We start from the raw sequence: 57671 nt of genomic DNA on the forward strand, positions 1-57671 counted from the left end.
CAGTCCTACTCGGCCCACGTCTGCGGGCTGCAACTGGTGACCGCCAGTGGCGAGGTGCTTGATTGCGACAGCCAGCGTCATCCCGAAGTGTTCAACGCCGCCCGGGTATCCCTCGGCGCGTTGGGCGTGGCCACCAAAATCCGCCTGCAAAACCGCCCGGCCTATCGCCTGCGGGAAACCCAGTGGATCGCCAAGACCGAAGAACTGCTCGAAGACCTGGACAAGAACACAAGCGAAAACCAGCACTGGGAAATGCTCGTCGTCACCCATTCCGATTACGCCCTGTCGATCGCCCTCAACGAAACCACTGACCCGCCCACGCCGCCGATTCCGCCCGAAGAGGAGGGCGGCAACGAGTTCGTGACGTTGATCGAGAAGATCGACAAGTACGGCAGCGATTTTCCGAACCTGCGCAGTTCGCTGCTCAACAGCCTGCGGCATCTGGCGAGTTTCGACGACCGGGTCGGCGACTCGTTCGACATCTACGCCAACGTGCGCACCGTGCGCTTCAATGAAATGGAATATTCGGTGCCCGCCGAGCACGGCCCGGCCTGCCTGCGCGAGATTCTCAAGCTGATCCGCGACAAGGACCTGCGCACCTGGTTTCCCATCGAGTACCGCTACGTGAAGGCTGACGACATTCCACTGAGCATGTTCGAAGGCCGCGACAGCTGTTCGATCTCGGTCCACCAGCATTACCAGATGGACCATCACAACTTTTTCGCCGCCGTCGAGCCGATCTTCTGGAAGTACAACGGCCGCCCGCACTGGGGCAAGTTGCACACGCTCAATGCCCGCACGCTGCAGACGCTCTATCCGCGCTGGCAGGAATTCATTCAGGTACGCCAGGCGCTGGACCCGAGCGGCAAGTTTCTCAACGGGCATCTGTCGTCGATTCTGGGGGTGAGCTGATGGCGGTCAATCGACGTAATTTCGTGCTCGGGACTTTGGGTGTTAGCGCTTTGTTGGTGGGGGTTGGTGCATGGCTGCGTCCGGGGGATCGCGGCGGGCCTTACAGTGAATATTTCCGGGCGCTGAACAATGAGCTCAAGGCAAAAGGCCCGATGCGACCGGTGTTGCTGATCGATCTGGATCGCCTCGATCACAACATCGACGTGGTGATGCGCTCGGTCAAACGCACGGGCAAGCAGTTGCGGCTGGTGGAGAAATCCCTGCCGTCACCGGGGTTGCTCAGCTACATCGGCCAACGGGCGGGGACGCAGCGGCTGATGTCGTTTCATCAGCCATTTCTCAATCACGATGCGGTGACGTTCCCGCAGTCGGACATCCTGCTCGGAAAGCCCTTACCGGTACGCTCGGCTGAGCTGTTCTATCAAACCCACAAAGGTCCGTTCGACCCGACGAAGCAACTGCAATGGCTGATCGACAACCCCGAACGCTTGCAGCAATACCTCGCGCTGGCCCAGGGATTGGGCACGCGGATGCGGATCAACATCGAGCTGGACGTCGGCCTGCACCGGGGCGGCGTCAGTGACGTGAACGTGCTCGGGCAGATGCTCGCGCTGATCGCCGCCAACCCGCAGCACCTGGAGTTCGCCGGGTTCATGGGCTACGACCCGTTCGTGGGCATGGGCGTGCCGGGAATTCTCGGTTCGCCCGAGGAACTGTTCGCCAAGGTGTTGGTGATTTATCAACGCTGCGTCGACTTCACCCGGCAGCAATACCCGGCGCTGTGGCATGAGGGCTTGTGCCTGAACACGGCTGGCAGCCCGAGTTATCGCATGCATGAAAACGAAACCCTGAGCAGTGAAGTGTCGGTGGGAACGGCGATGCTCAAGCCGACTCATTACGATCTGCCGTCGCTGGTTGAGCATGAACCTGCCGCGTACATCGCCACGCCGGTGTTGAAAAGCACGGGGCCGGTAAACATCCCGGCGCTAGATGACAAGTCGAGGCTGTTTTCGTGGTGGGACACCAACCAGCGCCAGACCTTCTTCATCTACGGCGGCAACTGGATGGCCGAATTCGAATCACCGCCCGGATTGCAGAGCAATGGTGTTTACGGCCGTAGCTCGAATCAGGAGATGGTCAATGGTTCGAATGCCGTGGGGCTGACGGTGGAGGATCAGGTTTTTCTGCGGCCGACTCAGACTGAGGCGGTGTTGCTGCAGTTTGGTGATTTACTGGCGGTGCGCGGCGGCAAGATTGTCGATACCTGGCCTGTGTATACCTGAAGGTTATTCGGGTTTGAACCCTGGCAAGCCTTGCGATGAACGCCATTCTTTTATGGTTCGGGTTATTCCTTCCGCTGAGTCATCGGCCTCGGGCAGCGGACGATAGATCAGGTTCATCTTCTCCGGATGCCCGACGATCTTGTTGAAGTGGCGAACCAGCAAGTCGGCGCGGGTATCAGAAGGCGCCTGGTCCTCTTTGAATATTTCTTCCAGAAAACTAACGAACTCGCGCTCCGTGTATTCAGAAATGTTGTTTTTGATAAAGGGATCCTTCATTTTCTTTCCTTAATTCTGATGTACGTCAATGTGGTTTCGAGGTGTGTTAACTCGCATGTTATCGACGTCGTAAACCGGACCACCCTCTGAAATCAGCGCCACGTGATGTATCTCATGCGAGATCCTTGAGCCTGCCACATCCGAAATATCGACACGCGGGGCTTTTCCTGCTCGCATACGATCCAGATCCCTGCGCGAAAACTGGGAACTCAATTCCGGCCTTTTCGATACGGCGGTCCAGAACGCTCGTCGGAATGTATCGAAGCTGGAGAAACGACGTCCTCTTAATTGACTGGCCATATTGGTTGGAATTGGCGCTCCGAGTCCGGAACGGGCAGTGTCGAGCCATCGTCCCTCCACATCCTCACCCACCCCCGTCACAATCCCCGGCTCATACCGCGTGCTGAGCACCACATAAATCGGTGCCAGCCCCGCATCCGCCGGAAACCAGACGATTGCGTCGTGATAATCCGGCGGATGCTGCGGATTAACGAGGATGCGGTCAGTCTTCTCGCCCGGCGGATACACCCAGATCGTCGGCAGCGGCGGGGCGCCTTCGAGGGCCGGGATGGAGGGGGCGTCATCGGGGTCGGCGGCGGGTGTCCAGGTCAGCCCGATGCCGTGGCCGAGGTCGGCGACGAAGTGTTCGCCTTCTTGCCGGGCTTTGATGACCGGGACGAACTCCCAGTCTTTCTTGCCACCCGTGTAGAAGCCGTAGGCACTGATGGAGCCGTCGGGCAGTGTCTTGGCATTGAAGCGCACGCGGGTACGGCCGCTGGTGAGCTGCGCGTATTGTTCGTTGGTGTAGAAAGCGCTGTCGGACGAAATATCGGTGTTGGGTATCAACAACGCCAGGGTGCCGGCGGCACTGGCGCCGCTCAGCAGGCTGAGCCCGAGCGAACCACCGAGCCGTTGCCCCAGCGCCCGACCGGTGCCGGAGCCCGCCACCCACTTCAACGGAACGCCTTCAGCGCTGATTGGCACCTGGCTGCCGAGGACGGCCCACTGACCATACTCGGCCAACCGTTCGGTCGGGATGAAACCGGCCGGATTATTGTGATCGATCACGCCGTCCGAAAGGTTGCAGCTTTTGGCGAACACACAACCCCGACCGGGCGCTTGCTGACGCTGCTCGATCTGGCGCAAGTACCGCTCTTCATGTGCCTGTTGGCGAGCGATGATTGCCTCGTATGTCGCTTCGCGGGCTTTGAATTCGGCGAACTCGGTCGATGTCATGTCCCGTGGGACAAGCCTGCCGTGTCCGGCGCCGCCATTGCCGCCCCGGTATTCCCAGACCTGGGGAATGTCCTTGTCCCGCGCCATGGTTGTTTATCTGTAGGTAACGGAAGAAGCCCGCAACCTAACTGGGACGCCCCCTACCTGGCGTTAGGACCTTTCCTAAAAGATGCGCGGAAATTTCCTGTTTCGGAGTGTTGCGGCCATGATCCGAAGACCCACTCGATTTTCGTAATGAAGCTTTTATGACAAAAGTTCGGTAGCACATCGCCAGTCCGGTCATGCCTATGTAACGCGCTTGAGGGGCCCTGAGGGGCGCTTTTCACAAGCCGAGGCGGGACGCCGGGAGTGAGGCAATGGGGACTATGGAACGCTACTCGAAAGTGGGCATGCAGGAACTCGATCAACGCTTGTCGAAGATCGTCGAGGCCGCGCGCAAGAAGCCGGTTTCGGTGTATCGCTACGGCGCGCCGTGGGTCTGGATCGTGTCGCAGGATGACTGGCAGGGCGCCTTGAAAGAGGTCTCCAGCTACATTCCGCCGGGGCATTCGCTGGTGCTGCTGCGCCCGCAGATCGACGACCTGCTCGACGCTCACCGCGACCTCCTGCACGACCTCAATGCCCAGCCCGGCATGCTGATCGCCCCGCAGACGGTCATGCACATCCTGCTCCTGCAACTGCTGTATTCGGTGCCCAGCGAGCAGCAGCTCTACGAACAGCTCAATTACAACCTGCTGTTCCGCTGGTTCGTCGGCCTGGGCCTGAACCAGAAAGTCTGGAGCTTCAACGTCCTCAGTCGCGACATCGCCACGCTGCTCAACGAGCCGCGTGCGGTGCAGCTCATCCAGAAAATCATCGGTGAAGTGTTCTGCGGCGCGCTGCTGCAAATGCCTGAGTTCTCCTTGAACTTCGCGCTGCTGCACACATGGCTGGGCAAGCACACCGGGGCCTCGCACGTCAGCAATTAACAATGCCAGTCATTGACGCACACGCAAGGCGCATGAGCGCCAACAGGTCATCGCGAATTTCAGGGGGTAGTGTGGAGCAGATTTTCACGTCACGGCTGGCGCTGTGGGGCTGGCTGCTGGTGACGGCCGGCGCGCAGCCGGCGTTCGCCGAAGAGGCCGAGAACGCAGCGGCGCAGCGTCTGGTGGACGTCAACGAATACTTCGTGCGCGGCAACACCGTGCTCGATGCACGGGCGATCGAAGAAGCGGTGTACCCGTTCCTCGGCCCGCAAAAAGCCTTGAGCGACATCGAAGGCGCGCGGGATGCCCTGCAAAAGGCCTATCAGGAGCGCGGTTATCAATCGGTGTTCGTCGAACTGCCGGAGCAGGCGGTGGCCGACGGCATCGTCTACCTGCAAGTCAGCGAAACCAAGGTCGGCCGGGTGCGGGTGGTTGGCGCCAAACACTACTCGCCGCTGGATATTCGCGACAATGTCCCGGCGCTGAAGGAAGGCGAGGTGCCGGACTTCGCCAAGGTTCAGGGCGAACTGGCCCAACTCAACAAGACTCCGGGCCGCCAGGTGATGCCGCTGGTGCGCGAAGGCCAGCGCCCCGGCACCATGGATGTGGACTTGCAGGTCGAAGACCAGAACCCGTGGACCGCCAGCGTGGGGCTGAACAACGACTACAGCGCCGACACCGAAAAACTGCGCACCGTCACCAGTCTCGGTTACAACAACCTTTGGCAGTTGGGGCACAGCGTCAACCTGACGTTCTTCACCGCGCCGCAGGAGACTGACAACGCCAAGGTCTGGTCCGGCTCTTACACCGCGCCGCTGACCGAGCGCTGGAGCGTGCAGTTCTCCGGTTACCAGTCCGACAGCAACGTCGCCACCATCGGCGGCAGCAACGTGCTCGGCAAGGGCCATTCCTACGGCGTAGCGGCGATCTACACGATCCCGTCCAGCGGCAACTGGTCGAACTCGCTGTCGGCCGGCATCGACTTCAAGGACTTCGACGAACGCCTGACCCTGTCCGGCGAGAGCGACAAGGTGCCGCTCAAATACGCACCGTTCACCTTCGCCTACAACGGCTATCGCTACAGCGAAAAGAGCCAGCTCGGCCTTGGCTTGAGCCTGGTCGCGGCCACCCGCAGCATCTTCGGCTACGGCAGCTCCGACGAAGACTTCGACTACAAACGCTACCGCGCCAACCCGAGTTTCGCCGTGCTCAAGGGCGATACCAACTTTACCTGGACCTTCGACAGCGACTGGCAGAGCGCGAGTAAAGCCGCGTTCCAGCTGGCGTCGGGGCCGCTGGTTTCCAACGAACAATTCTCCGCCGGTGGCGCCACTTCGGTACGCGGTTATCTGGCCGCCGAACGCACCGCCGATGACGGCTTCCTGCTCAGCGAAGAGCTGCGCACGCCGTCGCTGGCCAAGTACGTCGGCGGCTGGATGCAGGACTGGCGCTTCTACGCCTTCGCCGAGGGCGCGCAACTCTACCTGCGCGACGAACTGCCGGACCAGGACGCCAATTACGCCCTGGCCAGTGTCGGCCTCGGCACCCGCGCCAGCCTGAGCAAATGGCTGTCCGGCAGCCTCGACTGGGGCTACCCGCTACTCGAAGGGCCGAACACCTCGAAACAGGAATCGCGCCTGCACTTCAACCTTCAGGCCACTTTCTAACAGGAGCACTTTTCATGCAGCGCCTTTTCCTTTCGTTGTTGATCTGCCTGGGCTTCGTGCTCCCGGCCACGGCTCAGGCCTGGTGGCAGGATGACTGGCATTACCGCAAACAGATCGCCGTCGACACCACGCCGCAAGGCGCCGCGATCAATCAGGCCCTCGGCCGCACCGCGCTGTTGGTGCGCCTGCACACCGGCAATTTCACCTTCGACGGCGTGAAGGAGGACGGCTCGGACCTGCGCTTCGTTGCCGCCGATGACAAGACCGTGCTCAACCACCAGATCGAAAGCTTCGACGCGCTGATGGGCATGGCACTGATCTGGGTCGATGTGCCGAATGTCGAGGGCGGTCAGCGTCAGGACATCTGGATGTATTACGGCAATCAGAAAGCCCCGGCGACCGGCAACGGCCAACTGACGTTCGATCCGAATTACACCGCGCTCTATCACTTCGACGGCGCCACCGGCACTCCGGCGAAAGACACTACTGCTTACGGCAACACCGCGCAGAGCGCGACCGGCGCAAGCATTGATGGCGTAGTAGGGCGGGCCTTGCAGTTCAGCGGCCAGCCGCTGCTGTTACCGGCCAGTCCGTCGTTGCAGCACAACGCTGGCAGCGCGTTCACCTTCAGTGCCTGGCTGCGACTGGATCAGGCCAATGGCGAGCAACTGATCCTGGCCCGCCGCGAAGGTGCCAACAGCCTGCTGGTCGGTGTGAATCAGGGCGTGCCGTTCGTGGAAATCGATGGCCAGCGCGCCGTCGCCACGCAACCGCTGAATCCGGGCCAATGGCAGCACGTCGCGCTGACCGCCGAAGGGGCGAAAGTGACGCTGTACATCAACGGTCGCGAGGGTGCGACACTGGCTCAGGCGATGCCGGCGTTCAACTCGGTCATGGCCATTGGTGCTGATCTTTCCCCGAGCGCGTTTCAGCCGTTCGTGGGTGCCATCGATGAATTGCGCCTGTCGAAAGTCGCCCGTCCGGCGCCGCTGTTGCTGGCCGACGCCACTTCCCAGGGCGCCGAGTCGAAACTGGTGGCTTACGGCGTCGATGAAGAACAGTCCGGTTTCGGTTTCGGCAGCCTCGGCTTCCTGCTCAACGCGGTACCGGTGGACGCCTGGATCATCATCGCGGTGCTGGTGCTGATGATGTTCCAGTCGTGGATCATCATGCTGCGCAAGAACCGCACCCTGAGCCGCGTCACTGCTGCCAACGAAGACTTCCGCGTGCAATTCGCCAAGGTCGGCACCCGCCTGGAAATGTTCGCCGACGACACTCAACTCGCCCAGCGCCTGCAGCACTCGCCGCTGTGGCGCCTGTACTTGGTGGCAGTGAAAGAAATCCGCACCCGCCGCGAGCAGGGCGCCGATACCTCGTCGGTTTCGGCGGCGACCATCGAAGCGATCCGCTGCTCGATGGACGGCGTGCGCACCCGGGAAAACCAGCAACTGAGCTCGAAACTCTCGACCCTGTCCAACGCCATCGCCGGCGGCCCGTACATCGGCCTGCTCGGCACGGTGCTGGGGATCATGGTGGTGTTCCTCGGCACGGCCATGGCCGGCGACGTCAACATCAACGCCATCGCACCAGGCATGGCCGCCGCTTTGCTGGCGACCGCCATGGGCCTGTTCGTCGCGATCCCGGCGCTGTTTGGCTACAACCGCCTGATCACCCGCAACAAGGAAGTCAGCGCCGACATGCGCGTGTTCGTCGACGAGTTCATTACCCGGCTGGCGGAGATGCACGGCGAAGGCCAGTCCAGTGAAGCGGCGCATCAGCGCGGTCATCACGCCAACCACTCCGTACCGGCCTGAGGAGCAAAGACATGGCGTCCGTAAATGCCTCCCACGACGATGACGAAGATGCCGCAGTGGACAGCATCAACATCACGCCTCTGGTGGACGTGCTGATGGTGGTGCTGGTGATGTTCATCCTCACCGCCACCGCGCAGGTCTCCGGGATCCAGATCAACCTGCCCAAGGCCAGCGCCGCCGTGTCGCTGTCCGAGGCCAAGACCAAGGCGATTTCGGTCAACGACGGCGGCCAGGTGTTCCTCGACGCCTACCCGGTGACCTTGCCGGAGCTGGAAGAGCGCCTGCGCATCGAAAAAGCACAGAACCCGGACTTCCCGGTGATCGTGCGCGGCGACGCTACGGTGCAGTACCAGAAAGTCATCGAAGTGCTGGACCTGCTGCGCCGGCTCGAACTGTCCCAGGTCGGTCTCGTTACCGGCAAACCGACGCAGGGCTGAGTGATGACTGCACAACTGCCAATCGAGCCTTTGCCGGTGAAGAAGTCGCCACTGCGCTACGCGAAGTGGGGCGCCGGGCTGCTGCTGAGCGCCATTGCGGCGTTTCTGTTGTGGCAGTGGGCCAACGACATGAGCGGCATCCGCCGGGAAGCGCCGAAGGTGCCGACGATCATTCCGTTGCCGCCACCGCCACCACCGCCGCCGGAAAAACCGCCGGAGCCGGAAACCCCGGTGGAAGAAAAAATCGTCGAGCCCGAGCCAACGCCCGAACCGCAAGAGGTCAAGCCCGAGGAAGAGGCGCCGCCATCGCCGGCGGACGACTTGGCCAACCCGATGCAAATGGACGGCGACGCCCAGAGCGGCAGCGACGCCTTCAACATCGGCGCGGGCAAGGGCGGCGGCATGGCCGGTTCCGGCGGCGGGCGACTGGGTAATGGCACCTACAGCCAGTTCCTGGCGTTCACTTTCCAGAAGCTGCTGCGCGAGAACCCCGACCTGCGCAACCTCGCGTTTTCGCTGCAGGCCGATGTGTGGCTGAGCAGCGTCGGCGAGATCATCCGGGTCGAGCTGATCAAGTCCAGCGGGAACCCCGAGATTGACAGTCAGGTGCTGGCCGCCTTGCGTAACGCGCCCCACCTGAGCGAACGGCCACCGGCCTCCATCACCTTGCCTGTGCGCATGTCCCTGCAAGGGCGACGTCCGGGTTAACCGAATTCATAAAGCTGTATGAAAAGGAGTTGTGTGCAGATGATTTCCAACGTGAATCGATTGTCCCTGGCGGTCGGCATGGTCATCGCGACCCTGGTCGGTCAGGCCGCGGCAGCGCCTGCGCCCTCGGAGAACGCCACGATCAATCTGATCCGCTTGCTGGTCGAGCAGGGCATTCTGAAACAGGACAAGGCCGACGCGCTGATCGCCCAGGCCCAGAACGAGGCGGCCCAGGCCAAACAGGCTGCCGCATCCACCGCCGTGGCAGCCGGGCCGGTCGCCGCACCGGGCGATGTGCGGGTGCAATACGTACCGGCTGCGGTGCGCGACCAGATCCGCGATCAGGTCAAGGCTGAAGTCATGGCCACCGCCAAGCAGGAAAACTGGGCCGCGCCCAATACGTTCCCGGACTGGGCGTCGCGCATCAGCTTCGACGGCGACATTCGCCTGCGTGACGAATCGCGCTATTACTCGGGCAGCAACAGCAACGAAATCGTCGACTTCGCCAAGCTCAACAACAACGGCCCGTACGACGTGAACCCCAACAGCAGCACCGCGCTGCCACCGTTGCTCAACACCCGCGAAGACCGCGAAAACCTGTTCCGCCTGCGCGCCCGGCTGGGCATGAAAGCGGAGATTTCGCCGCAATGGACCGCCGGCATCCGCATCGGCACCGGCTCGGACAACAACCCGGTGTCGACCACCCAGAACCTCGGCGGCGGTTTCTCGAAAAAAGACATCTGGCTCGATCAGGGTTACCTGACCTGGAAGCCGTCGGATGAACTGACCCTGACCGGTGGCCGTTTCGCCAACCCGTTCATGTCCACCGACATGCTTTATTCCAACGACCTGAACTTCGACGGCGTGGCGGCGATTTTCGACCACAAGCTCAGCCGCGACTGGGGCGTGTTCGGCACCGTCGGCGCGTTCCCGGTGGACTACACCAACGACACCACCACCAGCAACGGCTTCGACAAGGAAGAAAGCGACAACAAATGGCTGTACGGCGCGCAGATCGGCGCCAAATGGGCGATCAACAGCAACAACCGCTTGAAAGGCGCGCTGGCCTACTACCGCTTCGACGACATCGAAGGCCAGCGCTCCAGTCCTTGCGAACCCTGGGCCGGCGCGCCGGGCTGTGACAGCGACGGCACCCGCGCGGCGTTCATGCAGAAGGGCAACAGCGTGTTCCTGCTGCGCGACATCACGCCGAACCCGCTCAACCCGACCACCACGCCGCAACCGCAGTTCGTTGGCCTGGCGTCCGAATTCAACCTGCTGGACCTCAACGTGGTGTGGGACGCCGACCTGCCGGAAGACTTCAAACTGCGCAGCCAGGGCAACTACATCCACAACCTCGGCTACGACGAAGGCGACATGCGCAAGCGTTCGGCCGGGCAACTGGTCAACAACCTCGACAGCAACGGCAACATCGAAAGCGGCGCCAATGCGTGGATGGTCCAGTTCACCCTCGGCAACGCGCTGGAGCTGAAGAAGCAGGGCGACTGGAACCTGTTCGCCGGCTACAAGTACATCCAGCCGGACGCCTTGCCGGACGGCTTCAACGATTCGTCGTTCCACCTCGGCGGCACCAACGCCAAGGGCTACTTCCTGGGCGGCAATTACGGTCTGGCGAAGAACGTCTACGCCACCGGCCGCTGGCTGAGTTCGGAGGCGGTGTATGGCGCGCCGTTCGACATCGACGTCATGCAGCTTGAGATCAACACGCGCTTCTAAGCGCGGGGAGAGGGTTATGAAAATCCGCTTTTTATGGCTTGGACTCGGGATGTTGATCGCCACCGGGGCGAGCGCCGAAGGCATGGAGGAACGCCTGCGCACCCAGTTGCGCAGCACCACCCAGCAGCTGCAAACCCTGCAAAGCCAGCAGGCCCAGGCCAGCGCCGCGCAACTGGCGGCGCAGAACGAAGCCAAGGCTGCGCAGGCGCAAATCAAGCAATTGACCGCCGAACTGGCCAAGGCCAAAGGCCTCGCCGAGCAACTGGCCGGGCAGCAGCAAGCCTTGCACAGCCAGGCCCAGGCGCAAGTCGCGGCCAGCAACGAGCAGACCGGCAAGTTCAAGAAAGCCTATGACGAGTTGTTGGTCATGGCCCGTGCCAAAGAGGCAGAACGGTCTAAGCTTCAAGCGCAATTGACTGAACGTGACACACAAGTGCAGCAATGTTCGGTCAAGAATCAGCAGATGTATGGCGTGGCCAAGCAGATTCTCACCGCCTACGAAAACATCGATGTGGCCGAGGTGATGAAGATCCGCCAGCCCTTCGCCGGCAGCGCCCGGGTCAAGTTCGATGAACTGGCTCAGGGCTTTGGCGATGAACTGTACAAGACTCAATTCGATGCGCCGCAAGCCGCGATCGCGCACTGATTAAAAGACTCATGGACAAGGAAGAAGTAATGACTCAATTGATCTCCCACGTATCCCCGCAATCCCTGACCGACGTGCTGCAAGCCGCCGGTTACCGCGTCAACCAGACCGAACAGAACGGCATCGTTCAGTTGCTCAGCGCCAGCCAGGGCATCGGTTATGCCGTGCGTTTCGGCAACCCGGCGGTGGCGGAGCAGGGCAGCTACGTCGACTTCACCTTCAGCTGCGCCTTGCGCGTGCAGGGTGAATTGCCGGCGGGTGTGGCCGAGCAGTGGAACGCGACTCGCCGGTTTGCCCGTTTGTCGCTGCAGGGCGAGTTTCTGGTGATGGAAATGGACGTGGTGGTGGCCGCTGGCGTCAGCGGCGATTACCTGCGCGGCAACCTGGAATTGTGGGATCGCCTGTTGCAGGAGTTCATCGTGTATCTGCGTGATTTCACCCAGAACGCTGCTGCCGCCCAGGCACCAAAAGTTGAGCAAGAGGAAGTCGCGCTGTGACAAAACCTGCCATGGTAATCAGCGCCGCTGCGGTGGCGCTGTTGGTGGTGGCCGTGGCGCTGGTGGTGCGGCCGGGCAACGACCCGGTCGCCGCCCAGCAACCGGCGCCGGTGATTGCGGCGAACAGTGGGCCTGCGGTGGCACGGTTGGGTAATCAGCAGGTTTCGCTGGAGGAATTGCAGGCGCTGCTGGCGGCCGTTCCGCCGCAGACTCGTGAGCAACTGCGTGGCAATCGCGAGGCGCTGGAGCGCTGGATTCGTTCACGCCTGGCCGAAAAAGCCGTGCTGGAACAGGCCGACGCCCAAGGCTGGGCGCAGCGTCCGGAGGTAGTTCGGCAAACCCGTGCAGCCACCGAACAGATCGTGTTCCGCGACTATTTGCAGTCGGTGAGCCAAGTGCCGGCGGATTACCCGAGCGCTGCTGAATTGCAGCAGGCATATGACGCGGGCAAGGCCAACTGGCAGACGCCGGCGCTGTATCGGGTCAGCCAGATTTTCCTCGGGGTGAATGAGCCACAGAACCTTGAGGCGGTGCGCAAGCAGGCGACGGAGTTGAGCAAGAAAGCCCAGGCAACTTCGGCGGACTTTGCAGCACTGGCGAAGGAGTTTTCTCAGGATCGCCTCACCGCTGAACGTGGTGGAGATACCGGCCTGCAACCCTTGCAGCAACTGGTGCCGGAAGTGCGTGGTGCGGTGGCGCGGCTCAAAGTCGGCGCGGTCTCCGATCCCGTTCAAAGCAGCGCCGGTTTCCACGTGATCAAACTCACCGAACAACAACCGGCCCGCACCGCGACCCTCGACGAATTGCGTGATCAACTGACCCAGGCCTTGCGGGCACAGCGTCAGGAGCAGATCGCCCAGGCCTATCTGGACGGCATGCTCAACACCGCAACGCTGAGCATCGACGGGGCCGAGCTCAACAAGGTGCTGGAGGGAAAACTGTAATTCAGATCCACCGCAGCTCCCACAGGGAATGTGTGCAAAGGCAAACAACAAAGATCGACAGGGAGTCATCAATGTCATTCACCGAACCCGCAGCACGACCGAGCAGCGCCGATTTCCGCTGGCCCCGGGACAAGGACGAACCCTGGCTGGCGCAAGCCGCAACCCTGGACGGCGACGTCGCGCAATACTTTCTGGTCAGCGCCCGTTGCGGCTGCTTCATGCAGGCCGCCCGCAGCCTCAACGTGCGCTCGACCCTGCTGCGCAAGCAACTGGCGCAGCTCGAACAGCAACTGCAATGCGCACTGTTCAGCTTTCAGGGCAGCGCGCTCAGCCTGACCCGCGAAGGCCAGCAATTGCAGGCGCAACTGATCGCTTTGGCCCACGAACGCAAGCTGCCGGTGATTGAGCAGCCCTTGATCAGGCTGGCCGTCGCCGAATCGATCCTGCATGACATCCTTGGCCGCGACCTCATCGCACTGCTGCGCCGCAACGCCAGCGTGCGCCTGGAAATCATCGCCCTCGACAGCGAACTGGCCCTGCGCGCGGTCAGCGCCGACATCGTGCTGTGGCTCGCCCACGGTGACACCCCGCATCCCGGCCCGACCTTCGCCACCAGCGAACCGCAACGCCTCGCGCAGCTGGAATACCAGCCGCACATCGCCAAACGCTACTCCCGCGTGACCGCGCGCCCTGAAAGCCCGGACGACCTCGCCGATTTCATGCTGGTGCAATGGCAGCATGACCGGCAGATCGACAGCTTCCGGCCGTGGAATGAACTGGTTGAACAGCGGTTGGCGGGCGTGGTGCAGATGCAGTCCTATGAGCTGATGCTGGAGATGATTCGTTGCAGCGCGTGCATTGGTTTGCTGCCGATGTACATGAGCCGGTTCGATCGTGGGTTGGTGGCGTTGCCGGGGTTGTTTGAGGAGGCGATGCGGTTGCAGGCGTGGTTGGCGGTGAACAGTGAATCGCAGGAGGTCGGGGAGGTGCAGACCTTGGTGGAGTTGATTCAGCGCACGTTCAATGAGCGACAGGAGTGGTTCGAGTAATTTTTCTTAGATCGTTCCCACGCTCCGCGTGGGAACGCCTCAAGGGACGCTCCGCGTTCCAGCTCCGGAAGGGACGCGGAGCGTCCCGGACTGCATTCCCACGCGGACGGTTCGACGCCTCGACGTGGGAACGATCAGGTTACAGCGGCGCCTCGGCCTTCAACTCCAGATTATCCAGCGCCCGATTCACCGCCAGCTCACCCAGCATGATCAGTTGCGCAATGCCCAGCAGCACATGCCGATGCGAGCCGTCTACCAGCCCGGCGAAGTCGGTGGCCATGGTTTTGGCCGAGGTCAGGGTTTCGCAGGCGTCGGCCAGCAGCTCTTCGCTGTCGATGCCGGGAGCGATGAGGTAGCGGGTGTTGGGTTTGAGCAGCGGTTTTCTGGGGAGCAGGGGATTGAAGTAATGATCGAGGGCGCGTTCGGCGGCTTCGTGGAAGGTCTTTGAGTCGAGGGATTCGTAGGGCGAGGTGGTGTCGGGTGGGTTTGGCGTTGGTTTGATCATGATTGAATCTCCAGAGTCATGGAGCCGCCACGATTCGCTGCGATACGAAGAGGTGGCAGCTATACGCGGGTCGCAGACCGGGACTCTAGAACCGGCAGACTCGAGGGTCTCCCACGTACAGCCGCCATAAACTGGAGGATGTTGTGCGTCTAGAGATCGCGGGCTGCGAGACCCGATCGCTTATTCATAAGCGACCCGGAAACGATAGAGCCCACCCTCAAGGCGCACAAGCCAGCGGATTCTGGCGGATGCGTAGGTAATGGCGCAAGGCGTTGTGGCTTGCCGGACGTTTCGGTTAACGGTTTTAAACGGTCATGGCGAAACCGCGACGAAGCGGTTTAAAGTGACCGGCCACGCACTGATCCAGGAGGGATCTTTCATGCCTGAGCACAACCCCGCCATTCACCTCGAACGCTTCAGCGAGTCCCACGTCGAAGGCGTCACCGCGCTTTACAACGACCCTGCCGTGACCCGGCAGGTGCTGCAGATGCCGTTTCAGTCTGCCGAAATCTGGCGCCAGCGGCTGATGCCGGAAAACGAACGGATGGTGAAACTGGTGGCGCTGCATCAAGGTGCGGTGATCGGGCATCTCGGGCTGGAGGCTTTTTCGCGAATTCGCCGCAGCCACGCCGGCAGTCTCGGCATGAGCGTCGCGGTGGCGTGGCAGGGCAAGGGTGTGGGCTCGAAGCTGTTGTCGGCAGCGCTGGACATCGCCGACAACTGGATGAACCTGCACCGGGTCGAGCTTTCGGTGTACGCCGACAACGAGGCAGCCATCGGCCTCTACCGCAAGTTCGGCTTCGAAAATGAGGGCCTGTTCCGCGATTACGCCGTGCGTGACGGGCAATGGGTCGACACCCTGAGCATGGCGCGTCTGCGCAAACGCTGACCTTCTGTCCGTCAATGGCCGACGAGGCGACCGTGCAGGCAAATGACTTGCACGGCCGTCATCGGCATCTGCCATGCTCGGAGTCCGCAGCACTGCTTCCTCAAAGGAACACCGCAATGGACGACGTACAGCAACTGGGCGAAATGCTTCGCCACTATGCCGACAGCGAAGCGCACAAGAAGCAACTGTTCGAGACGCAATCGGCGGCCTGGGCCACACGGATTACCGAGTTGTTCGGGCAGATTCAGCAATGGCTGGAACCGGTGCAGGCACCGGGGTTGCTGGAGGTGAGTCGGGAGGCTTATGTGGCGTTTGGGCCGAGCACTCCGGTTGAGACCTCAACCTTCAAGACTGAAAAACTGAGCATCGTGATTGCCGGCAAACCGGTGGAGTTCGTGCCGGATGTGATGGGCAGTGGCGGGCAGATTTCGCTGGCGGTGATGGGGCTGACGGCGGCGCGGTATGGGAGTGTTTCGTTGGTGGGACTGCCGGGCGGGGAGTGGCAGTGGCGCAAGACCAATGGGTTGAAGGATCCGGATACCTTTGCCTTCGACGCGAATTTCCTCGCGCAGCAATTGCAGAGCCTCATCCCTCGCGATCGAGGTTGACACACTTGATCGTTCCCACGCTCTGCGTGGGAATGCAGCCCGGGACGCTCCGCGTCCCTTCCAGAGCTGGAACGCGGAGCGTCCCTTGAGGCATTCCCACGCAGACGGTTCGACGTGGGAACGATCAGCTAGGGGGGGGCTCACATTTCGAGGTTGATCCAGCCCGGTTTGGCTATCTCCGGCGCCACCGCTTTCACGGTTTTACCGGTAGCCAACTCAACCCGCCGAGCCACCTCCGGATCATCCGCAAACGGCGTCAGACTCGCCTCATCCAGACTTTCGGCCGTCTCGTGCCGCAGGCAGTACTCAACCGCCAGCCACAGAAACACCACGCCCAACACATTCAATAAAACATCGAACATGACCAGCTCCCTTGATCAGGCGATCTGCGCTTCACGATGGGCGAGTGCAACGTCGGCAATCCGCACCGTGCGCCACACGTTATAGGCCATCAGCAACATGCCGCTGAGGAAGAACACCCCGCCGACAAAGCGCACGATGAACCCCGGATGACTGGCCTGCAGCGCTTCGACGAACGAATAGGTCAGCGTGCCGTCCTCGTTGATCGCCCGCCACATCAGGCCCTGAGTAATGCCGTTGACCCACATCGACGCGATGTACAACACCGTGCCAATGGTCGCCAGCCAGAAGTGCAGGTTGATCAGCGGCGTACTGTGCATGCGCTCGCGGCCAAACACCTTGGGCACCATGTGATAGGTTGCGCCGAAGGTGATCATCGCCACCCAGCCCAGCGCCCCGGCGTGGACGTGGCCGATGGTCCAGTCGGTGTAGTGGGAGAGGGCATTGACGGTCTTGATCGCCATCATCGGGCCTTCGAAGGTCGACATGCCGTAGAACGCCAGCGACAAAACCAGGAAGCGCAGGATCGGGTCGGTGCGCAATTTATGCCACGCGCCGGAGAGGGTCATCATCCCGTTGATCATCCCGCCCCAGCTCGGCGCCAACAGGATCAGCGACATCGCCATGCCCAGCGACTGCGCCCAGTCCGGCAGCGCGGTGTAATGCAAATGGTGCGGGCCGGCCCAGATGTACAGGGTGATCAGCGCCCAGAAGTGCACGATCGACAACCGGTACGAATACACCGGCCGATTCACTTGCTTGGGCACAAAGTAATACATCATCCCGAGGAACCCGGTGGTCAAAAAGAAGCCCACCGCGTTGTGGCCGTACCACCACTGCACCATGGCGTCGGTGGCGCCGGAGTACACGGGATAGGACTTGAACCAGTCCACCGGAATCGACAGGTGATTGACCACGTGCAACATGGCGATCACCAGGATGAACGCGCCGAAGAACCAGTTGCCGACATAGATGTGCTTGGTCTTGCGCTGCACCACGGTGGTGAAAAACACCACGGCGTAAGCGACCCAGACCACCGCCATCCACACCGCGCCGGAGAACTCGATCTCGGCGTATTCCTTGGTGGTGGTGTAGCCCAGCGGCAGGGTGACCAGCATGATCACGATCACCGATTGCCAGCCCCAAAAGGTGAAGGCTGCGAGTTTGTCCGAGTACAGCCGCACCTGGCAGGTACGCTGCACCGCGTAGTAGCTTGCGGCGAATTGCGCGCTGCCGGCGAAACCGAAAATCACCAGGCTCGTGTGCAACGGTCGCAAGCGGCCGAAGGTGGTCCACGGCAAGTCCAGATTCATGTCCGGCCATACCAGTTGCGAGGCGATCCATACCCCCATCGCCATGCCCACGACACCCCAGAAAACAGTCGCGATGACGAATTGGCGGACGACCTTGTAGTTATAAGCCTGTCCGATTGTTGCTGTGCTCATGGTCAGTTCATCCACGGTTGCAAAGTCTTGCCAGGCCACCCGGTCTGGCACGAGCTGCACTGTAGAAACCCCACCGGAAACAAAACAGGCTCAGGAATTGATCATTTATGCGGATCAGATCCAGGCGCTGCCTGCGGTCATCTGCCGCGCCCTGATACGGTTTTTATGCGTTCAGGTGAATCTGTTGTGCACTGCGCCGTTCGTCCATAGTCGTAAAAAATCCTGTGGGAGCGGGCTTGCTCGCGAATGCGGTGTGTCAGCCAACAAGTCAGTTGCCTGACACACCGCATTCGCGAGCAAGCCCGCTCCCACAGTTCTTGACCGCGATCAAAACTGATGAGGTAGCCACTGCATGTACCAGTACGATGATTACGACCGGGCGCTGGTGTTCGAGCGCGTTGCGCAATTTCGCGATCAGGTCGAGCGCTTCATGGCCGGGGAGTTGAGCGAAGAAGAGTTCCTGCCGCTGCGCCTGCAGAACGGCCTGTACATGCAAAAGCACGCTTACATGCTGCGAGTGGCGATTCCCTACGGCACTTTGAGCGCCGAGCAGATGCGCACACTGGCAAGCATCGCCCGGGACTACGACCGTGGTTACGGCCACTTCACCACCCGGCAGAACATGCAGTTCAACTGGATCGAACTGCACGAGGTGCCGGACATTCTCGAGCGTCTGGCGCAGGTCAACATGCATGCGATCCAGACCTCGGGCAATTGCGTGCGCAACATCACCACCGAAGCCTTCGCCGGAGTCGCGGCGGACGAGTTGATCGACCCGCGTCCGCTGGCGGAAATCCTGCGGCAATGGTCGACGATCAACCCGGAATTCCTGTTCCTGCCGCGCAAGTTCAAGATCGCGATCTGCTCGGCGAAGCAGGATCGCGCGGCGATCATGATGCACGACATCGGCCTCTACCTTTACCCCGGCCGTGACGGCCAGATGTTGCTGCGGGTGATCGTCGGCGGCGGTCTGGGGCGCACGCCTATCCTTGGTCTGCAGATTCGCGACGGCCTGCCGTGGCAGCACTTGCTGTCCTACGTCGAAGCCGTGCTGCGGGTCTACAACCGCCACGGCCGACGCGACAACAAGTACAAGGCGCGGATCAAGATTCTGGTCAAGGCGCTGGGCATCGAGGCGTTCGCCAAGGAAGTCGAAGAGGAATGGCAACACCTCAAGGACGGCCCCGCGCAGTTGACCGAAGATGAATACCAGCGGGTCGCCAGTGCTTTTGTGCCGCCGAGCTATCGCGCGCTGGCAGGTACCGATCTGGATTTCGGCACGCACCTGGCGGAGAAACCGGCGTTCGCCCGTTGGGTCGCGCGCAACGTTCAGCCGCACAAAGTGCCGGGCTACACCAGCGTGGTGCTGTCGACCAAACCGGGCCTGGCCTCGCCGCCGGGGGACGTCACCGATGCGCAGATGCTGGCCGTGGCCGACTGGTCGGAGCGCTTCGGTTTCGGCGAAATCCGCATCGCCCACGAACAGAACATCGTCCTGCCGGATGTGCCCAAGTCCGATCTGTACGCGCTGTGGCAACTGGCGAAAGAGCACGGGCTGGGCGCCGCCAACGTCGGCCTGCTGACCGACATCATTGCCTGCCCCGGCGGTGATTTCTGTGCGCTGGCCAACGCCAAGTCGATCCCGATTGCCCAGGCGATTCAGGCGCGGTTCGACAACCTCGATTACCTGCATGATCTGGGCGACATCAGCCTGAACATCTCCGGCTGCATGAACGCCTGCGGCCATCACCACATCGGCAACATCGGGATTCTCGGCGTCGATAAAAACGGCAGCGAGTGGTACCAGATCACCCTTGGCGGCGCACAGGGCAAGAACAGCGCACTGGGCAAGGTCATCGGCCCCTCGTTCAGCGCGGCCGAAGTGCCGCAGGTGATCGAGCGGATCATCGGCACCTTCGTGCGTTATCGCGAGGCCGAAGAACTGTTCGTCGATACCGTGGCGCGCATCGGACTGGAGCCGTTCAAGGAGCGGGTCTACCCGAAAGCGTTGGAGGCCTCGGTATGAACAATCTGCTGCGGATGGAGGCGAGTGGGGCGCGAATCGTGCTCGATGATCCATGGACGCTGATCCGCTCGCCTGAAACAGAGCCCAGCGCCGGGATGTTGATTCTGCCGCTGGCCCACTGGCTCGAATCACCCTCGACCCATGCGGTCTGGCTCGGCCCGGACGACGGCGTCGAAAGCCTGCTGCCGTGGCTGAGCTCGTTGCCACTGATCGCCCTCGACTTCCCGAGCTTTCGCGACGGCCGCGCCTACAGCCAGGCCTATCTGCTGCGCAGCCGTTTCGGCTGGAAAGGCGAGTTGCGGGCGATTGGCGACGTGCTGCGCGACCAGCTCAGCCACATGCGCCAGTGCGGTTTCGACAGCTTCGCCGTGCGCGAGGACAAATCCGCCGACGATGCGCTGAAAGGGCTGGCGGGCATGAGCGTGCTGTACGGGCGATCAGTTATTGAGCCACGACCATTGTTTCGAAGGCGCTGATCCTTAACACTTGGTCTGGAAATTGTCACCTGTCATATATGACAGTGTGCGATTCCGATTTATTGCGCTCTAATCTGAACCAAGGATTCAGATGCATCTATCAACGTTTCTGTTCGCGACGGAGGAGCATGATGGAAAAGCTTCGCTTTGAGCAGGCATTTTGGATTGTGTCGCAACAGAATTTATTGAATGAGAGCGTGGATCCAAATTGGAGGCAGGCAAATTATGCGTGTTGTCGTGCCCTTATCGTCGAAGCAGTCGAGGCCCTCGAATTTTACGATTGGAAGTGGTGGGCTAAAACTGAAACAGACTATTTCCAGATGCAACTCGAACTGGTTGACGTACTGTGTTTCGCAATTTCTTTCTATATAAAACAACACCCCGGTGAACTGAGGGCCATTGCTGAGTCGCTAGCGCTTGAATCTAATCCGGATCTTCAGGTGTGCCGTTATCAACGTAAATCTGTGAAGCTCGTCGATTGTGATATTCCAAGGTTGCTGGATATAGTCATTGGTTATGCAACGATGAGGTGTATTCGATTGCCGTTGCTCGAACGATTGTTTTTATTGAGTGGGTTGATTAGCTGGGAAGAAATAATTTTACGCTATCGGCAGAAATATGCGCTCCATGTCTATCGCCAAGTCAATGGTTATCGAGTGGGGCGATATAACAAATTTTGGCCACTTGTTGAGGATTCTAACTATTTGCAAGGCGTGGTGACGGGGTGCTGTTCGATATCGACGCAGGAGAAATTAATTAAAGGTTTGGAACACTTATATCGAGCGTCACACAAGTGGAGTCAGTGAGGGCGTAATGTTATCGATCAAAAAACTTCCGTCGCCGGCTGGCATTCCCTTGCTCGGGAATATTCTACAGATCAAGCCGTCACGCATTTATCAAGTCTTGTGTGACTGGGCAAGAGAACTTGGTGGGTTTTATACCTTTAAAATTGGATCGAAATGTATTCTCGTTGTGACTGAGCCTGACGTGATGGCTGAACTGCTTCACGAGCGGCCGGGGAAATTCAGACGCTGGGTAAAGATGGAAGAACTAGGGCTTGAAGTGGGAGCGGATGGGGTTTTTGTAGCCGAGGGGGATAAGTGGCGCCGGCATCGAAGGCTGATCACACCGACGTTCAATTTATTGCACATAAAAAATGCGTGGGAGGCGATCGACGCTACAACCCGACGCTTACAACAACGCTGGTTAAATTTTGCGGTTGATGGTAGTTCGGTTGATATGCGTCAGGAAGCTATGAGCTATACCGTTGATGTAGTGACTGGATTTGCTTTTGGTTATGAACTTAACACGCTGGAAGAGTCTGCTGGAGAGTTACAGGGCGCGCTATCTTCATTTCTGCAAACAGCCGCTCGCCGTCAAGCAGCGGTGTTTCCTTATTGGCGATATATAACGCTGAAGTCTGATCGCGAGTTCAACGTGGCGCTGACGAGGATCAATCACTTGGTGAGCGGTTTCATCAAGAGCGCACGCGAACGTATGGAAAATGGTTCGTCGCCTCCATTGCCGCCAGTAAATATGATCGAAAAACTGGTTGCCCACCAAAATAGCGCAGGTAGTGAATCACTCTCTGATGGCGAAATTATCGGCAACGTTCTGACCTTTTTATTAGCAGGGGAGGACACAACGGCTAATACGATTGCCTGGGCCGTCTATTTTATTGCCAGACACCCCGTGGTTCAGGAAAAGTTGCAAATGGAAGTGGACCGAGTGCTGAACAGTACCGACGTAATTCCTACGATAGATCAGCTGGATAAGCTGCCTTACGCGCACGCAATAATTCAGGAAACTATGCGCCTCAAGCCGGTTTTTCCGTTACTAACACTTGAACCAAATGAAGATGTGGAAATTCAGGGTGTAGAAGTCTTGAAAGGCACACCTGTTTTTTTGTTAATCGGTTACCCGGGCCAGGATACACGGCACTTCATCCGCGCCGGAGATTTTCTCCCGGAACGATGGCTCGATAGTCAAGCATATGAGCAGGACAATAAGAAAGCGTGCACTCCGTTTGGCATCGGACCTCGACACTGTCCGGGACATCAACTTGCGATGCATGAAGCGCTGATGGCCATTTCCATGTTGGCGAAGAACTTTGACGTAAAAGCTGATGAAAGCGCAGGCCCGACAGAAGAAATTTATGCGTTCACACTTTGTCCTTCGCATGTTTCAGTCTGTTTAATGAGACGTCACGAATAAGTTTTACTTCAGTCGAGGTAAGTATGAGTGAGCAACGTCAGGTTTATTTGATGGGGGAAGGTTCAGCTGAGCAAGAGCGCTTGGCAATACTTTCCGATATTTACGAACAAGGCAGCGTCAGATTCTTGCGTAGCCAATTACCGCCTGATGCCAAAACCGTGTTGGATATCGGTTGCGGTCATGGCCAGATGTCGTGCTGGCTAGGGAGGGAGTATCCTTCGATGCAGGTAATAGGAGGGGACTCTTCGGGTTCGCAATTGCATATCTGCAATCAACTTCTCGAGGCTGGCAATTTATCCAATGTCAGGTTCGAAAACTTGAATCTGATGGATACGTGGCAAGACAGGCAGCAAGTTGATGTTTTGTATGCTCGGTACGTACTTATGCATATTCCAGACTGGAATAGTGCATTCGCAAATATGTTGACCGTTTGCCGCGCGGGTGGGTCTATTTTGCTTGAAGAGCCCGGATTTCCGTTCGTCAGTTATCCAGCGCATGACTCTTTGAATAAGGCCAACGAGTGGGGGCAGGAGTTGACTAAGAAAATGGGGATGCGTTTTGACTGTATTGAGCCATTGTGGTCTTACGTTCATGGGTTGGACGGTGTCGCTGTAGATCACTGGGCATTCGACCAGCCTTTTTTCAGCGACGCCTATCGAAAAAGCCTGCTGTGGCGATCCTTTATGGTGATCATGGATCCTCTTGTTGCAAGCGGTATGGCGGCCAGAAATGAGGTGGAGAAAGTACTATCAGACTTGAAAATGATAGCCGTAAATCCCTTTTATGTTGTGGGTGCTTTGCGGATGATTCAGTTGCATTTGGTGAAACTATAGCGGAGAGGGTCTCCAAACAAATCGGAAACGGCCTTGTCTCTTATGCATTCTGGGTTGGGTTTTGGTTTCCAGTGTCGGTAATTGTTATAAAAAACTGTTATTTCTTACAGTGGAACAGACACTCGTATCGAATTTTAATGAATGCCGGCAAAGCGTCCTTCAATACGGGTTGCCATCAAGGTCTTGTATTCAAATAAACGAGCGTAAGGAGTTTTTATGTCTATCAAATCGAAAAGAATATTATTTTCGGCACTTCCTGCCGCTGTCCTGAAAGAAAAACAGGACGGTCTCCACTTCTCTGCCCCGGCGATAAAAATAGCTACAGAACACGAAGTCATAGTTTTTGCTATTTCTGACGCAGGAGAAGGGCTTGCCTTAGATGTTCAGGTATCTAAAGAGCAGATAGGGCATCCCATTAATATTCTTATCCCGGAATCCGACCTGCCTCGTGGGAACCTGACGGTCGATTACGGAGTTCTGCAGAGTGAAAAATCAGTTTTCCGTTCGAAGGTTTCTCATTACAAGCCGAAATAATCGTCCGCCGCCCTTCGCTCCAGTTTTTTAACTTGGGGCGATGGTGGCATTTTGGTAGAGTCCTTTTCGCCGTCGGATTATCGGCTGAGCAAATCAGGAAGGGAGTCTGCTGTTGTGAGTGTTGGCAAAAAAATTCTGGGCATCACCGCGTTGCTGCTGATGGTGACGCTGTGGGCCGGTTACATCTATGTGTTCAACGAAAACCGTGGCGGTCAGCTCGGTGGCGTCGGCGAAAGCACCGCCTGGTGCGGCACGCCGCCGAACACCGAAGCGGCGCTGCTGGGCAAGGATCAACTGACCCTGCGCATCACCAACAACCTGCGCGGCGAGTTCATGCTCAGCGGCGCGGTGGTGGTGTCCGAACGTACCTTCAACCGCTATGACCTGGGCCGCAACGAACTGCGTCTGCGCCTGGAACCGCTGCAGTGGTCGTTCGGCGTCACGCCGATCTTCCTCGAACAGGTGAAAGTCCTGCCCCTGAGCCGCAACCTCGCCTCGACCGACAAGAGCGCCTTCGCCGAACTCGAATCGCGGCCGATCAGCGTTCAGGGCCGGGTCACCGAATTTCCCTTCGACACCTATCGCTACGGCTACAAACCGGTGCTGTATTACCTCAAGGGCAGCGAGCGCATCGACCTGCGCTTCAAGAACATCACCACGCTGATGGAGATGTCCAACACCTTCACGCCGATCCAGAAGTACAACCGCGCCGACTACATCAACGAGAAAAACTCGATGATCCGCGACGAGGATTACAAGGCCTACGGCCCCCACGAATGCGCGTTCAGCGTCGAGCGCAAAGGCTCGTTCAAGGTCGTGGTGCTGTTGATGCTGCTGGTGCTGTGCCTGCCGTTGCTGCTGGTGTTCTACCGCGATGAGCCGGGGATCGACTTCCTTGCCACGCTGGTGGGGATTGGCGTAGTGCGCACGGTGCTGGTGGGGCCGGTGCAGGATTTCCAGCTGTACAACATTGATTTTCTGTTCGGTGCGGCGATTTTGCTGGTGGGGACGGTGTCGCTGATCAAGGCGATGCGGGCCAACAGTCGGCGGGAGATGGCGTTGAGGAGTGGGGAGACTTCGAGCTGGTAGAAGAAAGCCTTGAGCACCCGTGATGGTCCGGACCTTTCAAAGGTCCGGACCCGACGTTGCGCAATGTTGGGGTTTCTGATCGCAAACGGCGCGAATTTAGCTATACCTGTAACTCCCCCGACGCAATAAATTCGGCCTTCCGACAGGAGTTACAGCATGAAGCTAGCCGTAATGATGAGCACCCTGTGCATTGCCACGCTGGGCGTGGTGGGTTGCTCCAGCAAAACCGTCGCACCCGACGAGTACTCAGGCTTCCTCAAGGACTACAGCCAGCTGAGGGAGGCCAAATCCCCGTCGGGGGCCGAAGTGATGCGCTGGATCGACCCGAAAGTCGACATCGGCAAATTCACCAGCTTCTACGTCGAACCGACCCAGCTCTATCCCAAACCGCAACCCACCGTGAAGATTCCGCAGCAGACCCTTAACGGCATCACCAGCTATTACGATCAGGCGCTCAAGCGTGAACTGGGTAAATCCCTGCCACTGGCCTCAGGCCCCGGGCCTGGTGTGATCGTGGTACGCGCGGCGATCACCGCCGTGAGCAGCAAGACCGAAGGCCTGCATGCCTATGAAGTGATTCCGGTGGCATTGGTGGCGGCAGCGGTCAGTACCGCCAGCGGCATTCGTGATCAGGAAACCACGCTGGCGACCGAGGCGGTGTTCCTCGATGGCGGCACCAACAAGGTGGCGGCGCAGGTGGTGCGCAAAGGCACCGGCAAACCGCTGGAAAACGATTCGCAGGTGATGAAGGCCGATGACGTGAAAAGCGTGATCGATGGCTGGGCGGCGGATCTGCATCAGTCCTACCTCAAGCTCAAGGCCAAGTAAGACCGGCACGCCGGGTCGCCTCTGAGGACGATCCGGCGTGTGCACTGCGTCAGAAGCTGGCGCGGGCCAGGCGGTTGTAATGGCTGAGCAAGCCGTCGTAACGGCGGGTCACGGCGTAGTAGTCCTCGCTCAAACGCTCGGGCTTGGCGTGGCTCTGCCAGTCGGTGTGCAGCGTGTTCAACGCTTCGAGATAGTTTTGCCCCGGCTCGCCGATGCGCAGCCACAGGTCCCGTGCGGCATCGGTCTTGTTCTGGAATCCACCCGTACGTGGTGCGAGGTAGGGTTCGCGACGGTTCCACGCCTGTTGCAGCTTTGCGGTGGTGTCGGCCAGCAATTTCGGAGTGAGGGTGCGGTTTTTCATCGCTTCGTCGAGCGCGTCGACGGTCTCCCGCGCCTGAATCATGTACGCCAGCAAATCCCAATGAATGTCCCTGCCCAGACGCGCTTCGATCAGCTTGAGCTGTTCGGGACGTTGCGCGGCGTCGAGCGACATCAGGCTTTGCCGCAGAGCGGTCGAGGCGCCGATGTACTCCTGTGACACACGCTCGATGGCAGCGAGTTCTCCAGAGGAGGGCTGTTGTGATCCGGAGATGAAGCTCGCCTCTCGGTAAAAACGCGTGGGGGCAATGGTGGTCGTGACGTGACTCAGCGCCCGGACGTACTCGTTGGCCTGTCGCGCCAGTTCAGGCTGCCACGCCAGAAGATCGAGTTTTTCCGTGAGGCCCTGACCGCAGACATCGCGCTGAATGTCTCGCACATTGAACGCGTCGCTGTCGTCGAAATCATTGAGGCTCTTCAACCAGCGCTGGTCGCGGGGCAAGGGCGGTTGAGGGTTCTTGTAGCGGTCGTAGGCCACTCGCCATTGCACGTCGATCCGGTTGACGCAGGCAATCACCGGGCTCAGGGCATTGGCTTGGGCGGTGATCGGTGCATCGCGCCCGTCCAGCCAGAGATCGAGCTGGAGGAAAGGCCGGATCGCGCCCGTCAGCCCCATGATCACCAGCGCGAAGAAGATCCCGACGCAAAACATCACTCTGGTGGTCATGGGCGCGCCTCCTTGCCGTACCACTGTTCAACGGTGGCTGGTGCGCTGCATTCGGCGGTGGTGGCCGGCAAGCGGCTGCACAAACGTTCGGTCCACGGTTGCAGGCCCTGATTGCGATTGACCGTGCCTTGGCTGGCGACCACTTTGAATACGCCGAGCACGAGGGCCAGCACCAGAATTCCGAGGATCGTCACGCCGACTTTCACGGCAGGTTGGTTCTCTTCCCAGAACCCCCGTGGCCTGGACTGCCAGCGGCGCACCAGTCCGAAGGTCGCCAGGGTTAAGGCATACACCCCGCCGGCAATCGGGCCGAAAAACCAGCTGAGCCCGGCCACCATCAACGCGCCGGGCACCAGGTCGCGCAACACGCCGAACGGCGGCGAGTCTTTGAGAGATCCGGGGCAAAGGCTTGCACTGATCCGGTCATCCAGCCGCCATACACGATGAGCAACGTTGTGCACCAGCCAATTGAGCCCGGCCACGATCACGCCGAACACCACGGTCGAGATCATGACGATATTGATCAGCCCGCTGAGGCGCAGGCCCAGCGGAATGTAATGGGTGAACGCACCGATCAGGCAGGCCAGCACAACGCCCACATACGTCGGCCAGTCATTGAAGCTCAGTTCCCAGCTTTGCCAGAAAAACGCCGTGCCGCCGGGCATCTGCGCGCAGACCTTGGGGTGATTGGCGTACAGCTCCGAACTCAACTTGCGGCATTGCGCCCAGTCGTCCTCGCGCAGGCGTCGGGCCAGTGCGCGACGGGCGCTGAACGAGCCGGTGCCCAGCAGCAGGCGGGCGGCGCGGTGTTCGGGGGTGACGGCGGGCTCCGTGGCCAGTTGTTGCTGGTGAGCCAGGAAAAGCGGCGCATTCTGGCGAGCCAGCAGGCGTTGCCATTCGCCGTCAGGGCAGGGATTTCCCGTGCAGCCGTGCCAGCCTTGACCGGCGCGCACCCGTTCGAAAATCTCGGGAGACCAGACCGGGGCATCCAGCAGTAAATGGCTGAGCATCCGGTTGAACCATTCCTGATGTTGCTGAATCGCCAACCAGTTGTGATCCGCGCAATGCTCGTAAGCCTGGAGAAATCCGTCGACGTCTTCCCGTTCAAGGGAATCACTCATCGGTTGCGTAATGCGCGCGCGTTGTTGATCCAGCAACAGGTCGATCGATATCTCGTCCAACTCGAGGCGTTGCCAGGCGCTGAACCAGAAGAAGGTCGGGATGGCCCAGTCCACCAGCGTCTGCGAAGTGTCAGGGTGTTCAATGCAATGGTGCAGCACCGTGTCTTCGAAGAAATGCGCGCAACCCTGTTCGAGGGTGACGGCATGGCGATGGTTCAGCTCTTCAACGCTGAGTCCATCCAGCGAACGGGTCGCCAGTTGCAGGGCATCGACCTCAATCACGGTCAGGCCACTCAGATCCCAGGATTCTTCAATACCCTGTTCTTGCTCTTCGTCCTGATTCTGCTCGTGATACTGCTGCCATTCCTTGTACGCCAGCGCCTGCTCATAGGCATCGCGCAGCCGCTGGAAACCCTCGGGGTCGTCGTCGGGGCGGGTCTGCTTGAGCAGGACGGCATATTGGCGTTTGATCGTGCGCACATCGGCGTCAGCCGACAGGCCAAGGACGGTCCAGCAACTCATTGCGATGACAACTCCATAAAAAACTACGACGCGATCCAGTGGTGGCATTGTGATGTTGCGCACCCTACCTGTTTCGCGTCGAAAAGTCCCCGTGTCTCGCTCAGTCGTCACCGGCCTTACGGAAATGCTGACGTGCTCGATTCGGGGCTTCAGTGTTTTTTGGCTTGCTCGCGTATGCGTTCTTCCTGCTCGCGCAGTTCCGGGGTGAACTCGGCGCCGAAATCTTCCGCGCTGAACACTTGGCGAATCTCGATTTCCGATTCAGTGCCCGGCATGGGATTCGGGCAGCGCTTGACCCACTCGATGGCTTCCTCTTTGGACTTGACGTCCCAGATCCAGTAACCGGCGATCAGCTCTTTGGTCTCGGCAAACGGGCCGTCGATCACGCTACGTTTTTCGCCACTGAAACGTACGCGGGCGCCTTTGCTGCTGGGGTGTAAACCGTCGGCTGAAACCAGGATGCCGGCCTTGGCCAATTCTTCGTTGTAGTTGCCCATGTCGGTCAGCAACTGTTCGCTGGGCATCACGCCGGCTTCGGAATCGTGGCTGGCTTTGACAATGATCATGAAGCGCATGGTGGTTACTCCGTGAAGTGTGGGGAGATTCACTGCTTAGTCGAAGAGGCCAGGCTTGAATCGACAGATAGATCAAAACATCAGCTCTGTGATTCACCGCTCATGCCCCTCAAAAATAGCATCCGAGACATAACTTTCAAATGGTTATTGAAACGCTGCTTAATATATTCAGATGATATAAAAAACTGTCACTTATGACAGTTGGGTAAATGCGTTGTCGAATATAGGTTGAACTCTCAACAGGAGAGTTTCGGTGTGCTGAAAATTTCCTGATGTTTAATGTTGAAACATCTATGCATTGGAGAAAGTCATGAGCACGGACAGATCGAAAGATGATACTGCGCAAACCGGGAACGTACTGTTTTCTTTATTGGAGGAGGCTATCGCAGCCTCCCGGTACCAGACTGCCGATATCACAGTAGCTCCGACAACGGGAAAGGAAGGTTCCGGCGAACCAGAGCCGCTTCGGACCGGAGAGAAAATGCTTACGGCACAAACCGGCGGCATTTACCCATTTCGCGGACAAATGTATTTCACATGGCGATCCTTGGATGCAGGGGTTCGATTTGAAACGATTGAATATAAGATTGAGAAGGGAAATAACAGCGGAGGAAACAATGCCAATGTTGTAGCTTTTGTCACTGGCGGGTCTATCGCCAGTGCGAGAACAGACAAAGGTATTCAAGATGGGCAATGGCATATCTTGGCCACCAATCTCGATGTCAACTGGTCCAGCACGATCGCTCTCATAGCGAGTTTCGTATTTGATAAAAGCTGGGCTGGTGATCCCACGGCTAGTGCAGTCGATAGTATTAACCCCTGACTTGGTGACGGCTTGAGTGGATGGGGAGCCGCCGATACTGATCACAGCATGCCACTGTTGGTTCAGTATCGGCATAGGCTGCAGACGTCATTTCGTGGTTAACTTCGGCCTCGAGATTCTCACCCATAACATTCAGAAGGACTCCGTTCATGGCTCAAGTCACGCTCAAAGGCAACCCGGTTCAAGTCAACGGCCAACTGCCACAAGCCGGTTCCAAGGCGCCAGCCTTTTCCCTGGTAGCCGGCAATCTGTCCGACGTCACCCTGAAAGACTTCGCCGGCAAGCGCAAAGTGCTGAACATCTTCCCAAGCGTCGACACCCCGACCTGCGCCACCTCCGTGCGCAAGTTCAACGCTCAGGCCAACGACATCAGCAACACCGTGGTGCTGTGCATCTCGGCTGACCTGCCGTTCGCCCAGGCTCGTTTTTGCGGCGCCGAAGGCCTGGAAAACGTACAAAACCTGTCGACCCTGCGCGGCACCGAGTTCCTCGAGAACTACGGCGTGGCCATCGCTGACGGCCCGCTGAAAGGCCTGACCGCCCGTGCGGTGGTTGTACTGGACGAAAACGACAATGTCCTGCACAGCGAACTGGTCAAGGAAATTGCCGAAGAGCCTAACTACGAAGCGGCGCTGTCCGTTCTCAAGTAAGCGCTTTTACAATTGTTAACGGCCTGGCTCTGTCCAGGCCGTTTTCATTTGTGTATCAGTGTTTTGCCTCACACCTTGAAACGTAAGTGGAAGGTAAATTGCCGGTAAAGCTGCTTTGCTAAATCCCGGCCAGTGCTTATCGTTCAGCCTCCCGTAAAAGAAGCCCACGCGCCCAATGGTTAATCACTCCATGCAATCCTCCTCCCGTAACTCCCGTCGCTGGCTGCTGAGCCTGCTTGTCCTGCTGGTCATTGCCGGTCTGTGCTGGAAATTCTGGCCCGCCGGTTCGGCCCACAAGGAGGGCGGCGAGAAGGCGCAGGCCGGCCATACCGGCCGTTCGGGGATGATGCGTCCGGGCTTCGGCGGGGCGGCGGGGCCGATTCCGGTACGCGTGGCGCCGGCGGTCACCGGGGACTTCCCGCTGTACTACAAGGCCCTGGGCACGGTGACGGCGCTCAACACCATCAATGTGCGCAGCCGGGTCGGCGGCGAACTGGTGAAGATTTATTTCGAGGAAGGGCAAATGGTCAAGGCCGGCGACCTGCTGGCGGAGATCGACCCGCGTCCGTACCAGAACGCCTTGCTCCAGGCTGAAGGCACCTTGCTGCAGAATCAGGCGCAGTTGAAAAACGCTCAGGTCGATGTCGAGCGCTATCGCGGCCTGTACAAGGAAGACAGCATCGCCAAGCAGACGCTGGACACCGCCGAAGCCCTGGTCGGCCAGTATCTCGGCACCGTGAAAACCAATCAGGCGGCGGTCAACGACGCCAAGCTCAATCTCGAATTCACCAAGATCCGTGCACCGATTGCCGGTCGCGTCGGCCTGCGTCAGCTCGACGTCGGCAACCTCGTGGCGGCCAACGACACGACCTCCCTGGCGGTCATCACCCAGACCCAACCGATCAGCGTGGCTTTCACCCTGCCGGAAAACAGCCTGGAAACCGTGCTCGCCCGCTACCGCAGCGGCGCCAAACTGCCGGCGGAGGCCTGGGATCGTGGCGACACCAAACTGCAGGCCACCGGTGTGCTGCAAAGCCTCGACAACCAGATCGACGTGACCACCGGTACCCTGAAATTCAAGGCGCGCTACGAGAACCGCGATCAGTCGCTGTTCCCCAACCAGTTCGTCAACGTTCACCTGCTGGCTGACACCTTGAAAGGTGTGGTGCTGGCTCCATCGGCCGCCATTCAGTTCGGCACCAATGGCACCTTCGTTTACGCGCTGGACGGCGACAAGAAAGTCACCATCCGCCAGTTGAAGATCGGTGCCAGCGACGGCGAAAACACGGTAGTCACCGAAGGTCTTGCCGCCGGCGACCGGGTGGTGCTGGAAGGCACCGACCGTCTGAAGGAAGGCAGTGAAGTGGAAGTGGTCAACGACAGCAAGGACGTGCCGACCACCCCGACCGAACACCTGCAAGGCAAGTCCGCCGCCACCGCGCCTGACGCCACCGTCACCGACAAGGCCAAGAAGGGCGCATGAACATTTCGCGTCTGTTCATCCTCCGCCCGGTCGCCACCACGCTGAGCATGCTGGCCATCGTGCTGGCCGGTCTGATCGCCTATCGCCTGCTGCCGGTTTCGGCCTTGCCGCAGGTCGATTACCCGACCATCCGGGTCATGACTTTGTATCCGGGCGCCAGCCCGGACGTCATGACCAGTGCCGTCACCGCGCCGCTGGAGCGTCAGTTCGGGCAGATGCCGGGCCTCACGCAAATGGCCTCGACCAGTTCCGGCGGCGCGTCGGTGCTGACCTTGCGGTTCAGCCTCGACATCAACATGGACGTCGCCGAACAGCAGGTGCAGGCCGCGATCAACGCCGCGACCAACCTGTTGCCGACCGACTTGCCGGCGCCGCCGGTGTACAACAAGGTCAACCCGGCGGACACCCCGGTGCTGACTTTGGCCATCACCTCGAAAACCATGCTGCTGCCCAAGCTCAATGATCTGGTCGACACGCGGATGGCGCAGAAGATTGCCCAGATCAGCGGTGTCGGCATGGTCAGCATTGCCGGCGGTCAGCGTCAGGCGGTACGGATCAAGGTCAACCCTGAGGCCCTCGCGGCCAACGGCCTGAACCTGTCGGACGTGCGCACGCTGATCAGTGCGTCCAACGTCAACCAACCCAAGGGCAACTTCGACGGCCCGACCCGGGTGTCGATGCTCGACGCCAACGACCAACTGACATCGCCCAAGGATTACGCCAATCTGATTCTGGCCTACGCCAACGGCGCGCCGCTGCGGCTCAAGGATGTCGCGCAGATTGTCGACGGCGCCGAGAACGAGCGTCTGGCGGCGTGGGCCAACCAGAATCAGGCCGTTCTGCTGAACATCCAGCGTCAACCGGGGGCCAACGTGATCGAGGTGGTCGACCGGATCAAGGCGCTGCTGCCGAGCATCACCGATAACCTGCCGGCCGGTCTCGACGTGGTCGTGCTGACCGACCGCACCCAGACCATCCGCGCTTCCGTCACCGACGTGCAACACGAATTGCTGATCGCCATCGCGCTGGTGGTGATGGTGACGTTCCTGTTCCTGCGGCGTGCCAGTGCGACCATCATTCCGTCGGTGGCCGTGCCGCTGTCGCTGATCGGTACGTTCGGCGTGATGTACCTCGCCGGCTTCTCGGTCAACAACCTGACGCTGATGGCACTGACCATCGCCACCGGTTTCGTGGTCGACGATGCGATCGTGATGCTGGAGAACATCGCGCGTTTCATCGAGGAGGGCGACAGTCCGATGCAGGCCGCGCTCAAGGGCGCGAAGCAGATCGGTTTCACCCTGATTTCCCTGACCCTGTCGCTGATCGCGGTACTGATTCCGCTGCTGTTCATGGCCGACGTGGTGGGGCGTTTGTTCCGCGAATTCGCCATCACCCTGGCGGTGGCGATCCTGATTTCCCTGGTGGTCTCGCTGACCCTGACGCCGATGATGTGCGCGCGTCTGCTCAAGCGTGAGCCGCAAGCCCATGAGCAGGGCCGTTTCTACCGCGCCAGCGGTGCGTTCATCGACTGGATGATCGCCGCTTACGGGCGCAAGTTGCAGTGGGTGCTCAAGCACCAGCCGCTGACCCTGCTGGTGGCCATCGGCACGCTGGCCCTCACCGTGTTCCTTTATTTGGTGGTGCCCAAGGGCTTCTTCCCGGTGCAGGACACCGGGGTGATCCAGGGCATTTCCGAAGCACCGCAGTCGATTTCTTTCGCGGCGATGGGCGAGCGTCAGCAGGCGCTGGCCAAGGTGATTCTGGAAGATCCGGCGGTGGAAAGCCTGTCGTCCTACATCGGCGTCGACGGTGACAACGCCACGCTCAACAGCGGCCGGCTGCTGATCAACCTCAAACCCCATGGCCAGCGTGATCTGACCGCTACCGAAGTGATTGCCCGCCTGCAACCGCAGTTGGACAAGCTTGTCGGCATCCGCCTGTTCATGCAGCCGGTGCAGGACCTGACCATCGAAGACCGCGTCAGCCGCACCCAGTATCAGTTCAGCATGTCGTCGCCGGATTCCGAATTGCTCAGTCAGTGGAGCGGCCGTCTGGTCGAGGCTCTGGCCCAGCGGCCGGAACTGACCGACGTCGCCAGCGACTTGCAGGACAAGGGTTTGCAGGTGTTCCTGGTGATCGACCGCGACGCCGCTTCACGGCTGGGCGTGTCGGTCTCGAATATCACCGATGCGCTGTATGACGCGTTCGGCCAGCGGCAGATTTCGACCATCTACACCCAGGCCAGCCAGTACCGCGTGGTGCTGCAGGCTCAGGCCGGAGAGAAGATCGGCCCGCAGGCGCTGGATCAGATTCACGTCAAGACCACCGATGGTGGTCAGGTGCGGTTGTCGAGCCTGGCCCATGTCGAGGAGCGGCAGGCGCAACTGGCGATTACCCACATCGGCCAGTTCCCGGCGGTAATGATGTCGTTCAACCTCGCGCCCGGCGTCGCGCTGGGGCATGCGGTGGACATCATCGAACAGGTGCAGAAGGACATCGGCATGCCGATCGGCGTGCAGACCCAGTTCCAGGGCGCCGCCGAAGCGTTCCAGGCGTCGTTGTCGAGCACCTTGCTGCTGATTCTGGCGGCGGTGGTGACCATGTACATCGTGCTCGGCGTGCTCTACGAGAGCTACATTCACCCGATCACCATTCTGTCGACCTTGCCGTCGGCGGCGGTCGGGGCCTTGTTGGCATTGCTGCTCAGTGGCAATGATCTGGGGATGATCGCGATCATCGGCATCATCCTGCTGATCGGTATCGTGAAGAAAAACGCGATCATGATGATCGACTTCGCCCTCGACGCCGAACGGACCCAGGGCATGGCGCCTGAGCAGGCGATCTATCAGGCGGCGCTGTTACGCTTCCGGCCGATCCTGATGACGACGCTGGCTGCGCTGTTCGGCGCGGTGCCGTTGATGCTTGCCACCGGTTCCGGCGCTGAATTGCGTCAACCGCTGGGTCTGGTGATGGTCGGCGGGTTGCTGGTGAGTCAGGTGTTGACGCTGTTCACCACCCCGGTGATCTACCTGTACTTCGATCGTCTCGGCCGGCGCTGGGGCCGTGCTCCTTCGGCCGTGGAGCCGGTGGAACAGTCATGAACCTGTCCGGTCCTTTCATCAAACGCCCCGTGGCAACCATGCTGCTTTCATTAGCGATCATGCTGCTGGGCGGTGTGAGCTTCGGCCTGCTGCCGGTGTCGCCGCTGCCGCAAATGGACTTTCCGGTGATCGTGGTGCAGGCCAGCCTGCCCGGCGCCAGTCCGGAAGTCATGGCGTCTACCGTGGCCACGCCGCTGGAGCGCTCGTTCGGCGCCATCGCCGGCGTCAACACCATGAGCAGCCGCTCCAGCCAGGGCTCGACCCGGGTGATTCTGCAATTCGACCTCGACCGCGATATCAACGGCGCGGCGCGGGAAGTGCAGGCGGCGATCAATGCCTCGCGCAACCTGCTGCCGAGCGGGATGCGCAGTATGCCGACCTATAAGAAGGTCAACCCGTCGCAGGCTCCGATCATGGTGCTGTCGCTGACCTCGGACGTGCTGGAGAAAGGTCAACTTTACGACCTGGCCTCGACCATCCTGTCCCAGAGCCTGTCCCAGGTGCAGGGCGTCGGTGAAGTGCAGATCGGCGGCAGCTCTTTGCCGGCGGTGCGCATTGAGCTCGAACCCCAGGCGCTGAACCAGTACGGCGTGGCGCTCGACGATGTGCGCAAGACCATCGCCGAAGCCAATGTGCGCCGGCCCAAGGGCTCGGTCGAAGACGACCAGCGGCTGTGGCAGATCCAGGCCAACGACCAGTTGGAGAAAGCCAAGGATTACGAATCGCTGATCATCCACTACAACGGCGGGGCGGCCCTGCGTCTGAAGGACGTGGCCAAGGTCAGCGACGGCGTCGAAGACCGCTACAACAGCGGTTTCTTCAACGATGACGCGGCGGTGTTGCTGGTGATCAACCGCCAGGCCGGCGCCAACATCATCGAGACGGTCAACGAGATCAAGGCGCAGCTGCCGGCGTTGCAGGCGGTGCTGCCGGCCAGCGTCAAACTGAATCTGGCGATGGACCGTTCGCCGGTGATCAAGGCCACCCTGCACGAAGCGGAAATGACCCTGCTGATCGCCGTGGCGCTGGTGATTCTGGTGGTGTTCCTGTTTCTCGGTAACTTCCGCGCGTCCCTGATTCCGACGTTGGCGGTGCCGGTGTCGCTGGTCGGCACCTTTGCGGTGATGTACCTCTACGGATTCTCGCTGAACAACCTGTCGCTGATGGCGCTGATTCTCGCCACCGGGCTGGTGGTGGACGACGCCATCGTGGTGCTGGAGAACATTTCCCGGCACATCGACGAAGGTGTCAAACCGATGAAGGCCGCGTACCTCGGGGCCAAGGAAGTCGGGTTTACCTTGCTGTCGATGAACGTCTCGCTGGTGGCGGTGTTCCTGTCGATCCTGTTCATGGGCGGGATCATCGAAAGCCTGTTCCGCGAGTTTTCCATCACCCTGGCCGCGTCCATTGTGGTGTCGCTGGTGGTTTCTCTGACGCTGACCCCGATGCTCTGCGCCCGCTGGCTCAAACCCCATACGCCGGGCGAGGAAAACCGCCTGCAACGCTGGAGCCGCCGCACCAACGACTGGATGGTCGGCAAATACGCCACCAGCCTCGATTGGGTGTTGCGTCATCGGCGCCTGACCTTGCTGAGCCTGATCATCACCGTCGGGGTGAACGTTGCCCTGTACGTGGTCGTGCCGAAAACCTTCATGCCGCAGCAGGACACCGGCCAGTTGATCGGTTTCGTGCGCGGTGACGACGGTCTGTCGTTCAGCGTGATGCAGCCGAAAATGGAAGTCTTCCGCCGCGCCGTGCTCAAGGACGAAGCGGTCGAGAGTGTGGCCGGGTTCATTGGTGGCACCAACGGCACCAACAACGCCTTCATGCTGGTGCGCCTGAAACCGATCAAGGAGCGCAATATCTCGGCGCAGAAAGTCATCGAGCGCCTGCGCAAGGAAATGCCCAAGGTGGCCGGTGCGCAGTTGATGCTGATGGCCGACCAGGACCTGCAATTTGGCGGCGGCCGCGAGCAGACCACTTCGCAGTACAGCTACATTCTGCAAAGCGGTGATCTGGGTGAGTTGCGCGAGTGGTACCCGAAAGTGGTCACCGCGCTGCGGGCCTTGCCCGAGCTGACCGCCATCGACGCCCGCGAAGGCGCGGGTGCGCAGCAGGTGACATTGATCGTCGACCGCGATCAGGCCAAACGCCTGGGCGTGGACATGGAAATGGTCACTGCGGTGCTTAACAACGCCTACAGCCAGCGGCAGATCTCAACGATCTACGACAGCCTCAACCAGTATCAGGTGGTGATGGAGGTCAATCCGAAATACGCCCAGGACCCGGTGACGCTCAAGCAGGTCCAGGTGATCACCGCCGACGGTGCACGAATTCCGCTGTCGACCTTCGCTCACTATGAAAACAGCCTGGAAGACGACCGGGTCAGCCACGAAGGCCAGTTTGCTTCCGAGAGCATTTCCTTCGACATGGCCGAAGGCGTGACGGTGGAGCAGGGCAGCGCCGCCATCGAACGGGCGATTGCCAAACTCGGCCTGCCGGAAGACGTGATCGTGAAAATGGCCGGCACCGCCGATGCCTTCGCCGCCACCCAGAAGAGCCAGCCGTTCATGATCCTCGGTGCGCTGCTGGCGGTGTATCTGGTGCTGGGCGTGCTGTATGAAAGCTACATTCACCCGCTGACGATTCTGTCGACGCTGCCTTCGGCCGGGGTCGGTGCCTTGCTGTCGATCTATGTGCTGGGCGGCGAGTTCAGCCTGATCTCGCTGCTCGGATTGTTCCTGCTGATCGGCGTGGTGAAGAAGAACGCGATCCTGATGATCGACCTGGCGCTGCAACTGGAGCGTCATCACGGCATGGCGCCGCTGGAGTCGATCCGCAGCGCCTGTCTGCAACGTTTGCGGCCGATCCTGATGACCACGCTGGCGGCGATCCTCGGCGCCTTGCCGTTGCTGCTCAGCCGTGCCGAAGGCGCGGAAATGCGCCAGCCGCTGGGCCTGACCATCATCGGCGGGCTGATTTTCAGCCAGGTGCTGACCCTTTACACCACGCCTGTGGTTTACCTCTATCTCGACAAGTTGCGCCATCGTTTCAACAAATGGCGTGGCGTGCGCACCGATGCCGCTCTGGAAACTCCGCTATGACTGACCGTTCGCTTATCAATCTGGCCACTGTCCGCGGCTCGCGCCTGCTGAGCCTGTCTCTGTGCGTGGCGATGCTCAGTGCCTGCGCCGTCGGCCCGGACTACCAGCGCCCGCAGACCGCCGAAATCGCCCAGTACAAGGAAGCCGAAGGCTGGCGTCAGGCCAACCCGAGCGATTCCCTGGCGCGCGGCGCGTGGTGGGAGCTGTATGGCGATCGTCAGCTCAACCAGCTGATCGAGAAACTCAACAGCTCCAACCAGACCGTCGCCCAGTCCGAGGCACAGTACCGTCAGGCCCGGGCCTTGGTGCGCAGCGCGCGCGGCGCGTTTTATCCGAGTATTGATCTGAGTGCCGGCAAGACCCGCTCCAGCCAGGGCACCGGCAGCAGCAGTTCAAGCCTGAGCAGTTCCTCCAGCGGTATTCGTGACACTTACAGTGCGCAACTGGGCGTGAGCTGGGAAGCCGATGTTTGGGGCAAATTGCGCCGTGGCCTGGAAGCCAATGAGGCCAGCGCTCAGGCGAGCTATGCCGATCTGGCGGCGATGCGTTTGAGCCAGCAATCCGAGCTGGTGCAGAACTACCTGCAATTGCGGGTGATCGATCAGCAGAAACGCCTCCTCGAATCGACAGTGGCCGCTTACGAGCGCTCGCTGAAAATGACCATGAACCAGTACAACGCCGGGGTTTCCGGGCGGGACGCGGTGGCGCAGGCGCAGACCCAGCTGAAAACCACTCAGGGTGATCTGGTGGACCTGATCTGGCAACGGGCGCAGTTCGAAAACGCCATCGCGGTACTGACCGGCCAGCCCCCCGCCGAATTCAACATTGCCGAATCCCAGGACATTCCCAAGCTGCCGCAGATTCCGCTGAGCCTGCCGTCGCAATTGCTCGAACGCCGCCCGGACATCGCCTCGGCCGAGCGCTCGGTGATCGCCGCCAACGCCAACATCGGCGTGGCCAAGGCCGCGTATTACCCCGACTTCAGCCTGAGCATGAGCGGCGGCTACAGCAGTAGTACCTCGCAGAACCTGATCAGCCTGCCGAACCGCTTCTGGTCGGTAGGGCCGAAAATGACCCTGCCGCTGTTTGACGGCGGCATCCGTTCTGCCGAAGTCGACCGCACCGAAGCCGTGTACGACCAGACCGTGGCCAAATACCGCCAGACCGTGCTCGACGGTTTCCGCGAGGTGGAAAACTATCTGGTGCAGTTGAAGGTGTACGAAGACGAAGCGGTCGTGCGCCAGGAAGCCCTCGATGCAGCACGGGATTCGTTGCGCCTGACCGAAAACCAGTACAAGGCCGGGGTGATTGCTTATCTCGATGTGGTGACGGTGCAGGCGACGGCTTTGAGCAACGAGCGCAGTGTGTTGAACGTGTTGCAGAGCCGTTTGATCGCCAGCGTGCAGTTGATTGCGGCGCTGGGCGGTGGTTGGGATGGGCAGTTGGAAACCACTCAGAACCCTTGAGGTAGCCTGATCGTTCCCACGTCGAAGCGTCCGCGTGGGAATGCAGCCCGGGACGCTCCGCGTCCCTTCCACGGCAGGACGCAGAGCGTCCGTTGAGGCATTCCCACGCAGAGCGTGGGAACGATCTGTTCTGTGTCCTGGCCACCGGACTAGAACCTTGTCAGACGATCAAACAAGCGTTTCATCGGCTTGATGGCCATTTGATTACTTTGTCAGTGAATTCTTCTGCGCAATCAGTACAATCGGCGCCTTTGGCCCCGCTGAGAACGGACGCAGTACGGCGGGGTGGTCACGAGAATTCCCATGCTCATCGGTAGCTACTCCTTCACGCTGGTTTTCATTTCGCTGTGTGTGGCGATCCTCGCTTCCTACACCGCGCTCGATCTCACCGGGCGCATTGCCACTGCCAAGGGCCGCGCCGTGCATTTATGGACGGCAGGCGGGGCGTTTGCCATGGGCATCGGCGTCTGGTCGATGCACTTCATTGGCATGCTGGCGTTCAAGCTGCCGATCAGCCTCGGTTACGACATTTCGATCACCGCGCTCTCATTGCTGATCGCCGTGTTGTCCTGCGGTTTTGCCCTGTGGCTGGTCAGTCAGCCGAAACTGCCGGCCTGGCAACTGGCCTTTGGCGCGTTGATCATGGGCGCCGGCATCAGCGCCATGCATTACACCGGCATGGCCGCGATGCGCATGCAGCCGGGCATCGACTACGATCCGACACTGTTCGGCGCTTCGCTGCTGATTGCCGTAGGGGCGTCGGCGGCTGCGCTGTGGATTGCCTTTCGCCTGCGTCAGCACTCGCCTTACGTGCGGCTGTTCCGTGCCGGGGCGGCGATTGTCATGGGCGTGGCGATTGTCGGCATGCACTACACCGGCATGGCGGCGGCGCGGTTTCCCGACGGCAGTTTCTGCGGTGCGGCACTCAGCGGCCTGAACGGCAACGGCCTCGACAATCTGGTGCTGATCACCACGCTGGCGGTGCTGGCCATCGCGCTGCTGACCTCGATTCTCGACGCGCGCCTGGAAGCCCGCACGGCTGATCTGGCCCATTCATTGACCGTGGCCAACCGCGAACTCACGCAACTGGCGCTGCACGACACCCTGACCGGCCTGCCGAACCGCATGTTGCTGGACGACCGGATCAATCAGGCGATGAAAAAGGTCAACGAGCAGGGCGGCTGTTTTGCTTTGATGTTCATCGATCTGGACGGCTTCAAACCGGTCAACGACGCTTTCGGTCACCACATGGGCGACCAGTTGCTGCGCGAAGTGGCGGTGCGTCTGCGCGAAGACTTGCGCAGCCTCGACACACTGGCGCGGATCGGCGGCGACGAATTTGTCCTGCTGGTGCGCCTGACCGAACCCAACGATGCACTGGGTCTGGCGGCGCGTCAGGTCGGCTTGATCGCCCGGTCGTTCCGGGTCGCCGAGCATGAGTTGCAGATTTCCGCCAGCGTCGGCATTGCCCTGTACCCCGGCAACGGGGAGAGCGCCCAGGAACTGCTGATGAACGCTGACGCCGCGATGTACCACGCCAAGGGCGGCGGCAAGAACGGCTACAGCTTCTTCGACGTTTCGATGAACAGCAACGCGCGCAAGCAACTGCAATTGCTGCAGGACTTGCGGGCGGCGCTGGAGCATGGCGAGTTCAGCCTGCATTACCAACCCAAATTCCATGCGGCCGACGGTCGTCCGGTCGGTGCCGAAGCCTTGTTGCGCTGGGAGCACCCGACCCAGGGCATGCTGATGCCGGACAAGTTCATCGATCTGGCGGAGAAGACCGGCCTGATCATTCCGATTGGCGAGTGGGTGCTCAATGAGGCCTGCCGGCAGATGCGCGAGTGGTACGTACTGGGCTACACCGACTGGCGAATTGCGGTGAACCTGTCGGCGTTGCAGTTCTGCCATGCAGGGCTGGTAAGCAGCGTGGCCAAGGCCTTGGCCACCCACCATTTACCGGCCAACAGCCTGACCCTGGAAATCACCGAAACCACCGCCATGAGTGACGCCGATGCGAGCATGACGGTGTTGCAGGAACTGTCCGACATGGGCGTCGACCTGTCCATCGACGACTTCGGCACCGGTTATTCGAGCCTGATGTACCTCAAGCGTCTGCCGGCCAACGAGTTGAAAATCGATCGCGGTTTCGTCCGCGATCTGGAACACGACAGCGATGACGCGGCCATCGTCTCGGCGATCGTCGCCCTCGGTCAGGCGCTGGGCCTGCGCATCGTGGCTGAAGGCGTGGAAACCGATTCGCAGCAGGACTTCCTGACGCAACTGGGCTGCGATTCACTGCAAGGTTATCTGCTCGGTCATCCGATGCCGGCGGATCGCTTCCTGCAGGACATCGTGCGCGGCAAACCATTGGCGGTGAGCTGAGCCGCTAATCGCAGGTCATGCAAAACCCTGCAATGACGGTTATTCTTGCCCCGACTGTTACGTGTGCATCGGGGGAAAGGCCAGCATGGATAAAGTCATTGTGATCACCGGCGGTGGTCGTGGAATCGGCGCCGCCACCGCGCTGTTGGCTGCTGAGCAAGGCTATCGGATCTGCATCAATTACCAGACCGACGAACAGGCCGCTCACCACGTGCTCGAACAGGTCCGCGAACGCGGCGCCACGGCCATCGCCGTGCGCGCCGACGTCAGTATCGAAGACGAAGTGATCGCGCTGTTCAACCGGGTGGACAGCGAACTGGGCCGCGTCACCGCCCTGGTGAACAACGCCGGCACCGTCGGGCACAAGTCGCGGGTCGACGAGATGTCCGAATTCCGCATCCTCAAAATCATGAAAACCAACGTGCTGGCGCCGATCCTCTGCGCCAAGCACGCGATCCTGCGCATGTCGCCCAAACACGGCGGGCAGGGTGGCAGCATCGTCAACGTCTCCTCGGTCGCCGCGCGGCTGGGCTCGCCGAATGAGTATGTCGATTACGCGGCATCCAAAGGCGCGCTCGACACGTTCACCATCGGGCTGTCCAAGGAAGTGGCAGGCGAGGGGATTCGGGTCAACGCGGTGCGTCCGGGTTACATCTATACCGACTTCCACGCCTTGAGCGGCGACCCGGATCGGGTCAGCAAGCTGGAGTCGGCCATTCCGATGGCCCGGGGCGGACGGCCGGATGAAGTGGCGGAGGCGATTGTCTGGTTGCTGTCGGACAAGGCTTCGTATGCCACCGGGACTTTTGTCGATCTCGGCGGCGGGCGCTAAGCCTCCAATGATCGTTCCCACGCAGAGCGTGGGAACGATCATCGTGGTTGCATGGGAACGTCAGAACGACCGCACAATCCGCCCCAGCGTCTCCATCGCCTTCTCCGCATCCTCGGTCCACGGGCTGCCGTAGTTCAATCGAATGCAATTCCTGAAGCGCTGGGTCGGCGAAAAGATCGGCCCCGGCGCGATGCTGATCCCCTGCGCCAACGCCATCTGAAACAACTTCAACGAATCCATCTGCGGTGGCAGTTCCAGCCACAGAAAATAACCGCCGGCGGGTTGGCTCACGCGTGTCTGTGCCGGGAAGTAGCGGGCGATAGCCGCGAGCATGGCGCTTTGCTGTTCTTCCAGGGCGTAGCGCAGTTTGCGCAGGTGACGGTCGTAGCCGCCGTGTTGCAGGTAGTCGGCGATGGCGGCTTGCGCGGGCATCGAGGCGCACAGCGAGGTCATCAGTTTCAGTCGTTCGATCTTTTGCGCGTAGCGGCCGGCGGCGACCCAGCCGATGCGGTAGCCGGGAGCCAGGCTCTTGGCGAAGGAGCCGCAATGCATCACCAGCCCGTCGGTGTCGAAGGCCTTGGCCGGTTTCGGCGCCTGCTGGCCGTAATAGAGTTCGGCGTAGACGTCGTCTTCGATCAATGGCACTTGATGCTGTTTCAGCAGTTCCACCAGTTCCTGTTTCTTGGCCTCGGGCATGGTCGCGCCCATCGGGTTCTGGAAACTGGTCATGCACCAGCAGGCCTTGATCGGGTGTCGTTCCAGTGTCTGGGCGAGCACGCCGAGGTCGATGCCGTCGCGCGGGTGCACGGGGATTTCCACGGCTTTGAGCTTCAGCCGTTCCAGCACTTGCAGGCTGGCGTAAAACGCCGGGGCTTCGATGGCCACCAGATCACCGGGCTCGGTCACGGCTTGCAGGCACAGGTTCAGCGCTTCGAGTGCGCCGTTGGTGATCAGCAGTTCTTCCATCGGCAGCATCAGGCCGCCGACCATGTAGCGCAGGGCGATCTGCCGCCGCAGTTGCGGGTTGCCCGGCGACATGTCGGTGACCACCATGCGCGGGTCCATCTCCCGGGCGGCGCTGGCCAGTGAGCGGGACAGGCGTTGCAGCGGGAACAGGGTCGGGCTGGGGAACGCCGAGCCGAACGGCACGGTGCTTGGGTCTTTGATCGACTCGAGTACCGAGAACACCAGTTCGCTGACGTCGACCTTGGTGGACTCGTTGACCTGGCTGCTGATCACCGGCTCCGAGAACGGGCTCGGGGCGTGGGTATTGACGAAGTAGCCGGAGCGCGGGCGGGCGCGGATCAGGCCGCGACGTTCCAGCAGGTAATAGGCCTGGAACACCGTGGACGGGCTGACGCCGTAGGTCTGGCTCGCGTAGCGCACCGACGGCACCCGCTGACCGGGGCCGAGGACGCCGGAGCGGATCAGTTCAGCGATGTCGTCGGCGAATTTTTCGTAGCGTTTCATCTAGATCCTGCGTTCGGGGCGTTCTGGAAAATCGGCGCTGGTTTTTTCGCCAGCAGGCTGGCTCCCACAGGTACACATGATCATTGTGGGAGCGAGCCTGCTCGCGAATGGCTGCGCCGCAGTCTAAGGGATCAGCGATTCATCGGCGCAACAAACCGGCTCTTCGCCACGCTATAAATCCCCGGCTCATCACTGTCGGCAATCTTGAAGCTCAAGGTCTGTGAGCTGCTGGCCGGGCGCTCGGAGGTCATCGCCACCGACACCGGCACATCGACGATCTCGCCCGGCGCCAGGCTCAGTTCGGTCTTGCCTTGCAGCTGGAAGCCTTCACCGTCCACCAGCGTCAGGTTGTAATCCTGGCGCTGCTGGGTCTTGTTGATGACCTTGAGGGTGTAGATGTTTTCGATCTGGCCCTGGCCGTTTTCACGGAACAGGCCGCGATCCTTGGTCACGTCCAGCGACACCATCGGCCGTTCGACCAACGCCAGGGCGAGGGCGCCGATCATCACCACCAGCACCGCGACGTAGCCGATCAGCCTTGGACGCAGCAGATGGGTCTTGCCACCCTGCAATTCACGCTCGGAGGTGTAGCGAATCAGGCCACGGGCGTAATTCATCTTGTCCATGATCGAATCGCAGGCGTCGATGCACGCCGCGCAGCCGATGCATTCCATTTGCAGACCGTCGCGGATGTCGATGCCGGTCGGGCAGACCTGCACGCACAACTGGCAGTCGATGCAATCACCGAGGCCGGCCTCGGCCGGTTTGATCTCGCGTTTGCGCGGGCCCCGGTTTTCGCCACGGGCGGCGTCGTAGGAAATCGTCAGGGTGTCCTTGTCGAACATCACGCTCTGGAATCGCGCATACGGGCACATGTGCATGCACACCGCTTCACGCAGCCAGCCGGCATTGATGTAGGTGGCGGCGGTGAAGAACAGCACCCAGAACAGACTGACGCCGCCGATCTGCAGGGTCAGCAGTTCTTCGGCCAGCGGCCGGATCGGGGTGAAGTAGCCGACGAAGGTCAGGCCGGTCAGCACGCTGATTGCCAGCCACAGCGTGTGCTTGGCCGCACGCCGCGCCAGTTTGTTCAGGCTCCAGGGCGCTGCTTGCAGCTTGATGCGCTGGTTGCGCTCACCTTCGGTGATCTTCTCGCACCACATGAAGATCCACGTCCACGAACTCTGCGGACAGGTGTAGCCACACCAGACCCGGCCGGCGAACACGGTAATCGCGAACAGGCCAAACGCGGCGATGATCAGCAGCGCCGAGAGCAGAATGAAATCCTGCGGCCAGAAGGTCGCGCCAAAGATGTGGAACTTGCTTTCGGAAAGGTCCCAGAGCACCGCCTGACGACCGCCCCAGTTCAGCCATACCGTGCCGAAAAACAACAGGAACAGAAAACCCGCGCCACTCATGCGCAAGGTGCGGAACAGGCCGGTGAAGCTGCGGGTGAAGATCTGGTTGTCGCTGGTGGCGTGTTTCGCCTTCATTGGGCGCGCCGGTACTTTTTTGATCCGGAGAGATGCTTCTACGGTTCGGACGGGGATTCGTTCGCTCATGGTCGTTCGCTCATCAGCCTCCATCAGGCCAGGGAACTATGAGCGCCGATCTGTTTGCATAACAGACTCAGGTATTTCAATAAAAAGCGTATCAGATGGGCTGTTCTGCCACGCCTGCGACAACTTGAAGCAGCCCGCAGGCCAAAGCGCAGAGGCCTATCCCAGAGCTCTGCGCCGGTTGTTGATCGAGGTCAGTCAAATCACCGAATCACTGTCGTCGGCCTTCAGGTGTTTGCGCCCATCCCGGGCGCCTGCGACGGTCAATGCGTCCGCTTCGGCTTCAGTGACGTAGATGCGCCGTCCTTCCAACTCGACGAACGACATGGCTTTTTCGCTATCTGTCCTGACTTCCAGCGTGTCGCAGATCCGAATCTCTTCACCATTTTCCACGGTGAAAAAACAGACTTTCGATTCCGGATTGCTTTCATCGATACGAAGGGGCATGGGGCTGTCCTTTTTTCACAGGGGATCTCAACAGTTAGGGTGCGCGGTTTAGCAGATCGTTCTACGCAACCGATTAATGGTCGGCGCTGTCCATCCTTTATCAACTCATAACAAGGACTGGACGATGAACGCCTGGTGGCATGAAGTGTGGGAAACACTGCAAGCGGAATTCGCCGACATCGGCGATGCATCGCAGCTGACCCGGATCACCGTGCGCCTGTTGATGGCGGCCATCTTGGGCGGGATTCTGGGGTTTGAGCGCGAGCACAAGGGCAAGGCTGCCGGGGTGCGAACGCACATGCTGGTGGCTCTGGGCGCGGCGCTGTTTGTACTGGTGCCGCAATTGTCCGGGTCCCAGGCCGATGCCATGAGCCGGGTGGTGCAAGGGGTGATTGCCGGGATCGGCTTTCTCGGCGCCGGCACCATCCTCAAGAACCATGAAGGCGACGAAGGCCACGTCAAGGGCCTGACCACCGCCGCCGGTTTGTGGATGACCGCCGCCATCGGCGTCGCGGCCGGTCTGGGCCGTGAGGCGACGGCGGTGCTCAGTACGTTGCTCGCGTTGGGAATATTCAGTGTCATGCCGCGGATCGTCAGGGTCTTCGAAAAGGATCACATCGAGAAGGATCGCATCGAGAAAGACCACAACGACCTACGCTGATCAGACGATTACCGGCGGCATGGTCGTCGGCGGTTCTTCCTTGGGCGGTGGCGTGGTGCCAGGCGGCTCCTGTTCAGGGATCGGTTGCGGTTCGGTTTCGGGCAGGGTCGGTTTGTCGATGTTCGGATCGGGTGTTTCAGCGGGAATCGGAATAGTCATCGGGTGAACCTCCGTGTGGCACTTGGCGTGGGACGTGCTTAAGTGGATTGACCACTTCACTGCGAAATCGATCCGATTTTGTAGCGCGGCAAATCCCTGTGAACTTTTCCCGGCGACGGCCGCTCGGAACCTGAGAGAGTTCATCCGGGCCCAGGCCCGACCGTGACCGCCAAACAGGCAAACGAGCGTCCTTGGGGCGTTAAGGAGAGATGCTCAATGACTGCTGAAAAACCTTCCGAACAGAGCTACAACCCGCACATGCCGCTGTCGCAGGCCTTGCTGTTGCCGCGCATCGTCATTGAAAACACCATGCCGACCCTCGACGGCGGGCAGTTTGCCGTCAAGGCGATCGCAGGTCGGGAGATCGTGGTCACCAGCAAGGTGTTCGCTGACGGTCACGACAAACTGGCAGTGCGCATCCGCTGGCGCGAAGAGGGTGACGAGACCTGGCAGACCGAAGTCATGAGCGATCAGGGCAACAATGGCTGGCGCGGTGTGTTTCAGCCGCAGCGCATGGGCCGTTATCTGTTCCTGATCGAAGCCTGGATCGACCAGTTCGCCAGTTTTCAGTACGAACTGGAGAAAAAGCACACCGCCGCCGTCCCGGTCAGCCTCGAGCTGCAAGAGGGACGCACCATGGTGCAGCAGGCCGCCGAGCGCAGCGAAGGTCAGCTCAGCGAACAACTGGCCGGCTTGCACCACGAATTGTCCGGCCTGCTCGAAACCGAGCAGGTCGCGTTGTTTCTGCACTCGCGAAGTGCGCAACTGATGGCCGAGGCCGATCACCGCGCCTACCTGAGCATCAGTGCGGAATTCCCGGTGGACGTCGAGCGCGAATTGGCGGAATTTGGCAGTTGGTACGAACTGTTTCCCCGCTCGATCACCGACGACCCCACCCGCCACGGCACCTTCAATGACGTGCACTCGCGCCTGCCGATGATTCAGGACATGGGCTTCGACGTGTTGTATTTCACGCCGATCCACCCGATTGGTCGCAGCCATCGCAAGGGGCGCAACAATTCCCTGACCGCCGGCCCGGACGATCCCGGCAGTCCGTATGCGATCGGCAGCGAGGAGGGCGGCCACGAAGCGATTCACTCGCAACTCGGCACCCGCGAGGATTTTCGCCGGCTGGTGGCCGCTGCTGCCGACCACGGTCTGGAAATCGCTCTCGACTTCGCGATCCAGTGTTCCCAGGATCACCCGTGGCTCAAGCAGCATCCGGGCTGGTTCAACTGGCGGCCGGACGGCACGATCAAATACGCGGAGAACCCGCCGAAGAAATACCAGGACATCGTCAACGTCGACTTCTATGCGCCGGAAGCGATTCCGAGTCTGTGGGTCGAGTTGCGCGACATTGTGGTCGGCTGGGTGCAGGAGGGCGTGAAGATCTTTCGCGTCGACAACCCGCACACCAAACCGTTGCCGTTCTGGCAATGGCTGATCGCTGATGTCCGCACGCTGTACCCGGAAGTGATCTTCCTCGCCGAGGCTTTCACCACCCCGGCGATGATGGCGCGGCTGGGCAAGGTCGGTTACACCCAGAGCTACACCTATTTCACCTGGCGCAACACCAAGACCGAACTGGCGACCTATTTCAGCGAGCTGAATGAGTCGCCGTGGCGCGAGTGCTACCGGCCCAACTTCTTCGTCAACACCCCGGACATCAATCCGGCGTTCCTGCATGAGTCGGGACGCCCCGGATTTCTCATCCGCGCCGCGCTGGCGACCATGGGCTCGGGCCTGTGGGGCATGTATTCGGGATTCGAGCTGTGCGAATCGGCGCCGGTGCCGGGCAAGGAGGAATACCTCGATTCCGAGAAGTACGAGATCCGCGTCCGCGACTTCAACCAGCCCGGCAACATCATTGCCGAGATCGCCCAGCTCAACCGCATCCGTCGCCAGAATCCCGCGCTGCACAGTCACCTGGGCCTGAAGATCTACAACGCCTGGAACGACAACATTCTGTATTTCGGCAAACGCAGTGCGGACGGCAGCAACTTCATTCTGGTGGCCGTCAGCCTCGATCCACATAACGTGCAGGAGGCGAATTTCGAGCTGCCGCTGTGGGAAATGGGCCTGCCGGACGATGCCACCACCCACGGCGAAGACCTGATGAACGGCCATCGCTGGGACTGGCACGGCAAGTACCAATTCATGCGGATCGACCCGGCGTATCAGCCGTTCGGAATCTGGCGGATCACTGCCTGAACACAGATCCCCTGTGGGAGCGAGCCTGCTCGCGAATGCGGGCCAACATTCAATACATAGGTTGCCTGCCAACTCGAATTGGCGAGCAGGCTCGCTCCCACAGGGTGCTCATCGTTTTGCGAGCCAAGCGATCGGCTCACCGTGTTTATAGAATTGAACAGGAGTTTCACATGGCGAAGAAACCCAAGGCTGCCACCTTCATCAAAGACCCGCTCTGGTACAAGGATGCGGTCATCTATCAGGTTCACGTCAAATCCTTTTTCGACTCGAATAACGACGGGATCGGCGACTTTCCCGGCCTGATCGCCAAACTCGATTACATCGCGGATCTTGGCGTCAACACCATCTGGCTGTTGCCGTTCTACCCTTCGCCACGCCGCGACGACGGTTACGACATCGCCGAATACCGGGGCGTCCACAGCGATTACGGGACGATGGCCGACGCCAAACGGTTTATTGCCGAAGCACACAAGCGTGGCCTGCGGGTGATCACCGAGCTGGTTATCAACCACACCTCCGATCAGCACCCGTGGTTCCAGCGAGCGCGCAAGGCCAAGCCAGGCTCGGCGGCGCGGGACTTCTACGTGTGGTCGGATGACGACCAGAAATACGACGGCACCCGGATCATTTTTCTCGACACCGAAAAGTCCAACTGGACCTGGGACCCGGTGGCGGGCCAATACTTCTGGCACCGCTTCTATTCACACCAGCCGGATCTGAATTTCGATAACCCGCAAGTCATGAAAGCCGTGCTGTCGGTCATGCGCTACTGGCTGGACATGGGCATCGACGGCCTGCGCCTGGATGCGATTCCGTACCTGATCGAGCGCGATGGCACCAACAACGAAAACCTCCCGGAAACCCACGACGTTCTCAAGCAGATCCGCGCCGAGATTGACGCCAATTACCCCGATCGCATGCTGCTGGCCGAAGCCAACCAATGGCCCGAAGACACCCAGCTGTATTTTGGTGATACCGACGCCGAGGGCGTGAATGGCGACGAATGCCACATGGCGTTCCACTTTCCGCTGATGCCGCGCATGTACATGGCGCTGGCCCAGGAAGATCGCTTTCCGATCACCGACATCCTGCGTCAAACCCCGGAGATCCCGGCCAACTGCCAATGGGCGATCTTCCTGCGCAACCACGATGAACTGACGCTGGAGATGGTCACCGATAAGGAACGCGACTACCTGTGGAATTACTACGCGGCCGACCGTCGCGCACGGATCAACCTCGGCATCCGCCGGCGTCTGGCGCCGTTGATGGAACGTGACCGCCGCCGCATCGAACTGCTCAACAGCCTGCTGCTGTCGATGCCCGGCACGCCGACCCTGTATTACGGCGATGAGATCGGCATGGGCGACAACATTTACCTCGGCGACCGCGACGGCGTACGTACGCCGATGCAATGGTCGATCGACCGCAACGGCGGCTTCTCTCGCGCCGACCCGGCCAGTCTGGTGTTGCCGCCGATCATGGACCCGCAATACGGCTATCAGTCGGTCAACGTCGAAACCCAGGCCGGCGATCCGCATTCGCTGCTGAACTGGACCCGACGCCTGCTGACCGTGCGCAAGCAATCCAAGGCGTTCGGTCGTGGCACCTTGAAGATGTTGTCGCCGGCCAACCGTCGCGTTCTGGCCTACACCCGCGAATACACCGGGCCGGACGGCAAGCACGAAATCATTCTTTGCGTAGCCAACGTGTCACGCAGTGCACAAGCGGTGGAACTCGACCTGTCGGCTTACGTCGGCATGGTGCCGGTGGAAATGCTCGGTGGTAACGCGTTCCCGCCCATCGGCCAGTTGAGTTTCCTGCTGACCCTGCCGCCCTACGGTTTCTACTGGTTCGGTCTGGCGGCGGAAAACCAGATGCCGAGCTGGCACGTTGAACCGGCGCAGAGCCTGCCGGACTTCACCACGTTGGTGCTGAAAAAACGCATGGAAGAACTGCTCGAAGCGCCGTCCCGCGCCACCCTCGAACAGGCGATCCTGCCGAACTGGCTGCAGAACCGTCGCTGGTTCGCCGGCAAGGACGCCGCCATCGATCAGGTGAAACTGGCCTACGGCGTGCGCTTCGGCGATGCGCAGCATCCGGTGTTGTTCAGCGAAATCGAAGTGCAGAGCGGCGGGCAGACCAGCCGTTATCAATTGCCGTTCGGCTTCATTGCCGAAGATCAGGTCGGGCCGGCATTGCCGCAACAACTGGCCCTGGCCCGAGTGCGCCGGGTTCGCCAGGTCGGCTTGATTACTGATGCCTTCAGCCTTGAAGCATTTGTTCGCGCGGTGCTGCAAGGTATGCAGGGCGGTACGGTGCTGGAGTCCAGTGATGGCGAGATCCGTTTCGAGGCGACGCCGCAACTGGAAAAACTCGGCCTCGGCGCGGAATCCGAAGTGCGCTATCTGTCCGCCGAGCAATCCAACAGCTCGGTGGTGATCGGCAACAGTCTGGTGCTCAAGCTGATCCGCAAAGTCGCTTCCGGCGTACACCCGGAACTGGAGATGAGCGCTTACCTGACCGCGGCCGGATTTGCCAATATCTCACCGCTGCTCGGCTCGGTGATTCGTCGGGACGGGAAGGGCGAAGACAATCTGTTGATGATTGCACAGGGCTATCTGAGCAATCAGGGCGACGCCTGGGAATGGACGCAGAACAACCTCGAACGTGCACTGCGCGACGAACTGGCCGACGCCGTGTCCGAGCAGGCGCAGCACTACAACGCCTTGGGTGAGCTGAAGGATTTCGCCGGGATGCTCGGCCAGCGTCTGGGGGAAATGCATCTGGTATTGGCAGCGCCGAGCGACAACAAGGACTTCGCGCCGCAAGTCAGTTCGGCCAAGGATGCGCAGACGAGCGGCAAGGATGTCGCGGCGCAGGTCGAGCATGCGCTGAAGCTGCTCAAACAGCATCAGGGCGAGCTCGATGCGGCGGATCAGAAGCTGGTCGCTCGTTTGCTCGACAACAAGAAAACCATCCTTGCCCACGTGCAGGAACTGGCCAAGCAATCCGCCGGCGGTCTGCGGATTCGTGTACACGGCGACCTGCATTTGGGACAAGTGCTGGTAATCAAGGGCGATGCCTACCTGATCGACTTCGAAGGTGAACCGGCGCGGCCACTGGCCGAACGCCGAGGCAAGCACAGTCCGTACAAGGACGTCAGCGGGGTGCTGCGCTCCTTCGACTATGCCGCGGCCATGGCGCTGAATGTGCACAACGTCGACAACAGCCCCGAGGCCGAAGCCGCGCGTCGGCGGGTCACGGAGCGTTACCTGCGTGAAGCCCGGGAAGCATTTCTCCAGGCATATCGCCAAGCGGCAGCTAGTCTTGATCATGCCTGGCAAGATCCTGAAGGTGCCGACGCCGCACTGGCGTTGTTCGGTCTGGAGAAAGCGGCCTACGAAGTGGCCTATGAAGCCGAAAATCGCCCCACCTGGCTGCCCGTGCCGCTGCACGGTCTGTATGGGTTATTGACGGGGCTCAAACCCTTTTCCGATCTTGGTGGAGAGTAGTCATGAGTTTCTCGAACAGGGAACAGGGTCACGCTAAAGAAAGATTGCTGCCCACTGCAAAAGACATTGATGCTTTAGTGCGCGCAGAACACCACGACCCGTTTTCCATTCTTGGCCCCCACGGCGATGGCGCCGGCGGGCAGTTTATCCGGGCGTATCTGCCCGGCGCGTTGAGTGTTTCCGTTGTCGATAAAAACAGTGGCGAAGAACTCGGTCCGCTGGAGGCTACCGAAACGCCGGGGCTGTTTGTCGGGCATTTCGAGGGCGCACGGCCGTACCTGTTGCGCACCCGCTGGGCCGGTGGCGAGCAGGTCGCGGAAGATCCCTACAGCTTTGGCCAATTGCTCGGTGAAATGGACTTGTATCTGTTCGCCGAGGGCAATCACCGCGACCTCAGCAGTTGCCTCGGCGCACAGTTGAAAACCGTCGATGGCGTCGACGGTGTGCGCTTTGCCGTGTGGGCACCGAATGCCCGCCGGGTGTCGGTGGTCGGTGACTTCAACGTTTGGGACGGGCGGCGGCATCCGATGCGCTTGCGGCATCCGTCTGGCGTGTGGGAATTGTTCATTCCGCGCCTGCAGGCGGGCGAACTGTACAAGTACGAAATCCTCGGCGCCCACGGCATCCTGCCGCTGAAGGCCGACCCGATGGCACTGGCCACCAGCCTGCCGCCGGACACTGCGTCAAAAGTCGCCGCACCGTTGCAGATCGACTGGCAGGATCAGGACTGGATGAACGGCCGCCACGAGCGTCAGCAGCACAGCGCGCCGCTGTCGATCTATGAATTGCACGCCGGATCCTGGCAGTGCGAACTCGATGATCTGGGCGAAGTGGCGCGCCAATACACCTGGCCAGAACTGGCCGAACGACTGATTCCTTACGTGAAGGAACTGGGTTTCACCCACATCGAATTGATGCCGATCATGGAGCACCCGTTCGGCGGTTCGTGGGGCTATCAGTTGCTGTCGCAGTTCGCTCCCAGTGCGCGATACGGCACGCCCGAGCAGTTCGGCGATTTCGTCAATGCCTGCCATCAGGCCGGCATCGGTGTGATTCTCGACTGGGTGCCGGCGCATTTCCCCACCGATACCCACGGTCTGGCGCAGTTCGATGGCACGGCGTTGTATGAGTACGGCAATCCGCAAGAAGGTTTTCATCAGGACTGGGACACGCTGATCTACAACCTGGGCCGCACCGAAGTGCACGGCTACATGCTGGCATCGGCGTTGCACTGGCTCAAGCATTTCCATATCGACGGGCTGCGGGTCGATGCGGTGGCGTCGATGCTCTATCGCGATTATTCGCGCAAGGCCGGCGAGTGGGTGCCGAACCGTCATGGCGGTCGCGAGAACCTGGAAGCCATCGATTTCCTGCGGCACTTGAACGACGTGGTGGCACTGGAAGCGCCGGGCGCGCTGGTGATCGCCGAAGAGTCCACGGCGTGGCCGGGCGTCAGCCAGAGCACCCAGCAGGGCGGGCTCGGTTTCGCTTACAAATGGAACATGGGCTGGATGCACGATTCGCTGCATTACATTCAGCAGGATCCGGTTTACCGCGCCCATCATCACAACGAACTGAGTTTCGGCCTGGTCTACGCCTGGTCCGAGCGCTTCATCCTGCCGATTTCCCACGATGAAGTGGTGCACGGCAAGCATTCGCTGATCGACAAGATGCCCGGCGACCGCTGGCAGAAATTCGCCAACCTGCGCGCCTACCTGAGCTTCATGTGGACCCATCCGGGCAAGAAGTTGCTGTTCATGGGCTGCGAGTTCGGTCAGTGGCGCGAATGGAACCACGACCAGCAGTTGGACTGGTATCTGCTGCAATATTCGGAACACCAAGGCGTGCAGAAACTGGTCGGCGACCTCAACCGGCTCTACCGCGAAGAGCCGGCGCTGCACGAGCAAGACGATGCGCCGCAAGGCTTTCAGTGGTTGATCGGCGACGATGCGATCAACAGCGTTTACGCCTGGTTGCGCTGGAGCAAGGACGGCACGCCTGTGCTGGTGGTGGCCAACTTCACCCCGGTGCCGCGCCAGTCGTACCGGGTCGGTGTGCCGTTTGCCGGGCGCTGGAAGGAATTGCTCAACAGTGATGCCGACACCTACGCCGGTTCCAACTATGGCAATGGTGGCGGGGCGTTCACCGAAGAGGTCGCCAGTCATGGGCAAGCGTTGTCGCTGGAGCTGAATCTGCCGCCGCTCGCGGTGTTGATCCTTAAACCCGAGGCCTGATCCCACGCTCCGTACTGATCGTTCCCACGCTCCGCGTGGGAACGATCATACGGGTGCTCACCAGCGCATCCGGATCCCCAGGCTGCCAATCAACCCGTTCAGGTCGTTGTCGTCCACGTCGCTGCTGTAATCGGCGCTGACGTACAGGCTGACCGTCGGTGTCATTCTCGCCACCAGCCCCAGTCCGACTTCCACGGTCGAGGATTTGCGGCTGCTGCTGATCTTGTCCACCTGATCCAGCGTCACCGTGTTGCCGGTATACACCGTGTGCCACAGGTTCGTGCGCACGTAGGGTTCGACCGGCAAGCCGTTCAGGTCATAGCTACCTTTCAAGCGCGCACCGACTCGGCCGCTCCACGATGAAATGTCGCTGGAAGACGCATTGCCCGAGCCCGCATAGGGTGTGTCCAGGGTGATGCGCTGGTTGATCAATTGCGCCTGCGGTTCAACCACCCAGTTTTCACCCAGACCGATCGGGAATCCGCCTTCCACCGACAGCGTCATCGCGCTGCCTTCGGTGGCCAGGCGTGCGCCTTGCTCGTTACGGCTGAAACCGCTGACCCGGCCGCCACTGGCCGACAGATCGACGTGCCAGCCTTGTGGGCCAATCAGGCTGTAGTAAGCGCCCAGGCTCTGGCCTTGCAGGTTGAGGGTGTCGGTGGTCGGGTCGGCGAGGGCGCGGCTGGTGATCAGGCCGTTGCCATTGCCCCTGATCTGATTCACACCGCCGATCAGGCCGACTTGCTGGGTGTGCCCACTGCTGCTTTTCAAGGTCAGCACGGCGGGCCCCTTGAAGTCGCCGGTGCCGGGTGTGGCGAAGCCCGGGCTGAGGACGTCGGTTTGCGCCTGACGGGACGTCGGACCGTAAAGCTGCTCCCAGGCCGAGGGGGCGAGGTCTTCGGTAATCAGGTTTGTACCGCGCAGGTCCGGCTGTGGGCTGAGCCGTTGCGGGCCCGGAGTCACGACCGTGGCGGGGAGGGTCATGACGGGAATGTCCTGGCGATACCAGGGTGTTGCTTCGTCCGCCACAGGACCCGCCTGCGCCTCCATGGACGAGCACAGCAAGATAGAACTTGAAACGGTGCAAAAGGTAACTTTGATCTCTTGTGAGGTGAGTGAGGTTTTCATGGAGGTCTACCTTGCTAGCGCATGCAGTATCTCGCCTTGGCGTCTCTCCTACCCCGAACGAGGGGCGACCGAATGGAGCGTGGCGAATCCGTGGCCGCCCGTTTTTGACGAGTGACCTGGGGTTCGCCCCGAGTAGTGTTTCCGGGGGTAGTAAGGTAGAGCTAAGAAGACCCGAGCCGCTGCGTCAAGAAATTGAACGATGAGCGGTCGAGTCAAAACAGGTGATGCAAGTTTTTGTTTTTGCGTATTTATCTAAGTTCTTGTTTGTAGGGCTAATCGCTGTGGAAGCCGCGAGGCAGAGACTTTTTGCAACCGACAGTCGGTCTGCGAAACCGGGCCTGGCGACTAATTTCGCATCGTTGCGTATGTAAGGACAGCTGTCAGTATCGCGCTATAAATGCACTTCAACCGCCAGCGGCAAATGATCCGAAAGATGCGTCCACGGTTTGTTGCCGAGGATCTGCGGGTCGTGGCTGCTGGCATTGCGCAGGTAGATCCGATCCAGTCGCAGCAACGGGAAGCGCGCGGGATAGGTCTTGGCCGGGCGGCCGTGATGGCGTTCGAAGGCTTCGTGCAGGTAGTCGCGGCGGGCGAGGGCGACGTTACCCTGCAACTGCCAGTCATTGAAGTCGCCGGCGATGATCACTGGCGCATTGTCGGGCAGCGATTCGAGCAACTGACAAAGCAGCTGCAACTGCAATTGCCGATGGCTTTCGAGCAGGCTCAGGTGTACGCAGATGGCATGCACTTCGGCATGCCCCGGCACATCCAGTACGCAGTGCAACAGCCCGCGCCGTTCCGGGCCGGTGATCGAGACGTCGAGATTGCGGTATTCGCGGATCGGGTATTTCGACAACAGGGCGTTGCCGTGATGGCCATCGGGATAGACCGCATTGCGGCCGTAGGCAAAGTCACTCCACATGCTGTCGGCGAGGAATTCGTACTGCGAGGTCTGCGGCCATTCGTGGTAGCGGCTGGAATGCCGCTCGTGTTCGCCCACCACTTCCTGCAGAAACACCAGATCGGCCGAGGTGCTGCGCACCGCTTCACGCAGCTCCGGAAGGATGAAACGTCGATTGAGCGCGGTGAAACCCTTGTGCGTATTGACCGTCAGCACCCGCAGGCGATGGATGGCGGACGGGGTGGAAGTCTGCGCGTCGACGACATGACGCTTGGGATCGCTGGACACGTTCACTCCTCTG

At 60.4% G+C, this 57671-nt stretch carries 48 protein-coding genes (1 of these 48 only partly in view); 34 read left to right on the plus strand and 14 right to left on the minus strand.

Annotation, left to right across the window (positions count from 1 at the left end; genetic code table 11):
• A protein-coding gene (locus CAG25_RS14540) for a D-arabinono-1,4-lactone oxidase (RefSeq protein WP_178076468.1) crosses the window boundary here: on the plus strand, nt 1-912 show its 3' portion. Its footprint begins 417 nt before the window's first position; only the last 912 of its 1329 coding nucleotides appear in the window; the start codon falls outside the window, past its left edge; the stop codon is at nt 910-912.
• Nucleotides 913-986: 74 nt separating this feature from the next.
• On the plus strand, nt 987-2195 hold the full coding sequence (locus CAG25_RS14545) for a DSD1 family PLP-dependent enzyme (RefSeq protein WP_178076467.1): 1209 nt from the start codon (nt 987-989) through the stop codon (nt 2193-2195).
• A 3-nt stretch (nt 2196-2198) separates the two neighbouring features.
• Here CAG25_RS14545 and CAG25_RS14550 read toward each other — a convergent pair whose 3' ends face one another.
• Nucleotides 2199-2471 carry a bacteriocin immunity protein gene (locus CAG25_RS14550; protein ID WP_064596229.1) on the minus strand — a complete coding sequence of 91 codons (273 nt, stop codon included), beginning with the start codon at nt 2469-2471 and terminating at the stop codon, nt 2199-2201.
• Between the two features lie 9 nt (nt 2472-2480).
• Nucleotides 2481-3794, minus strand: coding sequence for an S-type pyocin domain-containing protein (locus tag CAG25_RS14555; protein WP_085611751.1), 1314 nt, complete (start codon nt 3792-3794; stop codon nt 2481-2483).
• Nucleotides 3795-4063: 269 nt separating this feature from the next.
• Here CAG25_RS14555 and CAG25_RS14560 point away from each other — a divergent pair, with 269 nt between their 5' ends.
• From CAG25_RS14560 to CAG25_RS14605, 10 genes are all read left to right on the plus strand, one after another.
• Nucleotides 4064-4675 (plus strand): transposase, encoded by a 612-nt coding sequence (locus tag CAG25_RS14560; protein ID WP_080511013.1) that lies wholly within the window; start codon nt 4064-4066, stop codon nt 4673-4675.
• Nucleotides 4676-4746: 71 nt separating this feature from the next.
• The gene (locus CAG25_RS14565) at nt 4747-6342 is read left to right on the plus strand and encodes a ShlB/FhaC/HecB family hemolysin secretion/activation protein (RefSeq protein ID WP_085611750.1); all 1596 of its coding nucleotides are present in this window, start codon (nt 4747-4749) and stop codon (nt 6340-6342) included.
• Between the two features lie 14 nt (nt 6343-6356).
• Nucleotides 6357-8156, plus strand: a complete 1800-nt coding sequence (locus CAG25_RS14570; RefSeq protein WP_085611749.1) for a DUF2341 domain-containing protein — start codon at nt 6357-6359, stop codon at nt 8154-8156.
• 11 nt (nt 8157-8167) lie between these two features.
• Nucleotides 8168-8593 carry a biopolymer transporter ExbD gene (locus CAG25_RS14575; protein ID WP_007955109.1) on the plus strand — a complete coding sequence of 142 codons (426 nt, stop codon included), beginning with the start codon at nt 8168-8170 and terminating at the stop codon, nt 8591-8593.
• Between the two features lie 3 nt (nt 8594-8596).
• Nucleotides 8597-9301: an energy transducer TonB gene (locus tag CAG25_RS14580; RefSeq protein ID WP_085611748.1), complete on the plus strand. Its 705-nt coding sequence runs from the start codon at nt 8597-8599 to the stop codon at nt 9299-9301.
• A gap of 39 nt (nt 9302-9340) precedes the next feature.
• Complete coding sequence (locus tag CAG25_RS14585) at nt 9341-11038, plus strand: putative porin (RefSeq protein WP_085611747.1); 1698 nt, start codon at nt 9341-9343, stop codon at nt 11036-11038.
• Nucleotides 11039-11054: 16 nt separating this feature from the next.
• Nucleotides 11055-11684, plus strand: coding sequence for a DNA repair protein (locus CAG25_RS14590; protein WP_085611746.1), 630 nt, complete (start codon nt 11055-11057; stop codon nt 11682-11684).
• 29 nt (nt 11685-11713) lie between these two features.
• Nucleotides 11714-12181: a YbjN domain-containing protein gene (locus tag CAG25_RS14595; RefSeq protein WP_039772356.1), complete on the plus strand. Its 468-nt coding sequence runs from the start codon at nt 11714-11716 to the stop codon at nt 12179-12181.
• A complete protein-coding gene (locus tag CAG25_RS14600) occupies nt 12178-13125 on the plus strand; it encodes a peptidylprolyl isomerase (protein WP_085611745.1) in 948 nt (315 codons plus the stop codon). Before CAG25_RS14595 ends, CAG25_RS14600 begins: the two co-directional genes overlap by 4 nt.
• A 71-nt stretch (nt 13126-13196) precedes the next feature.
• Nucleotides 13197-14174: a LysR family transcriptional regulator gene (locus CAG25_RS14605; protein WP_085611744.1), complete on the plus strand. Its 978-nt coding sequence runs from the start codon at nt 13197-13199 to the stop codon at nt 14172-14174.
• A gap of 139 nt (nt 14175-14313) precedes the next feature.
• On the opposite strand, the gene CAG25_RS14610 is transcribed toward CAG25_RS14605, so the two are convergent.
• Nucleotides 14314-14679, minus strand: a complete 366-nt coding sequence (locus CAG25_RS14610; protein WP_085611743.1) for a DUF6124 family protein — start codon at nt 14677-14679, stop codon at nt 14314-14316.
• A 379-nt stretch (nt 14680-15058) separates the two neighbouring features.
• Here CAG25_RS14610 and CAG25_RS14615 point away from each other — a divergent pair, with 379 nt between their 5' ends.
• Nucleotides 15059-15568: a GNAT family N-acetyltransferase gene (locus tag CAG25_RS14615; protein ID WP_085611742.1), complete on the plus strand. Its 510-nt coding sequence runs from the start codon at nt 15059-15061 to the stop codon at nt 15566-15568.
• 116 nt (nt 15569-15684) lie between these two features.
• Nucleotides 15685-16176, plus strand: coding sequence for a hypothetical protein (locus CAG25_RS14620; RefSeq protein WP_085611741.1), 492 nt, complete (start codon nt 15685-15687; stop codon nt 16174-16176).
• 140 nt (nt 16177-16316) lie between these two features.
• Here the strand turns inward: CAG25_RS14620 and CAG25_RS14625 are convergent, their stop codons facing one another.
• A complete protein-coding gene (locus CAG25_RS14625) occupies nt 16317-16538 on the minus strand; it encodes a CcoQ/FixQ family Cbb3-type cytochrome c oxidase assembly chaperone (RefSeq protein ID WP_085611740.1) in 222 nt (73 codons plus the stop codon).
• Nucleotides 16539-16553: 15 nt separating this feature from the next.
• On the minus strand, nt 16554-17981 hold the full coding sequence (ccoN, locus tag CAG25_RS14630; RefSeq protein WP_085611932.1) for a cytochrome-c oxidase, cbb3-type subunit I: 1428 nt from the start codon (nt 17979-17981) through the stop codon (nt 16554-16556).
• 352 nt (nt 17982-18333) lie between these two features.
• Here ccoN and CAG25_RS14640 point away from each other — a divergent pair, with 352 nt between their 5' ends.
• The 8 genes from CAG25_RS14640 to CAG25_RS14675 all read left to right on the plus strand — a co-directional run bounded on the left by CAG25_RS14640 (nt 18334) and on the right by CAG25_RS14675 (nt 25981).
• On the plus strand, nt 18334-20007 hold the full coding sequence (locus CAG25_RS14640) for a nitrite/sulfite reductase (RefSeq protein ID WP_085611739.1): 1674 nt from the start codon (nt 18334-18336) through the stop codon (nt 20005-20007).
• On the plus strand, nt 20004-20483 hold the full coding sequence (locus CAG25_RS14645; RefSeq protein WP_085611738.1) for a DUF934 domain-containing protein: 480 nt from the start codon (nt 20004-20006) through the stop codon (nt 20481-20483). The genes CAG25_RS14640 and CAG25_RS14645 overlap by 4 nt, the downstream gene beginning before the upstream one ends.
• 131 nt (nt 20484-20614) lie before the next feature.
• Nucleotides 20615-21289, plus strand: a complete 675-nt coding sequence (locus CAG25_RS14650) for a dUTP diphosphatase (RefSeq protein WP_158090090.1) — start codon at nt 20615-20617, stop codon at nt 21287-21289.
• A gap of 7 nt (nt 21290-21296) precedes the next feature.
• Nucleotides 21297-22697 (plus strand): cytochrome P450, encoded by a 1401-nt coding sequence (locus CAG25_RS14655; RefSeq protein WP_085611736.1) that lies wholly within the window; start codon nt 21297-21299, stop codon nt 22695-22697.
• Between the two features lie 23 nt (nt 22698-22720).
• Complete coding sequence (locus CAG25_RS14660; protein ID WP_085611735.1) at nt 22721-23530, plus strand: bifunctional 2-polyprenyl-6-hydroxyphenol methylase/3-demethylubiquinol 3-O-methyltransferase UbiG; 810 nt, start codon at nt 22721-22723, stop codon at nt 23528-23530.
• 216 nt (nt 23531-23746) lie between these two features.
• Nucleotides 23747-24064 (plus strand): hypothetical protein, encoded by a 318-nt coding sequence (locus tag CAG25_RS14665; protein ID WP_085611734.1) that lies wholly within the window; start codon nt 23747-23749, stop codon nt 24062-24064.
• 114 nt (nt 24065-24178) lie between these two features.
• A complete protein-coding gene (locus CAG25_RS14670) occupies nt 24179-25153 on the plus strand; it encodes a hypothetical protein (RefSeq protein ID WP_085611733.1) in 975 nt (324 codons plus the stop codon).
• 156 nt (nt 25154-25309) lie between these two features.
• The gene (locus CAG25_RS14675) at nt 25310-25981 is read left to right on the plus strand and encodes a DUF3313 domain-containing protein (RefSeq protein ID WP_064596259.1); all 672 of its coding nucleotides are present in this window, start codon (nt 25310-25312) and stop codon (nt 25979-25981) included.
• 49 nt (nt 25982-26030) lie between these two features.
• On the opposite strand, the gene CAG25_RS14680 is transcribed toward CAG25_RS14675, so the two are convergent.
• The 3 genes from CAG25_RS14680 to CAG25_RS14690 form a co-directional block, all read right to left on the minus strand.
• Nucleotides 26031-27026 (minus strand): DUF3829 domain-containing protein, encoded by a 996-nt coding sequence (locus tag CAG25_RS14680; RefSeq protein WP_085611732.1) that lies wholly within the window; start codon nt 27024-27026, stop codon nt 26031-26033.
• Nucleotides 27023-28669, minus strand: a complete 1647-nt coding sequence (locus CAG25_RS14685; RefSeq protein ID WP_085611731.1) for a J domain-containing protein — start codon at nt 28667-28669, stop codon at nt 27023-27025. Before CAG25_RS14685 ends, CAG25_RS14680 begins: the two co-directional genes overlap by 4 nt.
• 149 nt (nt 28670-28818) lie before the next feature.
• A complete protein-coding gene (locus CAG25_RS14690; protein ID WP_064596264.1) occupies nt 28819-29244 on the minus strand; it encodes a YciI family protein in 426 nt (141 codons plus the stop codon).
• Nucleotides 29245-29554: 310 nt separating this feature from the next.
• Between CAG25_RS14690 and CAG25_RS14695 the strand changes: the two genes are divergently transcribed.
• The 8 genes from CAG25_RS14695 to CAG25_RS14730 all read left to right on the plus strand — a co-directional run bounded on the left by CAG25_RS14695 (nt 29555) and on the right by CAG25_RS14730 (nt 43088).
• Nucleotides 29555-30067 (plus strand): hypothetical protein, encoded by a 513-nt coding sequence (locus tag CAG25_RS14695; RefSeq protein WP_085611730.1) that lies wholly within the window; start codon nt 29555-29557, stop codon nt 30065-30067.
• Between the two features lie 149 nt (nt 30068-30216).
• Nucleotides 30217-30717: a thiol peroxidase gene (gene tpx / locus CAG25_RS14700; RefSeq protein ID WP_011333939.1), complete on the plus strand. Its 501-nt coding sequence runs from the start codon at nt 30217-30219 to the stop codon at nt 30715-30717.
• Between the two features lie 175 nt (nt 30718-30892).
• Complete coding sequence (locus CAG25_RS14705; RefSeq protein ID WP_085611729.1) at nt 30893-32200, plus strand: MdtA/MuxA family multidrug efflux RND transporter periplasmic adaptor subunit; 1308 nt, start codon at nt 30893-30895, stop codon at nt 32198-32200.
• The gene (locus CAG25_RS14710; RefSeq protein WP_085611728.1) at nt 32197-35301 is read left to right on the plus strand and encodes an MdtB/MuxB family multidrug efflux RND transporter permease subunit; all 3105 of its coding nucleotides are present in this window, start codon (nt 32197-32199) and stop codon (nt 35299-35301) included. Before CAG25_RS14705 ends, CAG25_RS14710 begins: the two co-directional genes overlap by 4 nt.
• Nucleotides 35298-38405 (plus strand): efflux RND transporter permease subunit, encoded by a 3108-nt coding sequence (locus CAG25_RS14715; RefSeq protein ID WP_085611727.1) that lies wholly within the window; start codon nt 35298-35300, stop codon nt 38403-38405. The genes CAG25_RS14710 and CAG25_RS14715 overlap by 4 nt, the downstream gene beginning before the upstream one ends.
• Nucleotides 38402-39871, plus strand: coding sequence for an efflux transporter outer membrane subunit (locus CAG25_RS14720; RefSeq protein ID WP_085611726.1), 1470 nt, complete (start codon nt 38402-38404; stop codon nt 39869-39871). The genes CAG25_RS14715 and CAG25_RS14720 overlap by 4 nt, the downstream gene beginning before the upstream one ends.
• A 303-nt stretch (nt 39872-40174) precedes the next feature.
• Nucleotides 40175-42256 carry a bifunctional diguanylate cyclase/phosphodiesterase gene (locus tag CAG25_RS14725; protein ID WP_085611725.1) on the plus strand — a complete coding sequence of 694 codons (2082 nt, stop codon included), beginning with the start codon at nt 40175-40177 and terminating at the stop codon, nt 42254-42256.
• A gap of 85 nt (nt 42257-42341) precedes the next feature.
• Nucleotides 42342-43088 (plus strand): SDR family oxidoreductase, encoded by a 747-nt coding sequence (locus CAG25_RS14730; protein ID WP_085611724.1) that lies wholly within the window; start codon nt 42342-42344, stop codon nt 43086-43088.
• A gap of 60 nt (nt 43089-43148) precedes the next feature.
• Here the strand turns inward: CAG25_RS14730 and mapR are convergent, their stop codons facing one another.
• The 3 genes from mapR to CAG25_RS14745 form a co-directional block, all read right to left on the minus strand.
• Nucleotides 43149-44558, minus strand: a complete 1410-nt coding sequence (gene mapR, locus CAG25_RS14735; protein ID WP_085611723.1) for a GntR family transcriptional regulator MpaR — start codon at nt 44556-44558, stop codon at nt 43149-43151.
• A gap of 131 nt (nt 44559-44689) precedes the next feature.
• The gene (gene ccoG, locus CAG25_RS14740; RefSeq protein WP_085611722.1) at nt 44690-46120 is read right to left on the minus strand and encodes a cytochrome c oxidase accessory protein CcoG; all 1431 of its coding nucleotides are present in this window, start codon (nt 46118-46120) and stop codon (nt 44690-44692) included.
• Nucleotides 46121-46315: 195 nt separating this feature from the next.
• Entirely contained in the window at nt 46316-46564 is a 249-nt protein-coding gene (locus tag CAG25_RS14745; protein ID WP_085611721.1) for a DUF3203 family protein, read from the minus strand.
• 124 nt (nt 46565-46688) lie between these two features.
• On the opposite strand from CAG25_RS14745, the gene CAG25_RS14750 reads away from it, so the two are divergent.
• The gene (locus CAG25_RS14750) at nt 46689-47225 is read left to right on the plus strand and encodes an MgtC/SapB family protein (RefSeq protein ID WP_039768121.1); all 537 of its coding nucleotides are present in this window, start codon (nt 46689-46691) and stop codon (nt 47223-47225) included.
• On the opposite strand, the gene CAG25_RS28655 is transcribed toward CAG25_RS14750, so the two are convergent.
• The gene (locus CAG25_RS28655; RefSeq protein ID WP_165369575.1) at nt 47226-47384 is read right to left on the minus strand and encodes a hypothetical protein; all 159 of its coding nucleotides are present in this window, start codon (nt 47382-47384) and stop codon (nt 47226-47228) included. It lies immediately after the preceding gene.
• Between the two features lie 216 nt (nt 47385-47600).
• Between CAG25_RS28655 and CAG25_RS14755 the strand changes: the two genes are divergently transcribed.
• From CAG25_RS14755 to glgB, 3 genes are all read left to right on the plus strand, one after another.
• Nucleotides 47601-49595, plus strand: coding sequence for an alpha-1,4-glucan--maltose-1-phosphate maltosyltransferase (locus CAG25_RS14755; protein ID WP_085611720.1), 1995 nt, complete (start codon nt 47601-47603; stop codon nt 49593-49595).
• A gap of 170 nt (nt 49596-49765) precedes the next feature.
• A complete protein-coding gene (treS, locus tag CAG25_RS14760) occupies nt 49766-53107 on the plus strand; it encodes a maltose alpha-D-glucosyltransferase (protein ID WP_085611719.1) in 3342 nt (1113 codons plus the stop codon).
• Nucleotides 53108-53109: 2 nt separating this feature from the next.
• The gene (gene glgB / locus CAG25_RS14765) at nt 53110-55341 is read left to right on the plus strand and encodes a 1,4-alpha-glucan branching protein GlgB (RefSeq protein WP_085611718.1); all 2232 of its coding nucleotides are present in this window, start codon (nt 53110-53112) and stop codon (nt 55339-55341) included.
• 57 nt (nt 55342-55398) lie between these two features.
• Here glgB and CAG25_RS14770 read toward each other — a convergent pair whose 3' ends face one another.
• Together CAG25_RS14770 and CAG25_RS14775 are read right to left on the minus strand one after the other, a co-directional pair.
• A complete protein-coding gene (locus tag CAG25_RS14770) occupies nt 55399-56469 on the minus strand; it encodes an autotransporter outer membrane beta-barrel domain-containing protein (RefSeq protein ID WP_085611717.1) in 1071 nt (356 codons plus the stop codon).
• A gap of 391 nt (nt 56470-56860) precedes the next feature.
• A complete protein-coding gene (locus CAG25_RS14775) occupies nt 56861-57658 on the minus strand; it encodes an endonuclease/exonuclease/phosphatase family protein (RefSeq protein WP_085611931.1) in 798 nt (265 codons plus the stop codon).
• Nucleotides 57659-57671: the final 13 nt, after the last annotated feature.

It is taken from the genome of Pseudomonas sp. B16(2017) (assembly GCF_002113205.1).
GTDB lineage: Bacteria > Pseudomonadota > Gammaproteobacteria > Pseudomonadales > Pseudomonadaceae > Aquipseudomonas > Aquipseudomonas pharyngis.

Excerpts from the sequence above, each read along its gene's own strand:
- CAG25_RS14560 (WP_080511013.1), top strand. The coding sequence starts at position 4,064 with ATGGGGACTATGGAACGCTACTCGAAAGTGGGCATGCAGGAACTCGAT.
- tpx (WP_011333939.1), top strand. The coding sequence starts at position 30,217 with ATGGCTCAAGTCACGCTCAAAGGCAACCCGGTTCAAGTCAACGGCCAA.
- CAG25_RS28655 (WP_165369575.1), bottom strand. The coding sequence starts at position 47,384 with ATGACTATTCCGATTCCCGCTGAAACACCCGATCCGAACATCGACAAA.
- CAG25_RS14685 (WP_085611731.1), bottom strand. The coding sequence starts at position 28,669 with ATGAGTTGCTGGACCGTCCTTGGCCTGTCGGCTGACGCCGATGTGCGC.
- CAG25_RS14705 (WP_085611729.1), top strand. The coding sequence starts at position 30,893 with ATGGTTAATCACTCCATGCAATCCTCCTCCCGTAACTCCCGTCGCTGG.
- CAG25_RS14730 (WP_085611724.1), top strand. The coding sequence starts at position 42,342 with ATGGATAAAGTCATTGTGATCACCGGCGGTGGTCGTGGAATCGGCGCC.
- CAG25_RS14605 (WP_085611744.1), top strand. The coding sequence starts at position 13,197 with ATGTCATTCACCGAACCCGCAGCACGACCGAGCAGCGCCGATTTCCGC.
- CAG25_RS14620 (WP_085611741.1), top strand. The coding sequence starts at position 15,685 with ATGGACGACGTACAGCAACTGGGCGAAATGCTTCGCCACTATGCCGAC.
- CAG25_RS14770 (WP_085611717.1), bottom strand. The coding sequence starts at position 56,469 with ATGAAAACCTCACTCACCTCACAAGAGATCAAAGTTACCTTTTGCACC.
- CAG25_RS14625 (WP_085611740.1), bottom strand. The coding sequence starts at position 16,538 with ATGTTCGATGTTTTATTGAATGTGTTGGGCGTGGTGTTTCTGTGGCTG.
- CAG25_RS14645 (WP_085611738.1), top strand. The coding sequence starts at position 20,004 with ATGAACAATCTGCTGCGGATGGAGGCGAGTGGGGCGCGAATCGTGCTC.
- CAG25_RS14725 (WP_085611725.1), top strand. The coding sequence starts at position 40,175 with ATGCTCATCGGTAGCTACTCCTTCACGCTGGTTTTCATTTCGCTGTGT.
- CAG25_RS14585 (WP_085611747.1), top strand. The coding sequence starts at position 9,341 with ATGATTTCCAACGTGAATCGATTGTCCCTGGCGGTCGGCATGGTCATC.
- CAG25_RS14555 (WP_085611751.1), bottom strand. The coding sequence starts at position 3,794 with ATGGCGCGGGACAAGGACATTCCCCAGGTCTGGGAATACCGGGGCGGC.
- CAG25_RS14590 (WP_085611746.1), top strand. The coding sequence starts at position 11,055 with ATGAAAATCCGCTTTTTATGGCTTGGACTCGGGATGTTGATCGCCACC.
- CAG25_RS14655 (WP_085611736.1), top strand. The coding sequence starts at position 21,297 with ATGTTATCGATCAAAAAACTTCCGTCGCCGGCTGGCATTCCCTTGCTC.
- CAG25_RS14595 (WP_039772356.1), top strand. The coding sequence starts at position 11,714 with ATGACTCAATTGATCTCCCACGTATCCCCGCAATCCCTGACCGACGTG.
- CAG25_RS14720 (WP_085611726.1), top strand. The coding sequence starts at position 38,402 with ATGACTGACCGTTCGCTTATCAATCTGGCCACTGTCCGCGGCTCGCGC.
- glgB (WP_085611718.1), top strand. The coding sequence starts at position 53,110 with ATGAGTTTCTCGAACAGGGAACAGGGTCACGCTAAAGAAAGATTGCTG.
- CAG25_RS14570 (WP_085611749.1), top strand. The coding sequence starts at position 6,357 with ATGCAGCGCCTTTTCCTTTCGTTGTTGATCTGCCTGGGCTTCGTGCTC.
- CAG25_RS14610 (WP_085611743.1), bottom strand. The coding sequence starts at position 14,679 with ATGATCAAACCAACGCCAAACCCACCCGACACCACCTCGCCCTACGAA.
- CAG25_RS14640 (WP_085611739.1), top strand. The coding sequence starts at position 18,334 with ATGTACCAGTACGATGATTACGACCGGGCGCTGGTGTTCGAGCGCGTT.
- CAG25_RS14675 (WP_064596259.1), top strand. The coding sequence starts at position 25,310 with ATGAAGCTAGCCGTAATGATGAGCACCCTGTGCATTGCCACGCTGGGC.
- CAG25_RS14750 (WP_039768121.1), top strand. The coding sequence starts at position 46,689 with ATGAACGCCTGGTGGCATGAAGTGTGGGAAACACTGCAAGCGGAATTC.
- CAG25_RS14615 (WP_085611742.1), top strand. The coding sequence starts at position 15,059 with ATGCCTGAGCACAACCCCGCCATTCACCTCGAACGCTTCAGCGAGTCC.
- CAG25_RS14755 (WP_085611720.1), top strand. The coding sequence starts at position 47,601 with ATGACTGCTGAAAAACCTTCCGAACAGAGCTACAACCCGCACATGCCG.
- CAG25_RS14665 (WP_085611734.1), top strand. The coding sequence starts at position 23,747 with ATGTCTATCAAATCGAAAAGAATATTATTTTCGGCACTTCCTGCCGCT.
- CAG25_RS14550 (WP_064596229.1), bottom strand. The coding sequence starts at position 2,471 with ATGAAGGATCCCTTTATCAAAAACAACATTTCTGAATACACGGAGCGC.
- ccoG (WP_085611722.1), bottom strand. The coding sequence starts at position 46,120 with ATGAGCGAACGAATCCCCGTCCGAACCGTAGAAGCATCTCTCCGGATC.
- CAG25_RS14695 (WP_085611730.1), top strand. The coding sequence starts at position 29,555 with ATGAGCACGGACAGATCGAAAGATGATACTGCGCAAACCGGGAACGTA.
- CAG25_RS14710 (WP_085611728.1), top strand. The coding sequence starts at position 32,197 with ATGAACATTTCGCGTCTGTTCATCCTCCGCCCGGTCGCCACCACGCTG.
- CAG25_RS14580 (WP_085611748.1), top strand. The coding sequence starts at position 8,597 with ATGACTGCACAACTGCCAATCGAGCCTTTGCCGGTGAAGAAGTCGCCA.
- treS (WP_085611719.1), top strand. The coding sequence starts at position 49,766 with ATGGCGAAGAAACCCAAGGCTGCCACCTTCATCAAAGACCCGCTCTGG.
- CAG25_RS14690 (WP_064596264.1), bottom strand. The coding sequence starts at position 29,244 with ATGCGCTTCATGATCATTGTCAAAGCCAGCCACGATTCCGAAGCCGGC.
- CAG25_RS14660 (WP_085611735.1), top strand. The coding sequence starts at position 22,721 with ATGAGTGAGCAACGTCAGGTTTATTTGATGGGGGAAGGTTCAGCTGAG.
- mapR (WP_085611723.1), bottom strand. The coding sequence starts at position 44,558 with ATGAAACGCTACGAAAAATTCGCCGACGACATCGCTGAACTGATCCGC.
- CAG25_RS14745 (WP_085611721.1), bottom strand. The coding sequence starts at position 46,564 with ATGCCCCTTCGTATCGATGAAAGCAATCCGGAATCGAAAGTCTGTTTT.
- ccoN (WP_085611932.1), bottom strand. The coding sequence starts at position 17,981 with ATGAGCACAGCAACAATCGGACAGGCTTATAACTACAAGGTCGTCCGC.
- CAG25_RS14650 (WP_158090090.1), top strand. The coding sequence starts at position 20,615 with ATGGAAAAGCTTCGCTTTGAGCAGGCATTTTGGATTGTGTCGCAACAG.
- CAG25_RS14680 (WP_085611732.1), bottom strand. The coding sequence starts at position 27,026 with ATGACCACCAGAGTGATGTTTTGCGTCGGGATCTTCTTCGCGCTGGTG.
- CAG25_RS14715 (WP_085611727.1), top strand. The coding sequence starts at position 35,298 with ATGAACCTGTCCGGTCCTTTCATCAAACGCCCCGTGGCAACCATGCTG.
- CAG25_RS14575 (WP_007955109.1), top strand. The coding sequence starts at position 8,168 with ATGGCGTCCGTAAATGCCTCCCACGACGATGACGAAGATGCCGCAGTG.